Annotated in this window: 57 protein-coding genes, 5 tRNA genes, 1 rRNA gene and 1 other annotated feature (1 of these 64 running past the window's edge); of the genes, 48 read left to right on the forward strand and 15 right to left on the reverse strand. The window is 38.4% G+C overall.

What is annotated here, in order from left to right; all coding sequences use genetic code 11:
* The first annotated feature begins 10 nt into the window (after nt 1–10).
* From rrf to ACYVQZ_RS07240, 3 genes are all read left to right on the forward strand, one after another.
* Nucleotides 11–127: ribosomal RNA gene (gene rrf, locus ACYVQZ_RS07230) — 5S ribosomal RNA — on the forward strand.
* Nucleotides 128–135: 8 nt separating this feature from the next.
* Nucleotides 136–208 (forward strand) — tRNA-Asn (locus ACYVQZ_RS07235).
* 78 nt (nt 209–286) lie between these two features.
* Nucleotides 287–359: transfer RNA gene (locus ACYVQZ_RS07240), tRNA-Thr, on the forward strand.
* Between the two features lie 444 nt (nt 360–803).
* On the opposite strand, the gene ACYVQZ_RS07245 is transcribed toward ACYVQZ_RS07240, so the two are convergent.
* Entirely contained in the window at nt 804–1115 is a 312-nt protein-coding gene (locus tag ACYVQZ_RS07245) for a helix-turn-helix domain-containing protein (protein WP_461240739.1), read from the reverse strand.
* Between the two features lie 167 nt (nt 1116–1282).
* Here ACYVQZ_RS07245 and ACYVQZ_RS07250 point away from each other — a divergent pair, with 167 nt between their 5' ends.
* From ACYVQZ_RS07250 to ACYVQZ_RS07355, 22 genes are all read left to right on the forward strand, one after another.
* Nucleotides 1283–3955: an SEC10/PgrA surface exclusion domain-containing protein gene (locus tag ACYVQZ_RS07250; protein ID WP_461240740.1), complete on the forward strand. Its 2673-nt coding sequence runs from the start codon at nt 1283–1285 to the stop codon at nt 3953–3955.
* A gap of 95 nt (nt 3956–4050) precedes the next feature.
* Nucleotides 4051–4578, forward strand: a complete 528-nt coding sequence (locus ACYVQZ_RS07255; RefSeq protein ID WP_461240741.1) for a hypothetical protein — start codon at nt 4051–4053, stop codon at nt 4576–4578.
* A 165-nt stretch (nt 4579–4743) separates the two neighbouring features.
* Nucleotides 4744–4878 carry a hypothetical protein gene (locus ACYVQZ_RS07260; RefSeq protein WP_461240742.1) on the forward strand — a complete coding sequence of 45 codons (135 nt, stop codon included), beginning with the start codon at nt 4744–4746 and terminating at the stop codon, nt 4876–4878.
* Nucleotides 4856–6541 carry an AAA family ATPase gene (locus tag ACYVQZ_RS07265; protein WP_461240743.1) on the forward strand — a complete coding sequence of 562 codons (1686 nt, stop codon included), beginning with the start codon at nt 4856–4858 and terminating at the stop codon, nt 6539–6541. The genes ACYVQZ_RS07260 and ACYVQZ_RS07265 overlap by 23 nt, the downstream gene beginning before the upstream one ends.
* A gap of 636 nt (nt 6542–7177) precedes the next feature.
* Nucleotides 7178–8671: a peptide MFS transporter gene (locus ACYVQZ_RS07270; RefSeq protein ID WP_461240744.1), complete on the forward strand. Its 1494-nt coding sequence runs from the start codon at nt 7178–7180 to the stop codon at nt 8669–8671.
* 92 nt (nt 8672–8763) lie between these two features.
* Complete coding sequence (locus tag ACYVQZ_RS07275; RefSeq protein WP_461240745.1) at nt 8764–9588, forward strand: metallophosphoesterase; 825 nt, start codon at nt 8764–8766, stop codon at nt 9586–9588.
* Between the two features lie 67 nt (nt 9589–9655).
* Nucleotides 9656–9738, forward strand: a tRNA-Tyr gene (locus ACYVQZ_RS07280).
* 11 nt (nt 9739–9749) lie between these two features.
* Nucleotides 9750–9821 (forward strand) — tRNA-Gln (locus ACYVQZ_RS07285).
* A 419-nt stretch (nt 9822–10240) separates the two neighbouring features.
* Nucleotides 10241–11041, forward strand: a complete 801-nt coding sequence (gene proC, locus ACYVQZ_RS07290) for a pyrroline-5-carboxylate reductase (RefSeq protein ID WP_461240800.1) — start codon at nt 10241–10243, stop codon at nt 11039–11041.
* A gap of 69 nt (nt 11042–11110) precedes the next feature.
* Nucleotides 11111–12247, forward strand: a complete 1137-nt coding sequence (nagA, locus tag ACYVQZ_RS07295; protein ID WP_461240746.1) for an N-acetylglucosamine-6-phosphate deacetylase — start codon at nt 11111–11113, stop codon at nt 12245–12247.
* A gap of 22 nt (nt 12248–12269) precedes the next feature.
* On the forward strand, nt 12270–12971 hold the full coding sequence (locus tag ACYVQZ_RS07300; protein WP_461240747.1) for a GntR family transcriptional regulator: 702 nt from the start codon (nt 12270–12272) through the stop codon (nt 12969–12971).
* Between the two features lie 167 nt (nt 12972–13138).
* A complete protein-coding gene (locus tag ACYVQZ_RS07305; RefSeq protein WP_461240748.1) occupies nt 13139–14605 on the forward strand; it encodes a nicotinate phosphoribosyltransferase in 1467 nt (488 codons plus the stop codon).
* Between the two features lie 12 nt (nt 14606–14617).
* Nucleotides 14618–15445, forward strand: a complete 828-nt coding sequence (gene nadE / locus ACYVQZ_RS07310; protein WP_461240749.1) for an NAD(+) synthase — start codon at nt 14618–14620, stop codon at nt 15443–15445.
* A 174-nt stretch (nt 15446–15619) separates the two neighbouring features.
* Nucleotides 15620–18307 (forward strand): calcium-translocating P-type ATPase, PMCA-type, encoded by a 2688-nt coding sequence (locus tag ACYVQZ_RS07315; protein ID WP_461240801.1) that lies wholly within the window; start codon nt 15620–15622, stop codon nt 18305–18307.
* A gap of 101 nt (nt 18308–18408) precedes the next feature.
* Nucleotides 18409–20586: a Tex family protein gene (locus ACYVQZ_RS07320; protein WP_461240750.1), complete on the forward strand. Its 2178-nt coding sequence runs from the start codon at nt 18409–18411 to the stop codon at nt 20584–20586.
* Nucleotides 20587–20597: 11 nt separating this feature from the next.
* Entirely contained in the window at nt 20598–21053 is a 456-nt protein-coding gene (locus ACYVQZ_RS07325) for a SprT family protein (RefSeq protein ID WP_461240751.1), read from the forward strand.
* A gap of 70 nt (nt 21054–21123) precedes the next feature.
* A tRNA-Leu gene (locus ACYVQZ_RS07330) sits at nt 21124–21209 on the forward strand.
* Nucleotides 21210–21390: 181 nt separating this feature from the next.
* Nucleotides 21391–22338 (forward strand): AEC family transporter, encoded by a 948-nt coding sequence (locus ACYVQZ_RS07335; RefSeq protein ID WP_461240752.1) that lies wholly within the window; start codon nt 21391–21393, stop codon nt 22336–22338.
* Between the two features lie 32 nt (nt 22339–22370).
* Complete coding sequence (locus ACYVQZ_RS07340) at nt 22371–23336, forward strand: DMT family transporter (protein ID WP_461240753.1); 966 nt, start codon at nt 22371–22373, stop codon at nt 23334–23336.
* A 219-nt stretch (nt 23337–23555) separates the two neighbouring features.
* Nucleotides 23556–24377: a C40 family peptidase gene (locus ACYVQZ_RS07345; RefSeq protein ID WP_461240754.1), complete on the forward strand. Its 822-nt coding sequence runs from the start codon at nt 23556–23558 to the stop codon at nt 24375–24377.
* Between the two features lie 113 nt (nt 24378–24490).
* Complete coding sequence (locus ACYVQZ_RS07350) at nt 24491–25159, forward strand: 2,3-bisphosphoglycerate-dependent phosphoglycerate mutase (protein WP_461240755.1); 669 nt, start codon at nt 24491–24493, stop codon at nt 25157–25159.
* Between the two features lie 362 nt (nt 25160–25521).
* Nucleotides 25522–26511 (forward strand): ketopantoate reductase family protein, encoded by a 990-nt coding sequence (locus tag ACYVQZ_RS07355; RefSeq protein ID WP_461240756.1) that lies wholly within the window; start codon nt 25522–25524, stop codon nt 26509–26511.
* Nucleotides 26512–26548: 37 nt separating this feature from the next.
* Here ACYVQZ_RS07355 and ACYVQZ_RS07360 read toward each other — a convergent pair whose 3' ends face one another.
* From ACYVQZ_RS07360 to ACYVQZ_RS07370, 3 genes are all read right to left on the reverse strand, one after another.
* Nucleotides 26549–27880 carry a C1 family peptidase gene (locus ACYVQZ_RS07360; protein WP_461240757.1) on the reverse strand — a complete coding sequence of 444 codons (1332 nt, stop codon included), beginning with the start codon at nt 27878–27880 and terminating at the stop codon, nt 26549–26551.
* A gap of 153 nt (nt 27881–28033) precedes the next feature.
* Nucleotides 28034–28714 (reverse strand): ribose-5-phosphate isomerase RpiA, encoded by a 681-nt coding sequence (rpiA, locus tag ACYVQZ_RS07365; RefSeq protein ID WP_461240758.1) that lies wholly within the window; start codon nt 28712–28714, stop codon nt 28034–28036.
* 17 nt (nt 28715–28731) lie between these two features.
* Complete coding sequence (locus ACYVQZ_RS07370) at nt 28732–29031, reverse strand: GNAT family N-acetyltransferase (RefSeq protein WP_461240759.1); 300 nt, start codon at nt 29029–29031, stop codon at nt 28732–28734.
* A gap of 139 nt (nt 29032–29170) precedes the next feature.
* Between ACYVQZ_RS07370 and ACYVQZ_RS07375 the strand changes: the two genes are divergently transcribed.
* The 13 genes from ACYVQZ_RS07375 to ACYVQZ_RS07435 all read left to right on the forward strand — a co-directional run bounded on the left by ACYVQZ_RS07375 (nt 29171) and on the right by ACYVQZ_RS07435 (nt 42438).
* Entirely contained in the window at nt 29171–29707 is a 537-nt protein-coding gene (locus ACYVQZ_RS07375) for a dCTP deaminase/dUTPase family protein (RefSeq protein ID WP_461240760.1), read from the forward strand.
* A gap of 89 nt (nt 29708–29796) precedes the next feature.
* Entirely contained in the window at nt 29797–31167 is a 1371-nt protein-coding gene (gene radA / locus ACYVQZ_RS07380) for a DNA repair protein RadA (protein WP_461240761.1), read from the forward strand.
* 18 nt (nt 31168–31185) lie between these two features.
* Nucleotides 31186–32325 (forward strand): PIN/TRAM domain-containing protein, encoded by a 1140-nt coding sequence (locus ACYVQZ_RS07385; protein ID WP_461240762.1) that lies wholly within the window; start codon nt 31186–31188, stop codon nt 32323–32325.
* An 87-nt stretch (nt 32326–32412) separates the two neighbouring features.
* Nucleotides 32413–33900 (forward strand): glutamate--tRNA ligase, encoded by a 1488-nt coding sequence (gene gltX, locus ACYVQZ_RS07390; protein ID WP_461240763.1) that lies wholly within the window; start codon nt 32413–32415, stop codon nt 33898–33900.
* A gap of 153 nt (nt 33901–34053) precedes the next feature.
* Complete coding sequence (cysS, locus tag ACYVQZ_RS07395) at nt 34054–35460, forward strand: cysteine--tRNA ligase (RefSeq protein ID WP_461240764.1); 1407 nt, start codon at nt 34054–34056, stop codon at nt 35458–35460.
* On the forward strand, nt 35460–35870 hold the full coding sequence (locus ACYVQZ_RS07400) for a Mini-ribonuclease 3 (protein WP_461240765.1): 411 nt from the start codon (nt 35460–35462) through the stop codon (nt 35868–35870). The genes cysS and ACYVQZ_RS07400 overlap by 1 nt, the downstream gene beginning before the upstream one ends.
* Nucleotides 35860–36615, forward strand: a complete 756-nt coding sequence (gene rlmB / locus ACYVQZ_RS07405) for a 23S rRNA (guanosine(2251)-2'-O)-methyltransferase RlmB (protein ID WP_461240766.1) — start codon at nt 35860–35862, stop codon at nt 36613–36615. Before ACYVQZ_RS07400 ends, rlmB begins: the two co-directional genes overlap by 11 nt.
* A 21-nt stretch (nt 36616–36636) precedes the next feature.
* Entirely contained in the window at nt 36637–37662 is a 1026-nt protein-coding gene (gene rbsR / locus ACYVQZ_RS07410) for a ribose utilization transcriptional repressor RbsR (RefSeq protein WP_461240767.1), read from the forward strand.
* Nucleotides 37663–37777: 115 nt separating this feature from the next.
* Nucleotides 37778–38173: a D-ribose pyranase gene (gene rbsD / locus ACYVQZ_RS07415; protein ID WP_461240768.1), complete on the forward strand. Its 396-nt coding sequence runs from the start codon at nt 37778–37780 to the stop codon at nt 38171–38173.
* A gap of 20 nt (nt 38174–38193) precedes the next feature.
* The gene (locus ACYVQZ_RS07420) at nt 38194–39684 is read left to right on the forward strand and encodes a sugar ABC transporter ATP-binding protein (protein ID WP_461240769.1); all 1491 of its coding nucleotides are present in this window, start codon (nt 38194–38196) and stop codon (nt 39682–39684) included.
* The gene (locus tag ACYVQZ_RS07425; protein ID WP_461240770.1) at nt 39677–40645 is read left to right on the forward strand and encodes an ABC transporter permease; all 969 of its coding nucleotides are present in this window, start codon (nt 39677–39679) and stop codon (nt 40643–40645) included. The genes ACYVQZ_RS07420 and ACYVQZ_RS07425 overlap by 8 nt, the downstream gene beginning before the upstream one ends.
* Before the next feature lie 14 nt (nt 40646–40659).
* Entirely contained in the window at nt 40660–41607 is a 948-nt protein-coding gene (locus ACYVQZ_RS07430) for a substrate-binding domain-containing protein (RefSeq protein WP_461240771.1), read from the forward strand.
* Nucleotides 41608–41856: 249 nt separating this feature from the next.
* The gene (locus ACYVQZ_RS07435) at nt 41857–42438 is read left to right on the forward strand and encodes a sigma-70 family RNA polymerase sigma factor (RefSeq protein WP_461240772.1); all 582 of its coding nucleotides are present in this window, start codon (nt 41857–41859) and stop codon (nt 42436–42438) included.
* 26 nt (nt 42439–42464) lie between these two features.
* Here ACYVQZ_RS07435 and ACYVQZ_RS07440 read toward each other — a convergent pair whose 3' ends face one another.
* From ACYVQZ_RS07440 to ACYVQZ_RS07460, 5 genes are all read right to left on the reverse strand, one after another.
* Nucleotides 42465–43229: an ABC transporter ATP-binding protein gene (locus ACYVQZ_RS07440; RefSeq protein WP_461240773.1), complete on the reverse strand. Its 765-nt coding sequence runs from the start codon at nt 43227–43229 to the stop codon at nt 42465–42467.
* A complete protein-coding gene (locus tag ACYVQZ_RS07445) occupies nt 43219–44181 on the reverse strand; it encodes an iron ABC transporter permease (protein WP_461240774.1) in 963 nt (320 codons plus the stop codon). The genes ACYVQZ_RS07440 and ACYVQZ_RS07445 overlap by 11 nt, the downstream gene beginning before the upstream one ends.
* 20 nt (nt 44182–44201) lie before the next feature.
* Nucleotides 44202–45083, reverse strand: a complete 882-nt coding sequence (isdE, locus tag ACYVQZ_RS07450; protein WP_461240775.1) for a heme ABC transporter substrate-binding protein IsdE — start codon at nt 45081–45083, stop codon at nt 44202–44204.
* Nucleotides 45084–45101: 18 nt separating this feature from the next.
* The gene (locus ACYVQZ_RS07455; RefSeq protein ID WP_461240776.1) at nt 45102–45734 is read right to left on the reverse strand and encodes an NEAT domain-containing protein; all 633 of its coding nucleotides are present in this window, start codon (nt 45732–45734) and stop codon (nt 45102–45104) included.
* 71 nt (nt 45735–45805) lie between these two features.
* Complete coding sequence (locus ACYVQZ_RS07460) at nt 45806–48754, reverse strand: NEAT domain-containing protein (protein WP_461240777.1); 2949 nt, start codon at nt 48752–48754, stop codon at nt 45806–45808.
* A gap of 291 nt (nt 48755–49045) precedes the next feature.
* Here ACYVQZ_RS07460 and rpmG point away from each other — a divergent pair, with 291 nt between their 5' ends.
* The 7 genes from rpmG to rplL all read left to right on the forward strand — a co-directional run bounded on the left by rpmG (nt 49046) and on the right by rplL (nt 52492).
* A complete protein-coding gene (gene rpmG / locus ACYVQZ_RS07465) occupies nt 49046–49210 on the forward strand; it encodes a 50S ribosomal protein L33 (RefSeq protein ID WP_461240802.1) in 165 nt (54 codons plus the stop codon).
* A gap of 18 nt (nt 49211–49228) precedes the next feature.
* Nucleotides 49229–49408 carry a preprotein translocase subunit SecE gene (gene secE / locus ACYVQZ_RS07470; protein WP_461240778.1) on the forward strand — a complete coding sequence of 60 codons (180 nt, stop codon included), beginning with the start codon at nt 49229–49231 and terminating at the stop codon, nt 49406–49408.
* A 97-nt stretch (nt 49409–49505) separates the two neighbouring features.
* Complete coding sequence (gene nusG, locus ACYVQZ_RS07475) at nt 49506–50051, forward strand: transcription termination/antitermination protein NusG (protein WP_461240779.1); 546 nt, start codon at nt 49506–49508, stop codon at nt 50049–50051.
* A 132-nt stretch (nt 50052–50183) separates the two neighbouring features.
* Nucleotides 50184–50609: a 50S ribosomal protein L11 gene (gene rplK, locus ACYVQZ_RS07480; RefSeq protein WP_461240780.1), complete on the forward strand. Its 426-nt coding sequence runs from the start codon at nt 50184–50186 to the stop codon at nt 50607–50609.
* A gap of 86 nt (nt 50610–50695) precedes the next feature.
* The gene (gene rplA / locus ACYVQZ_RS07485; RefSeq protein ID WP_461240781.1) at nt 50696–51388 is read left to right on the forward strand and encodes a 50S ribosomal protein L1; all 693 of its coding nucleotides are present in this window, start codon (nt 50696–50698) and stop codon (nt 51386–51388) included.
* Nucleotides 51389–51423: 35 nt separating this feature from the next.
* Nucleotides 51424–51544, forward strand: a sequence feature (ribosomal protein L10 leader region).
* Between the two features lie 31 nt (nt 51545–51575).
* Complete coding sequence (gene rplJ, locus ACYVQZ_RS07490) at nt 51576–52076, forward strand: 50S ribosomal protein L10 (RefSeq protein ID WP_461240782.1); 501 nt, start codon at nt 51576–51578, stop codon at nt 52074–52076.
* Nucleotides 52077–52123: 47 nt separating this feature from the next.
* Nucleotides 52124–52492, forward strand: coding sequence for a 50S ribosomal protein L7/L12 (rplL, locus tag ACYVQZ_RS07495; protein ID WP_461240783.1), 369 nt, complete (start codon nt 52124–52126; stop codon nt 52490–52492).
* A gap of 199 nt (nt 52493–52691) precedes the next feature.
* On the opposite strand, the gene ACYVQZ_RS07500 is transcribed toward rplL, so the two are convergent.
* The 6 genes from ACYVQZ_RS07500 to ACYVQZ_RS07525 form a co-directional block, all read right to left on the reverse strand.
* Nucleotides 52692–53852, reverse strand: a complete 1161-nt coding sequence (locus ACYVQZ_RS07500; RefSeq protein ID WP_461240784.1) for a site-specific integrase — start codon at nt 53850–53852, stop codon at nt 52692–52694.
* A 194-nt stretch (nt 53853–54046) separates the two neighbouring features.
* Nucleotides 54047–54508: a hypothetical protein gene (locus ACYVQZ_RS07505; protein WP_461240785.1), complete on the reverse strand. Its 462-nt coding sequence runs from the start codon at nt 54506–54508 to the stop codon at nt 54047–54049.
* A gap of 63 nt (nt 54509–54571) precedes the next feature.
* Nucleotides 54572–54883, reverse strand: a complete 312-nt coding sequence (locus tag ACYVQZ_RS07510) for a putative zinc ribbon protein (protein ID WP_461240786.1) — start codon at nt 54881–54883, stop codon at nt 54572–54574.
* 27 nt (nt 54884–54910) lie between these two features.
* Entirely contained in the window at nt 54911–55318 is a 408-nt protein-coding gene (locus tag ACYVQZ_RS07515; RefSeq protein ID WP_461240787.1) for an ImmA/IrrE family metallo-endopeptidase, read from the reverse strand.
* Nucleotides 55319–55633, reverse strand: coding sequence for a helix-turn-helix domain-containing protein (locus ACYVQZ_RS07520; RefSeq protein ID WP_461240788.1), 315 nt, complete (start codon nt 55631–55633; stop codon nt 55319–55321).
* Between the two features lie 405 nt (nt 55634–56038).
* Nucleotides 56039–56317 carry a hypothetical protein gene (locus tag ACYVQZ_RS07525; RefSeq protein ID WP_461240789.1) on the reverse strand — a complete coding sequence of 93 codons (279 nt, stop codon included), beginning with the start codon at nt 56315–56317 and terminating at the stop codon, nt 56039–56041.
* 55 nt (nt 56318–56372) lie between these two features.
* Here ACYVQZ_RS07525 and ACYVQZ_RS07530 point away from each other — a divergent pair, with 55 nt between their 5' ends.
* The 3 genes from ACYVQZ_RS07530 to ACYVQZ_RS07540 all read left to right on the forward strand — a co-directional run.
* Nucleotides 56373–56576: an XRE family transcriptional regulator gene (locus tag ACYVQZ_RS07530; protein ID WP_461240790.1), complete on the forward strand. Its 204-nt coding sequence runs from the start codon at nt 56373–56375 to the stop codon at nt 56574–56576.
* Nucleotides 56577–56640: 64 nt separating this feature from the next.
* The gene (locus ACYVQZ_RS07535; protein WP_461240791.1) at nt 56641–56928 is read left to right on the forward strand and encodes a hypothetical protein; all 288 of its coding nucleotides are present in this window, start codon (nt 56641–56643) and stop codon (nt 56926–56928) included.
* A gap of 154 nt (nt 56929–57082) precedes the next feature.
* Nucleotides 57083–57671 carry the 5' portion of a hypothetical protein gene (locus tag ACYVQZ_RS07540; protein WP_461240792.1) on the forward strand. The gene runs 44 nt beyond the window's last position, so only the first 589 of its 633 coding nucleotides appear in the window; the start codon lies at nt 57083–57085; the stop codon falls past the right edge of the window.

The following is a 57671-nucleotide window of genomic DNA, read 5'->3' on the forward strand; positions in this document are numbered from 1 at the left end:
TGCATATGAGTGTGGCGGCGATGGCCAGAAGGATACACCTGTTCCCATGCCGAACACAGAAGTTAAGCTTCTGAGCGCCGAGAGTAGTTGGGGGATCGCTCCCTGCGAGGGTAGGACGTTGCCATGCGATATTATTCCGGCATAGCTCAGTTGGTAGAGCGTCTGACTGTTAATCAGAGTGTCGACGGTTCGAGCCCGCCTGCCGGAGTTATAAAGGGATTGATGTTAACTTAGTAGACTAGGTTGACATCTTTTGTTTTATACTAATTAACTACGTTTTAATGTTGCCGACTTAGCTCAGTTGGTAGAGCATCGGTGTCGTAATCCGGGGGTCACAGGTTCGAATCCTGCAGTCGGCATTTCAGCGAGTATAGAACGGATTAAAAGTCTATGAAATAGCGGTTTAGTCGCTAGATCATGGGCTTTTATTTTTTATGTATAGCTATCTTTTGACACACACAAAAAGTGTGTGTCAGAGCTCGAACGGAAGAATTGCCACAAAGACTAACGCTATAGCATTTATGAGCGATATTTTGTGTGTCAAAAAGGTCAAAAAATGTAATTATGAGGGGTCAGTATATCTTGAATGACAACAAAGATTTGATCATAAATTTACAAAAGTTACAAAATTTAAAATTTTATATGTATGTTGTTTCTGACTATAGAATTGATCTTTTGAAATTTGGTTTATATGACTATGTTACTGAAAATCATATCATTATCGATTTAGTTAAAGAAATAATTGCACATAAAAAAAACTAACAATTGAAGAAATTGCTAGGAGTATTGTTGAAAAAAATCATCTATAATTTTAAAACTTTCAGAAGTGCTCGTGCGGTTTCATCTCGTCGACTTTCTGGAAGTTTTTTTAGAAAGTTCATTAATTCAAGAACGGAAGGAATCTGTAGTTTTGAGTCAGTAAAAAAATCGGACAATGTTAAATTAAGTGCAGATGCAATATCTTCAAGCTTATTGATCTTTATATTATCTAGGCGACCTCGTTCAATCAAAGAAATTAAACTAACTGAAGATTGTGATTTTTCAGCTAATTGCTCAATAGTCATATTTAGAGTTTTACGTTGACTGCGAATTAATTTTCCAAATTTATGCAACATATATTTCGCCCCAATCGCTGTTATCCTATTATGGTACTGGTTTTGTGGATTCCGCAACAGATTACTGCATAACTGAAATATTATCGGAACATGTATACAATTATATTAATATTGTGTACAATATGTTTATTCTTACATGTTTAAATGGGACTATTGGAGGAGTATATATGAATTCAGGGAACAAAAAGACAATGATTAAAAATGGTGCTACTTTAGCTGCCACTGTTGCTGTAACTGGTGTCGTTGGCGCCATGGCGACTAACCAAGTTCATGCCGATACGACTGATGGCACACAAGCTACTTCTACAGCTCCAGATTCATCCGCTGCCGCCTCACAAGCGCTTGATCAAGCTAAACAAAATGTTGCTACTGATCAAAAGGTCGTTAATCAAGCCAGTGCGACTAATGATCAAGCTCAATCAGCGGCTACATCCGCTAATACGGATGTAACTAAAGCTCAATCAGATGCTACGGTTGCTGGTAATGCCGTTGATCAAGCGCAATCGAATGCAGACTCAGCTGCGGCTGTCAGTGCTAATGCCACACCAATTAAGATTAGTGATACCCAAGCGCAAGTCACCAGTGCCAAACAAGATGTAACGGCTGCTACCACGCAAAAAGCCGCGGATCAACCTGCCGTTACGAGTGCACAAGCTAATGTTGATCAAGCCAGAACCGCTGCTAGAGATGCAAATCAAGCAGTAACGGCGCAACAAGGTAATATTGCTACTGCGCAAACGGCTGTTGACCAAGCCCAAAAGGCTGTTAATGCCACTGATGTTGCTAAAGCGCAAACCGCCGTTAACAATGCTAGTGCTGCTGTTGATACGGCACAAACAAATGCCAAACAAGCTGTTACTGATCAAGGGGCTGCTAAAACGGCCTTAGATAATGCCCAAAAAACATTGACCAATGCTACGGCTGATCAAGGGGCTGCTAAGACAGCCAATGATCAAGCTCAAGGTGCTTTAACTGATGCAACGAATGCCAATACTGCCGCCACCAAGGCTGTTGATGGCACCCAAGCCCAATTGAATGCGTTAAACACACCAAGCGAAGGGGTTCATCAGACGATTACGGTACCAAGTGGGATCACGGGTCAATTTGTCAATGATATTTATGCCAAGGGCAATGGTGCGGCTACTGATGCGCAACAAGCATTATTGTTGACCGGTGTTGATGCCAATAAGTATGTTGATGATCCCGCAGCCGAAGCGATTAATATCAATGGAACTAAAGACATTACACCTGCCATGATGCAAGAACTGAATGAATACGCATTAGATTTAATTAATCAGATTCGGAATCAATTAGGCGTCACACCATTGGTGCTCACCAAAGATTCTGAAGCGTATGCAAATGAAGTTGTTAAGAATTATGAAAATGACGGTTGGGTCATTAGCGAAAATGTTGATGTAGCCACGGGATCACCACATGATGTCAATGCTGTTAGCAATGCTGCTAAAGCCATTGGCTTAAAATATGGTGGTCAGTATTATGAAAATGCTGAAACGGGATACACTGGTATTTTTCCAGATCCAACTAATTGGAGTGTCAATGCATTTGGCCCTCAGCAGTATACCTTAAATGATTTGAAAGCTGAAATTTATAATTGTGTTATCGGTATGGTGTTTGATGATGGAGCCGTTCCAGGTCATATGACGTCCTTAACGGGTGCCGCATATTCAGGCCAAACTGAATACTTTGGCTTTGGTGTTGATAATATTGGTCAATTACATTTGGAAATCATTCCTGAAAGTTTGATTTTACATGCTGAAAATGGTGATTTGGTTGATCCAGCCAATGAGTTTGACACTACGCCAATTGTAACCGCTAATGATAACAGCCAAAAAGATGCTTTGAATAAGACATTAGCCATTCAGAAAGCGACTGCTGCAAAGAAGGCGAGTGCTTTGACTGATGCTCAAAATAATGCCACTAAGACTAGCAATGCATTAACAGCTGCTAATAATGCTGTTACGGCTGCACAAACTAAGGTCAATGACGCCAAAACCGCTGTTACTAAAGCTGATCAAGCTGTGACTGACACAGCCAATGCCTTGATAAGTGCTAAACAAGCTTTAGCGGTCGCTCAGACGACATTAGCTAATAGCAACAAGGGTGATAGCGAAAAAACGCAAGCTTTGACCGACGCTCAAAGTGTTTTGAGTGACGCCAAGAGTAAATTGTCTGATTTGCAAGTAACAGCCTATGAAAAGGCTAGTGCCTTAAAAGCTGCTCAAAAAACGTTGACTGATGCCCAAGGTAAAGTAACGGCTGATGATGCTGCGATTACGGCTGCTCAAGCTAAAGTCGATGCATTAGCACAGATATTGGCCGACATGAATAATGCTGCGGCTAATGTAAAGACGGCTAATGATGCTCTGGCAAACGCACAGAAGACGTTAGCTGGTGCACAACAAGCAGTATTGGATGCGCAAGCGATTGCTGACGAAGCCAATTCCAATGCTAAGACAACGCAAGTTGTTTTAGATACCGCTAATGCCGCATTGAGTGCTGCTCAAGCTCAGTTGGCTAAGTTGCAACATCAAGCTGATGTCCAACAACAACTTGATGATAACATTAAGCAACAAACGATTGGCTCCGTAAATAAAGCAAAAAGATCAGTTATTACAAATTATGTAAATGACTGGGGAGAAAAGGAAAAAAACGTAGCAAAAACACAATTATTATCAAATAATTCAACTAGTAATAAAGAAAAATTGTTACCGAAAACCGGTAATGAAAATGAATCGATGCTAGCCGTGATGGGTACAACAATGGCTCTTTTAATGGGTATGTTAGGATTCGGAGTTTTAAGCCGTCGTCGCAGATTCTAAGATAAATTTAATAGCACAAATAGCGTATGAGGTAAGAATCATACGTTATTTATTTGTAAACAGTATTTAAAAATTAATTAAATGAGGTGGTAATTTTGACTTGTGGAAATTGTGGTTCAATCATACCAACGGGGAGTACTATTTGTCCGAATTGTGGCGTCCAGCTAGATTCATATTATAATCCGGGGGCTAGTTCTGGAGCTTCTGGAGGAGCCATTGCAATTGCAGCACTCGTAATGTTGTTTTTACCTGTTGCAGTCTATAATCCATTGACACTGAAGTATCTTCTTTATAAAAAAAGATTATTTAATATTAGAGAACAGGGAAGACGGCTAGCTTACCTGACGTCTTGGGTGTATACCGGATTATTTGTGGTGCTATTCATGTTGTCAAACGAAACTCCGTCACCATTTTTAACCAACCAAAATACTTGGGAGAACATTTCTTTAACAGTTGTTGGAGTGTTATTCTTAGTGCTCGCTTGGGAAATCATTAATCGAGGTATTCAAGAAAAAAAGATAGTAACAACTATTGGACATTTTCTGGGATGGGGACTCTTCTGTATTTTTGCGGTATTTTCAACATTGCTAATTATCGGTATGCCTGGATGGAATCAATATTAAGTTAAAAGAGAGTGTCCTTGATACTAAAGATGATGAAATACTATTTTATAGACAGATTTTGTTTGTAATATCAAAAAACGATTTTTAAATAGTAAAAAAGCTTTTTGAATATTGAAAATTATTTTACGTTTTTGTATTTATAAAAATAAAATGGGGGTAGAGTTAATGGCATTGGATGAATTCGGATCATTTGCCACCGGTTGGATGATTGCCGATGCACTCGGTTGGGGTCAAAAAAAGAATAAGAACGGACAGAGAGAAAATCGAACCTGGAAAATTGGACGTAATTTTTGGGAGTGAACCTAAAGAAGATGCTTTGTCTGAAATAAGTGATAAGTTGATTGACGGAGACACTGTGGAGCTTATTTCTGATATCAATAAAAAGGTAGTAATACATGCTGCAATCACGATCATTGGAAATGGTCACAAAATTTTTACTCGCGGAGGGGGATTAAATTTACATAATCATTGTGAAATTAATGATTGTCACTTTATGGTTGGAAACGATGCAAATGGAATTGTATTACGGAAACCAGATTTAGAACTATTTCTTAAAAACTGTACTTTTGAACACATTTCGGATGAAATAATTCTACCATCTATTTTCATGATAGACACGATTAATCGAATTATGTGCGACAATGTGAATATTGACACTGCAAATTTAAATACAAGATATCTTGAAGGAACGAGTTTGAGGCTTGGAAAACCGAATTACAAAAATACCAGAATTGGTGTTAAATCAGGCGATAAGTATGAAATGTCAAAAATCAATATTAACGAATTAGAATTAATTCGCTGCGATGTGTATGGGTACGGATTTGTTAAAAAATTAATAGGAATGAGGATTTGGATTACAACTTCGACTAAATATGATCTTAAAGTCAGCTTATATCAGATGAATGTACAGCCGTTTTTGAAGGTTAGTCAGTTGATGGATGTGGAAACTGGATTAATGATTGTAGGGAACGTTCAGATCGAGAACATTGATTCATTTGATAATTTGAATGAAGAATCTCAAGTCTTTTTGAAAGAACGAGTCAAACTTTTCTATATTAAAGCACCAAATTGTGAAGTAACAATCTCGGGCCGTTGGCAATATCCGGTCAAATGGGTTAGTCAAGTTTGGAGCGGGAATGTTCACTTCAAAAACTATTCCGACGTGAATAAAATATATTTTAAAAGTGAAGATGCAGTGGTAGATTATGTGGATTCTCATTTTACCTATGTCAAAGATTACAAGCCGAAACCCAAAATTAAAACTGCGCAGGAAAAACTTAATGAAATGGTTGGACTTTCAGATGTAAAAAAGAAAGTGAATGCATACATTGCCACAAATTTGGTCAATGAAAAACGAAAAGAGCTGGGACAACCAGTTTCGGCTAACAGTCTCCACTTAATTTTTAGTGGTGCTGCTGGCACAGGAAAAACTGAGGTTGCACGTCTTTTGGCTAAAATTTTATACGATAACAAAATTATTTCAAAGCCTGATATTAAAGAAGCGACCGCAAAGGATATGATTGCTGGTTATATGGGTCAAACGTCAATTAAAACTCATGAATTAATAATGGAAGCCAAGGGCGGTATTCTTTTTATTGATGAAGCATATGAACTTGATCCGAGTAATGATGGCGGTAGTGATAGTTATAAAAGAGAAGCAATTACTACACTTGTGAAAGACATGGATGATTTTCGTTCCGATTTGATTGTCATCATGGCTGGGTATTCTCAAGAAATGCAGCAATTACTTCAAGCTAATTCTGGATTACCGAGTCGCTTCGTGAACATAATTGAATTTCCCGATTATAGTGCCCAAGAACTTTGTGAAATTGCACAGTTGCAAGCTACACAGTTAAAACAAGTCATGACTGATGAAGCAAAGCAAAAATTGACTGAGTATATCCAAAGTTCTAAACAAAGTGGTGTTGTCGATGGCAACGGACGTTGGGTAAGAAATTTATGACAGTTTATTAATCAATCTCGGGATGTTCGAATTGTGACAGATGGAAGTTTGGAAAGTGATGCAAAATCCTTGAATACAATTACATTGGCGGATGTTGTGGAAGGAATTAATAATTTTTAGAGAACGAAAGAATATGTTGATAAAAAAGGCTGGGTTAAGGGGTATGCTAGGAAGCAGTTTCCAAAATGAGTTAAATTTTCTATCGAAGTTGTGACAACTTCTGTTGACGTTGACAGAGACAAGAATGATAGTGTATTTAAAAATGATTATCTTGACAAAGAAATAAGTTAAGTGTGCAAGTAGTACATGACAAGTTGTAAAAAAACATCTAATTTAGTGAGTTTTACTAAATTAGATGTTTTTTTGAGAATTTATAAAATTGGAACAAATATTATCATAGGTATTTTTGCATGCTAGATAAATGAGATTGAACATTGTTTCATTATTAAAAATTAATTAAAAATATTGGATAAAGATGAGAAAATAATGAAAATTATACAGGTTAGTTTGGCGATTCGTTGACGATGGTTATTATACGGGAGTATAATATAACTCATACTTTCTTAATCATTAGGATGTTTTAATATTTTAAGCAATTATTGGGTTTGTTTGAAATAAAGATTTGGAGGAAATGTTTTGAATAAGGATAAAGATACAGCCTTTTTAGGCCAACCTAGAGGGCTTTCAACGTTGTTCTTCACTGAAATGTGGGAACGGTTTAGTTACTATGGTATGCGTGCCATTCTACTTTTCTACATGTATTATGCTGTCAGCAAAGGTGGCTTAGGCTTCGATCAAGCTACTGCTGCATCAATTATGTCAATTTATGGTTCTTTAGTTTATTTGTCTGGTGTTGTAGGTGGCTGGCTTAGTGACCGTGTTTGGGGAAGTAGACGAACAGTTTTCATTGGTGGGGTTGCCATCATGTTTGGTCATATTGCCTTGTCACTTCCATTTGGTGCTCCCGCACTGTTTGTTTCAATTGCCTTGATTGTTATTGGTACTGGACTCTTAAAACCAAACGTTTCCGAAATGGTTGGGGGCTTGTATTCAGAAACAGATAAGCGTCGTGATGCTGGATTCAGTATGTTCGTTTTCGGAATTAACTTAGGTGCCGCTGTTTCACCAATCGTCGTTCCTTGGGCAGCTAATGGTTTTGGATTCCATGCCTTTGGTAGTGAAATGAATTTCCATGCTGGTTTCTCACTTGCTGCTATCGGAATGTTCTTCGGTTTAATTCAGTACTACTTTGATGGTAAAAAGTATCTTTCTAAAGATTCTCTATATCCACAAGATCCAATTGATCGTGAAAATGTACGACCAATTATTACGTGGACAATTGTGGGTGTTGTGGTTGTTGCTGTTATTTTGGCACTTCTTACATTCACTGGAAATATGAATATTGATAACGTTATTTGGATGATCACAATTATTGCCATTGCATTGCCAATTATTTATTTCATCATGATGCTCAGTAGTCGAAAGATTACTAAAGTGGAACGTTCGCGTGTATGGGCATATGTACCTTTGTTCATTGCCGCTGCAATTTTTTGGGCAATTGAAGAATCTGGATCGGTAGTGTTAGCATTATTTGCTGCCAATCGTACAATCTTGCACATTGGCGGATGGCACTTTGCTGCTGCTAATTTCCAAACATTAAATCCACTATTCATTATGATTTTAACTCCTGTGTTTGTTATGTTATGGAGTAAGTGGACAAACCAACCAAGTGCTCCAGGTAAGTTTGCTGCTGGACTTGTATTTGCTGGTTTATCATACGTCTTTATGGCATTACCAGGAATTATTAATGGCACAACCAGTGGTCGTGTCAGCCCATGGTGGTTAATCGGCTCATGGTTTATCGTTGAAATTGCCGAAATGTTGATTTCACCAATTGGCCTCTCAGTTACAACCAAGCTAGCACCAAAAGCTTTCCAATCACAAATGATGAGTATGTGGTTCCTAGCTGATGCTGCTGGTCAAGCTGTCAACGCTCAAATCGTTAAACTCTATTCAGCTAACACTGAAGTTGCTTACTTCTTGATTGTTGGATTAGTGAGTGTCGCATTTGGTATTTTATTAGTATTCTTAGTAAAACCAATTCACCGTTTAATGGATGGTGTCGATTAAAAAATAGTTTTACATCAACAGGTAGTCACAGTTGTGACCACCTGTTTTTTTATGGTATCTTTTAAACGAAGAAAGCACGCGGAGGCAGAGTAATGGTAAAAGTGGCAATGACAAGTGATAATCACTTTGACATTAACAAACTAAACAGTGATGACCTATTAAAAAGACAAGCTGTCATTTTGGCCGAAAAAGAGATTGATTATTACCTAATTGCTGGTGACCTATTTAATGATTTTCAGCAAACATTTAACTATGTCGAAAAATTAGCGGCCCAATTGTCGCCTAAAACCAAGGTTTATTATATTGCTGGTAATCATGATATGTTGAAAGGTATTTCATATGATGAATTAGAACATTTAAGTGATCAACACTATTTGAATAACCGTTATGTTGATGTGCCTGGTACACAATGGCGAATTATTGGCAATAACGGTTGGTATGATTATTCCTTCGCCGATATGAGCCAAACGACCATTGCACAAATAGAAACTTGGAAACACGCTTTTTGGGTGGATAGAATGATTAAACAGCCAATGGATGATCAACAGCGAATGGCCATTGTTTTGCATCAAGTAGAATCGCAATTTCAACAAGCACAGCAAGCACAAAAAAAGATGATGTTGATGACACATTTTGTGCCGACGCAGAACTATATTATCGACAAACCGGATGAAAGAATGTGGAATATGGCTAATGCCATGCTGGGTAGTCGGAAAATGCAGGAGCTCATTGATCGGTATCACGTACAAAAGGTCTTGTTTGGTCACCTACACATTCACCCAGAGCCGCAGTTAATTAATGAAAGTTGGTACTATGATCAAGCAGTGGGCTATCATCGTCAACACGTAAATGAGTGGCAAAAACAAACCTTTATTGAACAGTGGAAAAGTCGCTTGCAAATAATCACGTTAAATTGAGAGAAAATTCAAAAATCCTCTTGCACTTTCTCAACAGATTCGGTATCATATAATAGTTGATTATTTCGGAGGGGTAGCGAAGTCTGGCTAAACGCGGTGGACTGTAAATCCACTCCTTCGGGTTCGGTGGTTCGAATCCACTCCCCTCCATTTTTTATTTTTGGGCTATAGCCAAGCGGTAAGGCAACGGGTTTTGATCCCGTCATGCGCTGGTTCGATCCCAGCTAGCCCAATTTTGAGGTTTTATATGCTTTGCGGAATCGCTAATCTCTTTGTTATCAAAGAATTGTAGCGATTCTTTTTTTTTTTTACAGTTTATACTATTTGCGAATAACTAGGCTGTCCATGGAATCGTTTTTTTTAAATTAATATTTAATTTAACCACATAATTAAATAGATACCCGTGGTGAAGTTGCTGAACGTACTTTTCTAAATTTTGAAGAGTGCGTTTTTAGTTAATATAATTCGAATTTTTAAATTTTAAATTATCTGGTATTGTACTTTCTGCAATGTTTTTGTGACAAAAGGGCAAACATAATAGAAATGTTTTTGTGCTGAATTCATTTGTCATAGTTTTATATCATCAAAATACACACAAGCAGCGAATGCATGGTAAAATAAGAGATATTAAACTGCGAAGGAATGATCAATGATGAAAATTGGATTTATCGGTGTTGGTGCAATGGCCAAAGCCATTATCAAAGGACTATTAAATACCGACAGGGTAGCAGCCGAAAATATTTTAGTGCACAGTGCACACGCACAAAATTATGAAAATTTTGCCAAACAATATCAATTAACAGCAATGGCGTCCAATCAACAATTGGTTGATCAATCAGATTTCATTATTTTAGCCGTGACACCAGATAAAGTTAAAGAAGTACTTGGTGAAGTGGCTGATCATTTAGAACCACAAACCAAAACACTAATTTCAATTGTTGGTGGTTTGAATTTATCAAGACTAGAAGAATTGGCTGGATATAATTTACCAATTTTACGGGCCTTGCCAAATATCAATGTTGAAATTAATGCAGGCATGACTGCACTAGCAGCGAATGAACAGCTTACTGGAGACAAGCAAAAACAGGCCGCAGCCATTTTTGAAAAAATTGGTGCAGTTGATTGGTTAGATCAAAAAGATTTTGGCATTTTCAGTGCGTTGGCAGGTAGTTCACCAGCGTATGTCGATTTCTTCATTGACGCGTTGAGTCGCGCGGGTGTTAAATATGGATTAAGCAAAGATCAGGCCACGAGAATTGCTGCTCAAGCAACTCAGGGATCGGCTAAAATGGTACTAGCCTCTGACAAAACACCATTTGAATTAGTAGATCAAGTTTCATCACCAGGTGGTAGTACGATAGCTGGATTACTAGCGATGGAAGAACACGGTTTAATGACAGCAGTAGTAAAAGGCATTGATGCGACAGTCAAAAAAGATCGTGGTGAAAACTAGGCTTGTGTTTTGGTCTACACCATTTATAATTAGAGTAATAGATGATTAAACATGAGGAGTGTGCTAGTTGTGAGTGTCGTTTTAAAACATGCTGAAATATATACAGGTGATACGGTCATTAAAGATGGGTATATTCGATTTGACGAAAAAATCGAAGCCATGGGATCAGTGAGTGATTACGTTGCCTTGCCTGATGATCGGATTGAGTTTGTGAATGGTACCAAAATTGTTCCCGGATTTATCGATGTCCATACACATGGTGGTTACAGTTTTGATACGATGGACGGTGATCCACAACAAATTAATGAAATGGTCAATGATATGATCCATGAAGGAATTACCAGTGTTTTCCCTACAACTATGACACAGTCTAATGATAATATTGCGCATGCAATGCAAGGAATCAATGAAGCTGCTAAAGAAAATCCAGTCATTCAAGGCGTTCATTTAGAAGGGCCATTTATTGCGGCAATTTATAAAGGGGCCCAACCAGAAAAATACATCAAAGATCCGAATGTTGATTTGTTGGATCAATGGAATCAGCTATCAGGAAATCGCGTGAAGTTGATTACTTATGCACCCGAAGATGATGGCGCCCGTGCGTTTGAAGATTATTGCTTAGCAAACGGTATCGTCCCTTCAGTGGGACATAGTAATGCGACCAGAGAACAATTGCTGAGCAGTAAGGCAACTCACGTGACACATTTGTATAATGCGCAGCGCGAATTTAAGCATCGCGAGCCCGGTGTCACTGGTCACGCGATGTTAGAAGACGATATGTACTGCGAACTCATTTGTGATGGCTTTCATATTGTACCGGATATGATTAAGCTGGCACTTGACCAAAAGGGTGTTGATAAAATTGAACTTGTTACGGATTCAATGCGCGCCAAAGGAATGCCTGAGGGTCAAAGTGAGCTTGGCGGTCAAAAAGTGATTGTGAAAGATAAACAAGCGCGCCTAGAATCCGGAAATTTAGCTGGCTCTGTATTAACATTTATCGATGCATTTAAAAATATCATGGCCTTTACGGGATGTGATATTCAAGATGCCGTCAAAATGTCATCTGTTAATCAAGCTAAGGAATTCGGCTTGACACAAAAAGGCACACTTGAAGTGGCGAAAGATGCTGATTTGAATGTCTTTGATAATCAATTAAATTTGAAGCGAACCTATAGTTTAGGTCGGCGGTATGATAACGCATAGTATGATTAAAGGAGGGTAAAATATGGCTTCACCAGTCTATATCCAAATCCATAATGAAATTCGAAAAGAAATTGAAGAAGGCAAATGGAAAATTGGCGCCAAAATCCCGGCAGAACGAGAACTTGCAACGCAATTTGAAGTTAGTCGTATGACTTTGAGACAGGCCATTCAAACATTGGTTGACGAAGGAATTTTAGAGCGACATGTTGGTTCAGGAACTTTTGTTGCGAATAGAAAAGTTCAAGAAAAAATGTCAGGCGTGACCAGTTTTACAGATTTAATGATTGCGGCTGGTAAGGAACCTTCTAGCAAGACAATTTCATATCACATCACAACACCATCTCAAAGTGAAGCTGATCAATTGAAACTCACCGGTGAACAGAAGGTACTTCGAATGGAACGAATTCGATATGGTAGTGGGATACCGATTTGTTATGAGATTGCAACGATTCCAGCAGAATTAATTAAAAATTTCAGTAAACAGGAAGTTACAACTTCGTTTTACGGAACTTTGGAGAAAAAAGCGAATTTATATCCAGGACGAGCTTTACAAACTGTTTCTGCGATGTCTGCTTCTGAAAAAACGGCTGAGTATTTAGGGATTAAACGTGGTGATGCCCTATTAAGACTTCGACAATTGTCGTTTTTACAAGATGGTCGTCCATTCGAATACGTCCACACACAGTACGTCGGTGATCGATTTGAATTTGTGTTAGAAAAATAGATGACAAAAAGATCAGCAAGATTTGAAATTAACAAATCGCTTGGGTGGTCTTTTTTTAATGGTATGAAAGCGCTTGTATACCGTATCACAATGGTGAAATAAAGATGTATTAATGCTAAAATTGGTCTGAAATTGTCAATAAAATTCTTATAAAGGGAGTAGCCAAGATGAGTTACTTATATCCAGATGATAGCACCGCTTTACACACTGATGCCTACGAGTTAAGTATGATGCAGACCTATTGGAAAAAAGGAATGGCCAATCGACGTGCCGTTTTTGAGCTCTATTTTCGTAAAATGCCTTTTAAAAATGGTTATGCTATTTTTGCCGGATTAGAACGTGTGATTCGTTATATTCAACATCTAAAATTTACAGACACCGATATTGAATATTTAAAATCAACTAAACAATTTGATGATGATTTTTTGGAATATTTACGGAATTTTAGATTTTGCGGTGCAATTAATAGTGTGGTTGAAGGAGATTTGGTTTTCAATAATGAACCTATCTTGCAAGTTGATGCTCCCTTAATTGTTGGTCAATTATTAGAAACAGCATTACTCAATATTATTAATTATCAAACTTTAATTGCAACAAAGGCTGCTAGAATTAAGTCAGTTGTCGGTAGTGATCCTGTTCTAGAGTTTGGATCACGCAGAGCACAGGAAATGGACGCTGCCATCTGGGGTACACGTGCTGCCTATATTGGTGGTTTTGACGCAACCAGCAATGTGCGGGCTGGCAAACTGTTTGGGATTCCGATTTCTGGAACACATGCCCACGCACTCGTGCAAACTTACATGAACGATTATGATGCGTTTATGGCTTACGCCACCACTCACCGTGATTGTGTCTTTTTGGTAGACACGTTTGATACGCTACGTAGTGGAGTACCGAATGCCATTCGCGTTGCTAAAGAGATGGGTGATAAAATTAATTTCCAAGGCGTACGCATTGATAGTGGCGATATGGCCTATATTTCAAAACGTGTTCGGGAAATGCTTGATGAAGCAGGATTTCCGGATGCTAAAATTTACGCATCTAACGATCTCGACGAAAAAACAATTATGAACTTAAAGATGCAAGGCGCTAAAATTGACGTCTGGGGCATTGGCACCAAATTAATTACAGCCTTTGATCAGCCGGCATTGGGTGCAGTTTATAAACTTGTTTCATTTGAAGATGAAAATGGTAAAATGGTTGATACCATTAAGATTTCAAGCAATGCTTCCAAAGTGTCAACTCCTGGTAAAAAACAAGTTTGGCGCATTCGTGATCTAGCTGATGGCAAAACCGAAGGCGATTACGTATCATTATGGGATGAAGATCCACAAACTGAAGATACTTTATTTATGTTTAATCCTGACTACACGTATATCAACAAAACCGTTCAACATTTCGATGCCCGACCTATTTTACAACCAATATTTGCGGATGGTCAGTTAATTTATGATCAACCTGATTTAGATACAATTAAAACAACGTCGAGACAACATTTAAACATGCTGTGGGATGAATACAAGCGTGATTTAAATCCGCAAATTTATCCAGTGGATTTATCACAACAGTGCTATGATCAAAAAATGAAGATTATTAAAGAAGTTAAAGACTATGTTGATCAATTAAAATTTTAGGTGGCGTAAATCGTGAGACAGTTACAACAAACAATTATTCAAACGTTAAAGGTGCAACCACAAATTGACGCTCAAACAGAAGTGCAACGCAGCGTGACTTTCCTGCAAGACTATCTGCAAACAACTGGCTTAACATCACTTGTTTTAGGTATTTCTGGTGGTCAGGACTCAACATTAGCCGGCAAACTGGCGCAATTGGCAGTTTTAGATCTCCGCCAAAAAACAGGTAACGATGGTTACCAATTTTATGCAGTCCGCCTACCTTATGGTAATCAGGCCGATGAATCAGACGCCATGGATGCAATTGAATTTATGCAAGCTGACCATGTCATGCGTGTTGATATTAAACCAGCTGCGGATGCCATGGAACAAGCGGTCGAACAAAATGACCTTACTATTAGTGATTTTAACAAGGGTAATATTAAAGCACGCCAGCGAATGATTGCTCAGTATGCCGTAGCTGGTCAAACTAAAGGTGCAGTTGTTGGGACAGATCATGCAGCAGAAGCAATTACCGGTTTTTATACCAAGTTTGGTGATGGTGGCGCCGACGTGACACCGCTTTGGCGTCTTGATAAACGGCAAGGAAAACAGTTGTTAGCCTATTTAGACGCACCAAAACATTTGTATGACAAGATACCGACTGCTGATTTAGAAGATGAACGTCCTGCATTGCCAGATGAAGTGGCACTCGGAGTTAAGTATGACGATATTGATAATTACCTTGAAGGTCAGACAATTGATGATCATGCTGCTGAAATTATTGAAAAATGGTACTTAAGAACACAGCACAAACGTCACTTACCAATTACTGTGTTTGACCAGTGGTGGAAAGGCTAATCGTTTCTTTTTCCAGTTATATCAGGTATAATTAACTTAATTCATAAGGGAGTAACTTGCAGATTAGTTTCTGCGGCAGTTTCGTCAGCAAGAAAATCTTTCCGGGACTGTCATAATTAGTGAGACTTATGTATGCACACAAACTTTTTTGCGCGGCATGCATGGGTCTCTTTTTTGGTCTCTGCGTGGTTTGCGAATCGGAGGAAAACCATGAAAAAGGAAGTTTATAATGAATCAATTGAACAATTGATGCAAGATGTTGGCTCTTCTAGCAATGGCTTAACCAAACCACAGGTTGAAGAAAAACAATATCAATTTGGTCTCAATGAACTAGAAAAAAAGCGCCAAACAACCTTAGTTGAAAAATTCATTGACCAGTTTAAAGATTTGATGATTATTGTGCTGCTGGTTGCCGCACTGGTTGCCGCCTTTTCAGGGGAAGTGGTCGATGCGATCATTATTCTATTGGTCGTCATCTTAAATGCAGTTTTTGGTGTCTTTCAAGAAACCAAAGCGCAAAGTGCGATTAATGCATTGCAAGCAATGTCGGCACCTGATGCCCATGTGAAACGCAATGGTCAAATCGAAACTGTTAAGAGCTCACAATTAGTGGTTGGTGATATAGTATTACTGGAGGCCGGCGATATTGTGCCAGCTGATTTACGGTTGATTGAGGGCGCTTCGCTAAAAATTGAAGAGGCTGCTTTAACTGGTGAATCAGTGGCAGTTGATAAACAATTTAATACACTGACTGACGATCATCTCAGTTTGGGTGATCGGACCAATATGGCGTATATGAATACGAATGTGACTTACGGGCGTGCGAGTGGAATAGTGACTGCCACTGGTATGCAGACCGAAATGGGCCACATCGCGGGGATGCTTAATAAAACTAAAGAAACGCAGACACCACTACAAGCTAATCTGCAACAACTAGGTAAAGTACTAACAATTTTGATTTTAGTGATCGCAATGGTCGTCTTTGTCATCGGGATGATTCGGGGTGAGGAATCTCTGATTGATATGCTACTAACTGCAATTTCACTAGCAGTGGCCGCAATTCCAGAAGGGTTGCCGGCAATTGTGACAATTACCTTAGCGTTAGGAACGCAAAAGATGGCGAAACGCCATGCTTTAATCAGAAAACTGCCGGCCGTTGAAACGCTCGGTAGTACGGATATTATTGCTTCCGATAAAACGGGTACGCTGACGCAAAATAAAATGACAGTGGAAAAGCTGTATCAAAATGATCAACTTGCCGATGCCCAAGACGAGATCAAACCAGACCAAGAATTACTCACCAGAATAATGATTCTGGCAAATGACACAAAATATACCGAAGACGGACTGCAAGGTGATCCAACCGAAACAGCGTTAATCGATTTTGCGCGCCGTCAGCATATTGACGAGCAACAAGTTTTGTCGAACTACCCGCGTCAAGCAGAAATTCCATTTGATTCAGATCGTAAATTGATGACGTCGATTAATCAATCTCAAGATCAATTTTTTGCAGCTACTAAAGGGGCGCCAGATATCGTGATTGCCCATTCGAATCGAATTGCAATCAATGGTCAAATTCAACCATTTACAGATGAGTTAAAACAACAAGTTTTGGCGCAGAATCACGATCTTGCAACACAGGCACTCAGGGTGTTAGCTTTTGCTTATCAACCGCTGGTTAGTGTGCCAGATGAAGAAACCTTAAATACGGTTGAACAAAATTTGATTTTTGTTGGACTAGTGGGGATGATTGATCCACAACGGCCAGAGGCAGCTGCTTCAGTAAGAAAGGCAAAACAGGCTGGGATCCGCACAATTATGATTACGGGTGATCATAAAGACACGGCTGCTGCAATCGCACAGCGACTAGGTATTATTCAACCAGGTCAGGAAAAGGACGCCGTGATTACGGGAGCGCAATTGGATGCGCAAGATGATGTGACCTTTTTACGAAATGTGAAAAAGTACCGGGTTTACGCACGAGTGGCACCTGAACATAAGGTTCGTATTGTGAAGGCTTGGCAAAAACAAGGTAAGGTTGTGGCAATGACAGGTGATGGGGTCAATGATGCACCAGCTCTTAAGACAGCAGATATCGGTGTGGGCATGGGGATCACTGGAACTGAAGTATCTAAGGATGCCAGTGATATGGTCTTAGCTGATGACAACTTTGCCACGATTGTGGTGGCTGTTGAAGAAGGTCGAAAAGTCTTTGCTAATATTCAAAAAGCCATTCAGTACTTGCTGTCAGCTAACCTAGGTGAAGTCTTAACATTATTTATGATGACTTTGATGGGTTGGCAAATTTTGGCACCGGTTCAAATTTTATGGATCAATTTAGTGACTGATACCTTTCCAGCGATTGCCCTTGGGGTAGAACCGACAGAAAAAAATATTATGGAGCGTAAGCCGCGTGGCCGCAGTTCTAATTTCCTATCTGGTGGTGTCATGTCCAGTATTATTTATCAAGGTTTGCTGGAAGGTACGTTGACATTAGGAGTCTACGGGTTCGCCCTGTTAATGCCGTTGCATACTACTAGTCAACAAGTTCATGCCGATGCGTTAACGATGGCATTTGCAACGCTTGGATTGATTCAATTATTCCATGCGTTTAACTCTAAATCGATTCATGAATCCATTTTTACAATTGGGTTTTGGAAAAATAAATATTTCAATTGGGCCATCTTGGCGGCGTTTTTATTGCTGGCCATCACAATCTGGTTACCAGGCTTTAACCAAATTTTCCATGTAACGCATTTAGAGCTTAGTCAATGGGCAATCGTCGTGGCTGCCGGCATTTTAATGGTCTTGATTGTGGAAATCGTTAAATTCGTGCAACGCAAACTTTGGTACCACAAATAACGAAGATTAATGGTAAACTTAAATATAGTTGAAAAAGGGTTGGACAATTCTTTTGTCGCAACCTTTTTGTTTGGCAAATTAAAAGGAGCGGTTATCGTCATATGGATTCAGAAATCGTTAGTTTAGTAGATCAAAAATTTAAAGACATCAGTTCACACCATGTGCAAGTTGTCTTGAATTTGTTACAAGAAGGCAATACCATTCCGTTTATTTCACGGTATCGAAAAGAAATGACGGGGAGCTTGGATGAAGTACAAATTCTGGCGATTCATGATGAATACCAAAAAGCTTCTGCATTACAAGAACGTAAAGAAGCGGTAGTTAAAGCAATTAGTGAACAAGAAAAGCTCACACCACAGTTAGAAAAACAAATTAGACAAGCACAAAAACTGCAAGATGTGGAAGATTTGTATTTGCCTTATAAGCAAAAGAAACAAACCAAGGCAATGATTGCCAAACAAAATGGCTTAGGACCATTAGCAAATTGGATTATGAATTTTCCAACTCAGGCATTAGCAAGCAAAGCGCAACAGTTTGTTAACCCGGATAAAACGATTGACACAAGCGAACAAGCATTAGAAGGCGCGCATGAAATTATTGCTGAAACAATTGGTGAAGCGGCCAACTTGCGCAGTTGGATTCGTAATTTTACGATTCAACACGCGACATTGGTGAGTGCGGTCAAAAGTAAAGGTGAGCAACTTGATGAAATGGGTGTTTATAAACAATATTATGAGTTTGAACAACCGGTCAACAAGCTTAGTTCTTATCAAATTTTAGCGATTAATCGTGGAGAAAAAGAAAAAGTTTTAGGTGTTAAAGTGGCGCTTGACACCACGTCAATTGAGAATTATTTGCATTTTAGATTAATTGGGCAACATGCAGATAGTGAAGCGACCGCATTTATTGAGGCGGCCTATGAAGATGCCTACAAACGTTTTATTGCACCTGCCATTGAGCGTGAATTGCGGCACGATTTAACGGATAAAGCACAGGAACAAGCCATTAAAGTATTTGGTGAGAATTTGTATCATCTGCTGATGCAGGCGCCACTTAAAGGAAAAGTCGTTTTAGGCTTTGATCCAGCGTATCGAACAGGCTGCAAGCTAGCCATCCTAGATGAGAATGGTAAATTTTTAGAAAAAGCAGTTATTTATCCGCATAAACCGGCACCGGAAGCCAAGCGACAACAGGCACAACAACAGTTAATTGATTTGATTGAAAAATATCAAGTAGAAATGATTGCGATTGGAAATGGTACAGCTAGTCGTGAATCAGAACAATTCGTGGCAGAAACATTGAAAAAGATTCAACGACCGGTTTATTATGTCATCGTAAATGAAGCGGGTGCTTCTGTTTATTCGGCTAGCCAAGAGGCTCGTGACGAATTTCCCGATTTACATGTTGAACAACGTAGTGCGATTAGTATTGGGCGCCGTCTGCAAGATCCACTGGCGGAGCTTGTTAAAATTGATCCAGAAGCAGTGGGAGTTGGTCAATATCAACATGATTTACCGAAGAAAGATTTGAATACACAACTTGATGCTGTGATTGAACGTGCGGTTAACCGGGTCGGAGTGAACTTAAATACTGCCAGTTATCAACTTTTGGAGCATATTTCTGGTTTAAGTAAAACAACGGCTAAAAATATTGTGAAGTACCGTGATGAAAATGGTCGCTATGATAATCGAAAACAACTAAAAAAAGTGCCCCGTTTGGGACCTAAAGCTTTTGAACAAGCGGTCGGTTTTCTGCGCATTATCGACGGTAGTAATCCTTTAGATAATACGGATATTCATCCAGAAAGCTATGGTGTAGCCGAAAAGGTATTGCAACTTGCAGGTGTAGATGAAACCCAGATTGGCCAACCTGCAACAGTACAAGAATTAAATCATGTTGATCATCAAGCTGTTTTGACTGCTAATGATCGGATTGGTGAAGAAACACTTGACGATATCATTGATGGCCTGAAAGTTCCTGGACGTGACTTGCGTGATGCCATGCCGGCACCATTACTGCGTAAAGACGTCCTGACGATGGAAGATTTGAAGCCGGGGATGGAATTACAAGGAACGGTACGCAATGTGGTTGAATTTGGCGCTTTTGTAGATGTCGGTGTTAAACAAGACGGCTTGGTGCATGTTTCAAAAATGAGTGCCAAATTTATTGATAATCCACGAAAAGTTGTTTCAGTTGGTGATATTGTGACCGTCTGGGTTGATTCAGTCGATGTTGACCGTCATCGTATTCAGTTAACAATGATTGATCCACAAAACTAAGAAGGTGCCAAATGACTGATATGCAATTGCAACACTTAGTTGAAGAGTGGTCGCTAGAATCATTTGGTCGCCCATTTAGTCATCGCGTATTTTTTAATAAACGGTTGCGAACTACGGGTGGACGCTATCATTTGCAAGATCATCATATCGATATTAATCCTAAAATGTTGACAGAATTTGATGAACAAAATTTAAAACGAGTTGTGCTACATGAACTTTGCCATTATCATTTGCACATGATGGGAAAAGATTATCAGCATCGTAGTTCAGCATTTAAAACATTGCTCAAACAAGTGGGTGGGGCACGTTATGCACCAACAATGCAAACAAAAGTGAAAAAAGTGGCATGTATTGTATATCAGTGTCAGCATTGTGGGGCAGTTGTTACACGACGGCGGCATTTTAATGTCCGTCGTTATCGCTGCGCTAAGTGTGGTGGTCGATTTAAATTATTGATAGAAGATTGAAAAAATCACGAATAAATCTGAAATCACCTTGTCTAACACGTGATTTTTTGCTATGATATTATTCGTTGATGCGGCGGTGGCGGAACTGGCAGACGCGCAAGATTAAGGATCTTGTGGTCAATTATGACCGTGGAGGTTCAAGTCCTCTTCGCCGCATAACTAAAGGCGCTCATACAATGATTAACATTGTGTGAACGCCTTTTTAATTGAAAAAATTTTTGAATTGTTTCCGTCTGTTGGTGTCAGCATTGTAACCGGTACCACATCTTTATTAGGTTCATAATGGCAAAATAATTGTGCTATAATCACGTTATTACATATATTGGGGGCTCTTACTATGGCAGTATTTCTATCTAGTATATCTGGAGTCCTAGTCATTTTAGTGATGGTTGCAGTGGGATACATATTGACTGAACGAGGTTGGTTTGATGATAAATCAGCCAAGTTAGTGTCACGGTTAGTTACACAGATTGCGTTGCCAGCCTACATGGTCACGACAATCATGAAAGACTTTACCGCCGACCAGCTAAAGACGCTTCTTCCAGATTTACGTTATCCAGTGGTTTCAATGCTGATTTTGTTTGCATTTTCGTTTGCTGTGATGCGGGTCATGCGCATTAAACAAGAACATGCTGGACTGTTTTCATCTATGTTTTTTAATTCCAATACAGTCTTTGTTGGTCTACCAATCAATTTAGCATTGTTTGGAGATAAATCATTGCCATATGTGTTAGTTTACTATATGGCAAACACGACTTTTTTCTGGACATTAGGTGTATGGCTGATTCAAAGAGATGGGATGGGCAAGGCCAAAATCAATGTATTAGAAACATTGAAAAAGATTTTCTCGCCACCATTATTAGGGTTTATGCTGGGAATCGTGTTAGTTGTTTTACACGTTAAGTTGCCACCATTTTTAGTTAGCGATTTGACTTACATTGGTGGCTTAACGATTCCATTATCAATGTTTTTCATTGGTATCGCAGTTTCAAATGCTGGAATCTCAAGGATGAGACTGACCAACGATTCCATCGGTATTTTACTGGGACGGTTTATTTTTGCACCTGCGTTAATGGCGTTATTAGTGATTCCAAGTTCAATGCCAATGTTAATGAAACAAGTTTTTATTTTACAAGCAGCAATGCCGGTAATGACGAATGCACCAGTAGTTTCTAAGTTATATGATGCAGATGCCGATTATGCGGCAATTATGGTTACTGAAACGACACTAATGAGTATTATTGTCGTGCCAATTTTAATGGTGATCATTAAAGCTATGGTTTAACAGGTTCTTTGTGACTTAGAAAGGGGTCAATCGTGAAAAAAACAGGATTATATATTGCATTTTCGACGTTGATGTTTAGCTTGATGGAAATTGTGTTGAAGTCGACAGGAGGTGCATTTAATCCAGTTCAGATTAACTGGTTAAGATTTTCAATTGGTGGGTTAGTCCTATTGCCTTTTGCAATATATGCTTTACGATTACAAGGCATTGTCATGCGGTGGTCAGATTTAAAGATCTTTGCATTGACCGGATTTATGTGTTTACTCATCAGTATGACACTGTACCAGTTAGCAATTATGTACGATCAAGCCTCAACAATCGCGGTGGTGTTTAGTTCCAATCCCGTGTTTGCATTAATCTTTTCATACGTGATTTTGCACGAAAGATTAGGACGAGCCAACTTGATTGCAGTCACAATTTCCTTGATTGGTCTTTTAATTATTGTTAATCCAACTCATCTGACAAACCCACTGGGATTAACATTAGGAATTTTGTCAGCTTTGACATTTGGGTTGTACAGTATTATTTCACGATATGGATCAATTAAACGAGGATTCAACGGAATTGTGATGACCTGTTTTACGTTTCTAGTGGGGTCAGTGGAACTATTTGTAGTTATTTTAATCACCCACATTCCTCCTGTTCGTCAGTCGTTCGCCCATATTGGCTGGCTCAAACAATTTAGTGCAATTCCAATTTTAACGAATGTGAACATGCATTATTTTTGGATCTTGTTTTTCATTGGCGTTTGCGTAACTGGTGGGGGCTTTGCCTTTTACTTTTTGGCAATGGAACGTTCCAATGTTTCAACCGCCTCGTTAGTGTTTTTTATTAAACCTGGGTTAGCACCTATTTTGGCAGCATTACTCATTGGCGAGAAAATCGCGCCAACAACAATTGTCGGGATTCTCGTAATTATTGCGGGATCAATTGTGACATTTGTTGGTAATCAACAACGTGAAAAAAGCGATAATATGCACCAAGCACACTCTAGATAACCAAAAAAAGAAAAAGTTCAAAATATTTTTAAATATTTTGAACTTTTTAACTTTCTTAAGAATACCTTAAGAACAACGTTCTATCCGCTTGGCGAAACATCTTTGTAACATTGGTCATCAATTGTAATATGAATGGTATGGTTTTGACATCTTGAACAGTTAGAATAGCACTCGTAGTTGCAAAACAATTAATACTAACATTAAAAAAACAAATCAGGAGTGATTATTATCAAAGCAGCAACAAAGAAAACATTAATCGGAACATTAGGTGCAGCAGGACTTTTCGTCGCTGGCGGACAAGTTACAGCACATGCTGATACTGTTAAGGTCAATGCAGGTGATACTGTTTGGGCTTACTCACAAAAATATCATGTATCAATTGATTCAATCGTTAAAGCTAACAAGTTAGCTGATGCTAACTTGATCATCTCTGGCCAAGAAATTAATATTCCTGGCGCCAAAGCTACTGATGATAACTCATCAGCTGCTTCAAGTACCGCTTCAGCTACTAGTCAAGCCGCACAAACAAGTGCTGCAACAACTAGTGCAGCTGCCAATACAGCCACTGCAACAGATACTCAATCTGCTACAGCCGCTCAAACTGGTGCAGCAACAGGTGCCGCTAATGGTTCAGCAACATACGGCAACGGCTCATCAGCATACAATGGTAATGGTGCAAGTGCACAACAACAATATGCTCCAGCTTCAAACACATCATCTGCAAGTGGTGACTGGAACTCATATTTAGGCCAACCATACAGCTGGGGTAACCTTGACTGCTCTGGTTTAGTTCAACGTGTTTATGGTAGCCGTGTTAACGGTCGTACAACATACTCACAACAATCAACTGGCGCACATAACTACAACGTATACGGTGCCCCTAAAGGTGCTTTAGTATTCTTTGGTAGTGACAGTTCTCCTTACCACGTAGGTATTTCAAATGGTGATGGCACATTTACTCATGCGCCACAACCAGGACAAAATGTTAAAGTTACTGCTATGAAGTATTACACACCTTCATACTACGTAATGCCTCGTTAATTAAAAATTTACCAATTTGACCACTTTCTTCGGAGAGTGGTTTTTTGTTGTAAAATACTGGTGAATAATCTTTAAGTGCGCTATTCTGAAATGCATAAGAGGGGGAAGACAGAATGTCTTTTTTGGTAATGATGCGGCATGGTGAAAGCCAAGCAAATCAGGATAATATTTTTACAGGTTGGAATGATGTGAAGCTAACAAAATTAGGCCACTTGCAGGCCCAGCAAGCAGCACAAAAAATTGCTTTGCAACAGTTGCTGTTTACAGATGTGCATTGCTCAATGCTCAAACGTTCCATTGTCACTGCTAACATTGTCTGTGAAGAATTGAATCAATTATATATTCCCATTCATAAAACATGGCGTTTAAATGAACGTCATTATGGTGCATTACGTGGATTAAATAAAGATGTTGTGAAGCAACAATATGGAGCAAAACAAGTGGCATTGTGGCGCAGAAGCTACGCTGCGGTACCACCACAGTTAAACCAACCAGATCATGATCGTAGGTACGAGCGTTTGGGTTTGAACGAACCGCTGGGCGAAAGTTTGCAAATGACAGAGGCCCGCATTTTACCTTATTGGAACGATCACATTGCTGGAGCGTTGTTGGATGGTCACAATCAACTACTCGTAGCGCATGGCTCAACCTTGCGTGCATTGATCAAATTTTTAGATCAGATTCCAGATGATCAAATTGATCATGTAGAAGTTAATAATGGTGAGCCAATTATGTATGAATTCGATGAGCATTTAAATATATTGTCGAAACAATTTTTATAAAATTAAAATTTAATTAGAAAATTCTTTGAAATATCACATTTTTTGTGCTAGGATAATAACAACTTGATAGAAAAGCAATGCGTTAATGAGGACCACGACTTAATAATAATAGCGATCTCGGATGGTGCAAGCGAGAAATAGGTTAAGTCAATCACCTCACAGCACTTTTTATAAACGTGATGATTAACTAGTAATAAAAAGCGGAGGAATCTCCGATATCAATTATCTGTCATAGATAAAGTTTTGCTTGGTAACAAGTAAAAGATGATAAAGGTGGTACCGCCACATTGGCCCTTTTAAACGATTTGTTTAAAAGGGTTTTTCTGTCAAAAAAATACATAGTTTCAAAGGAGAGAATACATATGAAATTTACAGTTGTTGGTGCAGGCGCAATGGGATTACGTTATGGTGTTTTATTAAAGGACGCAGGCAATGAGGTTGATTTTGTTGATGGTTGGGAAGAACATGTCGAAAAAATGCGTGAACAAGGTGGCGTGTATGTTTCTCGTGATCATGAAGACAAGCATTTAGTAGATGTCGATGTTTATTATCCAGAAGAATATGATGGCAATCCTGATTGTTACATTTTCTTTTTAAAGCAAATGCAATTAGCTGATATGTTGAAACGTTGTGAACACTTCTTTAAACCAAACCAATATGCCTTTACTTGTATGAACGGCATGGGACATGTTGAAAAACTATTACAATACTTTAAACCAGAAAAATTAATCGCAGGGACTGCATTAGTTGCGACAGTGCTAAACGGACCTGGTGATGTTGACTTCATCGGTAAGCGTGGTGCAGGTAGTATGAATATGGCTAATTACACTGAAGAACCTGATGATTTTACGCATGCATTATTTGATGAATTAAAGAAAGCTCAATTCAATCCAAACTTAACGACTAATTTCAGAGGAACACTGTTAGCCAAAGTGGTCTTCAACTCAGTGGTCAATACATTGTGCACCATGTTTGAAATGACAATGGGTGAGTATGCCGCTTATGAAGGTGCAGATGAAATGAGTCGTCAACTGATTGACGAAGCATACGATGTATGTGAACGCGATGGTGTTAAGATGATTAATACCCGCGAAGAAGAATTAGAAAGTGTGGATTATGTTAGCAAGGTTGCTAATCCACTTCACTACCCATCAATGTATCAAGACATGCACAATTATCGCCCAACTGAAGTTGACTACATCAATGGTTACTTGGTTAAAATGGGTGAAAAACATGGTTACAATGCCAAAACACATCGCTTTTTGACTCATGAAGTTCATTTAGCTGAACTTGGAAAGAAACGAGAATTGGCAGCCAAACAAAAAGCCAATAAACAAACAGCAACAGCATAATAAAAAATCCTAATCCAAATCGGATTAGGATTTTTTATTATGCTAAGGCACCCATAGGATCCCAAGGTTTTAACAGCACAGGTTCTTGTGCTTGAACTTGTTTTTGTTCATTGCTCAAATATTTCTTATTAATCACGACTTGGTAACAATATTCATCAAGCCAAGCATCGCTCATCACAAAGTAGCCTTTGGTTCCAACTTTTGGGCCCCATGAATTTTCAACTTTCCATTTAGTTGGTTTGCCGTCAACGAGATCAACGCCGGTCAAAACCATGGCATGTGTCATCATACTTTCGCCAAAGTCTAAACGTTGTGCTTTGGTCATGTCTAAACTGGTATCGAATAAATCATTTTTGGCGTAAACATTAAGGTCCATAATACCTTGTTGTCGTTCAGAACTTTGACCCACATCACAACCAAACCAAACACTTTCACCATCTTGAAGCTGTTTGATAGCTAATTGTTTGAAATCATCAATTGCTAAGTTAAGGTGTTTAACTTCACGACCACCAACAACATTACCTAACATATCAACCGTGTAGGTTTGGTTGTAGGGTTTATCATCAGTCGGGGCGTTAATAATTGAAACATAGTCATCAAGATTCCAGCCGACATATTTTTTGAAGAAGGTTTGTGGTGTGAGATTTTGTTCGAGATGGTATTGGTGATTATCGTCTTGATATTCAAAATCAAATGTCGTTGGTGGTTCACCAAAACTATAAGTCAAAATCCGATAAACTGCAGATAACATTTCTGAACGAGTTTGATTCAATTGTTCATCAGAAGCGTTTTGAGCAACTAAATCACGTAATGTAATGGCATCTTTACGTAATTTACGATTTAAAACAGTATTAATTTCATTTGATTTTGATGAATTATAGGTTTCAGGCATGACGCTTTGTGGCACAACGCCGTACTTTTCGATCAAGGCACACAGCATATCCCATTGGCCACCATCTTGTTGAGGGGTTGCCATTAGCCATGCGACTTCACGACTGTCGACCCCTTTATCAGCTGTTTTTAAAACATTTTCATAAAAGTAGTTCGCCTTTTCAAATTTATCCCAGAAAAAAGTATAGGATTGAGATAATTCAAATTTTTTAAGACTAAATTTAGTAGCCATGTCGTGGCGCATTGTATTTAATGCGGCAAACATCCAACAACGACCAGATTGCTTTTGGTTGGAAACATCGCCGGTATCTAAATCAATTGAAAATACAGGTGTAGTGTCGGCAGCAGCATGCCAGTCATAGCTACTAGCTAAAATACCGTTTTTTGTAACGGTTCGTTCATTAACTTTTGCTTCTGGGTGCTTTGCTAAATCTTGTTGATACTGTTCTAATTGGGTTTGTGTAATTTTAAAAGTCAATTTCTCCACTCCTTTTAGGATTAATAACTCCTTTATTGTACTTCATGTCAGTGATATCAGTAAAATATTTCACCTAAATTGTAAATGATGATGCATTTTTGTATTTATTTAGTGGTAATAAAAAAGAAACCTGACAAACAGGTTTCTAGTTGATTATCGCGCTTGTAAAACTTCTGGGCCTGATTGGCGACCCACGATGACTGTATTAACTCGGTTTAAGAAGAAACCATGTTCAACAACGCCCACCATCTTAATTAATTCATCGGCCATCGCAAATGGATCATCGATTTTGTGGAGATGTAAATCGATCACATAATTTTTTTCATCAGTCAGGAATTTTTGATCGCCATTCATTCTAAATGATGGTTCGTAACCTTTTTCCTTGAGTCGATTGAAAACTTGGCCACTGCCAAATGGAACAACTTCCACTGGTAATGGGAATTTACCAAGTTGGTGAACCATTTTACTTTCATCAACAATCCACATGATCTTGTCTGAATTTGTAGCAACGATTTTTTCCCATAAGTGGGCACCGCCACCACCTTTAATACCTTGAAATTGATCATCAATTTCATCAGCACCGTCGATGGTTAAATCGATATGATCAACTTCATCAATATCTTTAATTGTGATTCCTAGACTTTCAGCTTGCTTCGTTGTTCGCAGTGACGTGGTGACACCTACAATATTAAGGTGTTCTTTGGCAACCCGTTCACCTAAAGCATCCACCATGTAACGAACAGTTGAACCAGTTCCGAGACCGACAATCATGCCGTCCTTAACGTATTCAACAGCTTTAGTTCCAACTTGTTTCTTCAATTCATTTTGATCCACAATCAATTCTCCCTTTCTTAATTAAAACGATCTTCCGGTTTCAACAACTTTTGGTAATCAGGCTGTTGCTCAAATTGTCTTTTGGCATATGGGCACAGCAACTGAACTTTTAAGTGATGTTGTTCAGCATATTTCACGAATTCATCAACTAAAACTGCAGCGATATTTTGACCGCGAAAAGCCGGATTCACAAATGTGCGTTCCACCACAACCGAGGATGGGTTGGCATCATCGATTGCTGGGAAAACAATTTCACCAATTAATTGATGATCGCGATTTTCAGCAAAGATTCTGTTGGATTCATATTGAAATTCCACTAATCCACCTCCAAAAGTTATTAACTCCTTAACTTTAAACGTTTTTGCAATTCATTGTCAATATCTACGATAAACTAGTATGATTGAACCGCTATCTCCTTTATAATAAGGTAGTTACTATTAATTTGAGGTGAATAACATGACACGGGGATTTGAAGTCGTTTCAACAAAACAAGATCAAGCCATTAATTTACCAAAGCGACAAACCAAAAATGCCGCTGGTTACGATTTTGAAAGTGCACAGGATTTTGTATTACCTTCCATTTGGAAACTCAATTTTATCAAGATTTTTAGATTATTGCTGAATAAAGATCAATTAACTGATGCTGATTATGAAGCAGCTAACCAAACCTTAAAACCATTATTGGTGCCAACAGGTATTAAAGCTTATATGGGCGACAGTGAATTTTTATTACTTGCCAATCGTTCAAGTGGTCCAATCAAACGGCGATTGATTTTACCAAATGGAATCGGCGTAGTTGATGCGGATTACTACAATAATGAAAGTAATGAAGGTGAAATCTTTTTCCAATTATTAAATTTTGGCGTTAGAGATGTCACCATTAAAAAAGGTGACCGCATTGGCCAAGGAATTTTCATGCCATTTCTGATTGCGGATGGTGAAAGCCAACCAATGAACGAACGTAAAGGTGGATTTGGATCAACAAAACACTAATGTTAAATTCCGATTAACCTTTCACGTACAATCTACCGTTTATAGCGGTTATGATACAATAAAAACAATCAATTTTAGGAGGAATATTAATGGCGAAAATAAAAACACAATATGTTTGTCAAAATTGTGGCTACAGTTCGCCACGCTTTTTAGGTCGTTGCCCAAATTGTGGTGAGTGGAATTCATTGGTGGAGGAGCAAATTGCCCCCAGTACATCAGCCACGCCACGTAGTCAAAGCTTTAGTGGTACAAGGGCCACACCAACTAAAATTGATGAAATTAAAATGGGTACCACGCCACGAGTGAAAACAAGCCTAGATGAGTTAAATCGCGTTTTAGGCGGTGGAATTGTCCCAGGTTCGCTCATTTTAATTGGTGGTGATCCAGGCATTGGAAAATCGACGTTACTCTTACAAGTCTCAGGTCAATTAAACGATACTGGTGGAACTGTATTGTACGTTTCAGGTGAAGAAAGTGCCGCACAGATTAAACTGCGGGCACAACGGTTGGATGTGACGGGTGATCGTTTTTACGTTTACCCAGAAACAGATATGACCAGCATCGAAGCGGCGATTGAAGAAATGCATCCGGATTATGTGATTATTGATTCCGTTCAAACGATGGCAGCCCAAGGTGTTGATTCAGCAGTTGGGAGTGTGTCACAGATTCGAGCGGTGACCGCCCAATTGATGAGAATTGGTAAGAATAATAATATTACCATCTTCATCGTGGGCCACGTCACTAAGGGAGGTGCGATTGCGGGTCCTAAAATTTTGGAACATATGGTGGATACCGTCTTGTATTTTGAGGGCGATTTGCATCATACTTACCGCATTTTAAGATCAGTTAAAAATCGCTTTGGCTCTACTAACGAATTAGGTATTTTCGAAATGCAAGAGGGCGGCCTAAAAGAGGTGGCTAATCCATCAGAGATCTTTTTAGAAGAAAGATTGAAGAATGCCACAGGCTCCGCCATCGTTGTTTCAATGGAAGGTACCCGACCGATCTTAGTGGAAATTCAAGCCTTGATTACGCCAACGGTGTTTGGTAATGCGCAAAGAACAGCCACCGGGTTGAGTCGTAATCGCGTTTCACTACTGATGGCCGTGTTAGAAAAAAGAGCTAATCTGATGTTACAAAACCAAGATGCCTATTTGAAGGCAGCCGGTGGCGTCAAATTAGATGAACCTGCGATCGATTTAGCGATTGCAATGAGCATTGCGTCTAGTTATCGTGACAAAGGAACGCAACCAACGGATGCATTTGTCGGTGAAGTGGGCTTGACAGGTGAAATTCGACGGGTTAGTCGCATTGAGTCACGGGTGGCCGAAGCAAAGAAGTTAGGTTTTGAACGCATTTTTGTGCCGAAAAATAACTTGGCTAACTGGACACCACCAAAGGGTATTCAAGTGGTAGGATTAACCACTTTAAGTGAGGCGTTGAACCTCGCCTTAAAATAATGAGAAAGGAGGGTTAGTATGAGAAAACATATTATTCGAATTTTATTTACCGTTATTGGGGCTGCACTCGGGTTTTACTACTTGCCTGTTTTGTGGTTGGCAATTGGATTCAAATTTAATGGTGCATTGCTATTATTTATTGATGTTTTAATTGGCGCAATTATTTTTTGGTTATTATCTTATGCATTACAAAATTCTGTGATTCGATTATCAAATAAAATTGAAGTTTATCTAGAAAAACAAAGTCCGATTTACCTATTATCTGGAAGTATGTTAACCATTGTCGGCCTTGTTTTAGCAGTGCTATTATCGATTCCACTGTGGAATTCACACGTACCAGTGCTTGATAATGTGATTCCAGTAGTTTTGATGATTATTTTTGGTTATTTTGGATTCCGTTTGGGTACGACCAGATTAGATGACTGGCGCACGTTGTTTCAATTTAAACGGACGCCTAAAGATGCTGATGAACGACAAAGTCTCATCACCAAAAAAGATGATAACTATCACCACTATAAAATTTTGGATACGAACATTTTAATCGATGGGCGTATCTATGATTTGGTCAAAACAGGCTTTATTGAAGGAACATTATTAGTGCCTAATTTTGTGTTGTATGAATTACAATACATTGCTGATTCAAGCGATAGTATCAAACGCGTGCGTGGTCGTCGTGGTTTAGATATTTTAAATAAGCTTCAAAATGAAAAAATTGTGCCAATTGAGATGTATGAACAAGATTTTGAGGATATCCCTGAAGTTGATAGTAAATTAATTCAATTAGCCAAAGAAATTGATGGTGTGATTGTCACAAACGATTACAATTTAAACAAGGTGATTCAGTTCCAAAATGTGCAAGTCATGAACATTAATGCGTTGGCAAAATCACTGAAGCCACGTGTCATTCCTGGTGAGGAACTAAATGTGATGGTTGTTAAAAACGGAACTGAACGACAACAAGGAGTGGCTTATTTGGATGATGGCACAATGGTCGTGGTCGAAGACGGTCGCTACTACATGAATGAACACATTCAAGTGGAAGTCACAAGTGCTTTACAAACGGATGCTGGTCGGATGATTTTTGCCAGACCTATCCATTCAACTAAGGGCATTAATGATCATCATGAAACAAAAGATGAGTCAACTCACAAGGACTAACGGCTTTCCCCTTTTATTTTTAGGGCAGAACTTGTAAACTGGATAATGAGTCACAAAAATGATGAATAAATGAAAGAGGCGTAACAATTGGCTAAAAGTAACATTCGTGTGCGGTATGCACCTAGTCCTACTGGACATTTACACATTGGTAATGCGCGAACAGCATTATTTAACTATCTTTTTGCTCGTCATAACAAAGGGACGTTCGTTATTCGAATTGAAGACACGGATACCAAACGTAACATTCAAGATGGTGAAAGAAGTCAATTAGATAATCTTAAATGGTTAGGACTTGATTGGGATGAGGGCCCAGACATCGGTGGCGATTTTGGTCCTTATCGTCAATCAGAACGTAAAGAGATTTATGTTAAATTAATCAATCAACTTCTCGAAGAAGGCAAAGCTTACAAGTCGTATCGTACAGAAGAAGAACTTGAAAGTGATCGTGAAGCACAAAAAGCACGTAAAGAAATGCCACACTACGAATATGAATATGCGGGCATGTCTGAAGATGAAATTCAACAGGCCCAAAAAGAAGCTGAAGAAAAAGGCTTAACACCCGTTGTTCGTTTTAGAGTACCCAAGGATCACACGTATGCCTGGGATGATATTGTTAAGGGCAATGTTTCGTTTGAGTCAGATACCATTGGTGGCGACTTTGTCATTCAAAAACGTGACGGAATGCCAACTTATAACTTCGCGGTTGTAGTGGATGATCATTTGATGGAAATTACGCATGTATTCCGTGGAGATGACCATGTTGCAAATACACCTAAGCAATTAATGATTTATGACGCATTCGGCTGGAATGCACCAAAATTTGGTCACATGAGCTTAATTATTAACAGTGAAACTGGTAAGAAATTAAGTAAACGTGATGAATCAGTCTTACAGTTTATTGAACAATACCGTGATCTGGGTTACTTACCAGATGCAATGTTGAACTTCATTGTGTTGCTTGGTTGGTCACCAGTTGGCGAAGATGAGATTTTTACTCGTCAAGAATTCATCAAAATGTATGATGAAACGCGCTTGAGTAAATCACCTGCCGCATTTGATGGTAAAAAATTGGAATGGATTAATAATCAGTATATGAAGCAAGCTGATGAAGATCGCGTTTTTGATTTGGCTTTACCACAATTGATTAATGCTGGATTACTCGAAAAACATCCAAGTCCTGAAAAATTAGAATGGGCACGTAAACTCATTAGTTTATTTAAACGTGAAGTGAGTTATGCGCGCGAAATGGTCGAATATACCAAACCATTCTTCCACGGCCCAGCCCAAATCAATGACGAAGCCAGAGAAGAAATTTCAGCAGATACAGCATTGACCGTGATTAAAGAATTTGCAGATCGTGTTGAGAAATTGGACTATATGGATACCGTTCAAATTTTGAAGACGATAAAATCAATTCAAAAAGACACTAAAATTAAAGGACGCAAATTATGGATGCCAATCCGAATTGCGGTCACACATGAAATGCATGGACCAGAATTACCAGAAGCAATTGAATTAATTGGCCAAGAAAAAACAATTGCAAACTTAAAAGAAATGATTTCTGAATTAAGTTAATCATGATACTTAAGGAGACGAGGATTACCCTCGTCTTTTTGTTTGGCCTAGGACAAGAAGCCTGCTAGACTATTGGTCAAAGATAGTCCATAATTAAACGGTAATGGCTATGTTAAAATAGCAGTATCTAGACCAAAATAAGGGGCGAATACAATGCTCAAAATATTCAATACATTGAGTCGTAGCAAGGAAATTTTTAAACCACTAACTGAGGGTCAGGTTAATATGTATGTGTGTGGACCAACGGTCTATAACTACATTCATATTGGTAATGCGCGCAGTGCGATTGCCTTTGATACAGTTAGACGATATTTAGAATTTTCCGGCTATCAAGTTAATTACGTCTCCAACTTTACAGATGTGGACGATAAAATGATCAAAGCGGCTAAGGAGCAACAAATTACTGTGCCACAATTAGCTGATAAATTTATTGCGGCCTTCATGGAAGATACCACTGCTTTAAATATTGAGCCCGCCACGATGCACCCAAGGGCAACTGAAAACATTCCTGAAATTATTAATTTTGTCAGTGACTTGATTGATAAGGGTTATGCTTATGAGGTGGACGGCGACGTCTATTATCGCGCCAAAAAATTTGCCCAGTATGGTGAGCTTTCACATCAACCAATTGATGAACTAGAAGTTGGTGCCAGTCAACATGTCGATGAAGCTGAATTTGCCAAAAAAGAGGATCCCATCGACTTTGCGTTGTGGAAAGCGGCTAAGCCTGCTGAAATTTCGTGGGACTCACCATGGGGACCAGGACGCCCTGGTTGGCACATTGAATGTTCAGTGATGTCCACCAAGTATTTGGGTGATCATTTTGACATTCATGGTGGCGGCCAAGATCTGACATTTCCACATCATGAAAATGAAATTGCTCAAAGTGAAGCAAAAACGGGACAAACTTTTGCTAACTATTGGATGCATAATGGGTTTGTCACAGTCGGGGATGAAAACGAAAAAATGAGTAAATCGCTCGGTAATTTCGTGACTGTCCACGATATTATTAAGGAAATTGATCCACAAGTGATTCGCTTCTTTATGGCTACCACGCAGTATCGCCGGCCAATTCAATATAATCATGCCAACATTGTCGATGCTCAAAACAACCTAGCCCATATTCAAACAACATTTGAAAATTTGAAGTATCGTGAGCAGGATGCAAATGCTGGTAGCTCGGCTGCTATCACCCAAGATGTGCAAGATCTACGACAAAAATTTATTGAAGCAATGGATGATGACTTTAATGTGCAAAACGCAATTACAGTTGTCTACGAATTAGTTAAACAAGCCAATGTCTACTCGCAACAAACAACTGTATTAGCAGAAAATTTACGATTATTTGAAGAGACGTTGACTCAGTTAGTTAGTATTTTTGGCGTACAACTCAAATCAAATGAATTAGATGATACTGAAATTGAAGATTTGATTGAGCAAAGAAATCAAGCACGACGAGATAAAAATTTTGCGCGCAGTGATGAAATTCGTGATCAACTAAAAGCACAAGGGATTATTTTAGAAGACACACCACAAGGAACAAGGTATAGGAAGGTATAATGACACAAATTGATTATCAACAAGTGAGCGGGATTGCATTAGCGTATTTAGGGGATGCAGCCTATGAAGTATTTGTCAGACAACATTTGATTGAAATGGGGCTGACAAAACCGACTAAATTGCATCATCAGGCAACCCACTATGTTTCAGCCAAAGCACAAGCAGCACTAATCGATCTGATGAAAACAGACGATGTGTTAACTGAAACTGAATGGGAATACTTTAAACGTGGGCGTAATGCTAATAGTCATACCCACGCTAAAAATTCGTCGGTATTAACATATCGGATTTCAACCGGATTTGAAGCCGTAATGGGTTTCTTAAAGTTAAGTGATGAAACGCGCTTAGCACAATTGGCTCAATGGTGCATTGAACAAGTAGACGCAAGGAGAACTGCTCATGAAAAATGAATCGGAAAATAAAGATTTTATTATTGGCAGACATCCAGCTGTCATGGCGTTAAAATCTGATCAAGAAATTAATAAAGTGTTTATCCAAGAAGGCCTTAAGTCAGACGCCATTCAAGAAATTGTGCAACTCGCTAAACAAAGACGATTAGTGATTTCTAACGTTCCCAAGACAAAACTGGAGCAAATGACAAACCACCAAAATCATCAAGGAGTGGTGTTAGCAATCTCAGCATATGAGTACGCTAGCATTGACGATTTATTTGCAAATGCCCAAAAAAAGCAAGAAGCACCATTTTTCTTGATGCTTGATAATCTGGAAGATCCACATAACCTCGGCTCAATTTTAAGAACCGCTGACGCTGCCGGCGTACACGGAATCATTATTCCTAAAAGAAGAGCAGTTGGCTTAACGAGCGTAGTAGCCAAAACATCTACAGGCGCCATTGAGTATGTGCCAGTAGCACGTGTGACAAACCTAGTGCAAACAGCTAAAGAATTACAACAACGCGGCGTATGGCTATTTGGAACTGACATGAAAGGCACCGATTACCGCCATTGGGACGCGACTGGCGCAGTTTGTTTAGTGATCGGTAATGAAGGAAAGGGCATTTCACCATTGTTGAAAAAAACAGTGGACGATATGGTTTCAATTCCGATGGTTGGTCACGTTCAAAGCTTAAATGCCAGTGTGGCAGCCAGCTTATTGATTTATCAAGGTTATAATTCGAGACACCCACTAAATTAACGCTGTAACGAGGACAATTAAATGGCAAAAAAAGTATCCATTAAAGATGTAGCTAGTGCCGCTGGTATCTCTATTACCACCGTTTCACAAATTTTAAATGGTAAGGGGAATCGTTTTAGTAACGATACCAAGGCCAAAGTGCGTCGAATTACTGAGGAATTGGGCTATGTTCCCGATTACAGTGCAAGGCGCATGACAGGAAACACGAATCCGATTATTGGTGTCATTGTCCCCAAATTGAGCAATCCATTTTTTACGTCCTTTATTGCTGGTGTTCAAGCGCAATCCTATGAAAAAAATGCGATTCCAATCGTTTTTGGTAGCAATCGGAGTACCTCATTAGAGAGTTATTATCTGAAAGTGCTAGTTGAACAAGGTACTGATGGCGTTATTATTACGAATCCAATGATTACCCACGAAGATGTTAATGACGTGTTGCGTAAAAATGATATTCCGTACTTACTGTTGGATCAAAAAACTCCTCGTGAAAATGAAGATCATATTGGTGTGGATGATTATTTGGGCGGTCAGATGGTTGCCCAACATTTAATTAATAAAGGCCATCAAAAAGTCACAGTTTTAATACCGAATTTAATGACCACCAATATATCTCGGCGAATTAAAGGGTTTAAAGCGGTATTTGAACAAAATGGCATTGAGTTGACTGATAGGCAATTTATTGAAACCCAGCTAAGTAAAAGTGGCGGTTATCAGGCAACCGATGTTTTTTTAGCGACTGGCGCCACGGCTGCTTTTGCAATTAATGATGAAGTGGCCATTGGTCTAATTAGAGGTCTTCATGAAAGGCATTATGAAGTACCCGCAGACTATTCAGTGATTGGCTATGATGGCATTGATCTGGGTAAATATGTGACTCCTAAATTAACGACTGTCTCACAGCCGGTTTTTAGAATGGGTCAAATTGCTGCTGAAATTGTCCTTAAACGAATTACGAATCGATATTTAAAGCCACAGATGGTTGAGCTGCCACTCGAGCTTGTACCGGGTGAAAGTGTTGCTGACATTGGAAAAAAATTAAAAAAATAGTAATTCGCATCCGAACATTTGTAAGCCCTTTCATTTTGTGCTAGTCTTTTAGATAGGCAAAGTAAAACGTTTTAATACTGAACCGATAAACCGTAAAACGAGAGGAAAAAGTCTCATGAAAAAGACACAAGTAATCAATTCGCACTTGTCTAGAGTGATTAGTAACATGGGCCATATGGATCAGTTAGCAATTGGTGACGCTGGTATGCCCGTACCCAGTCAAACTGAAAAAATTGATTTGGCATTGAGTAAAAATTTGCCAAGCTTCATCGATGTTTTAAAAAATGTTTTAAATGAACTTGAGGTCCAAGAAATTATTTTAGCCGAGGAAATTAAAACGGTTAATCCTGACCAGTTAAGTGCTGTTCAAGCACTGTTTCCTGATACGAAGACAACGTTTATTCCTCACGAAGAAATGAAAAAGGAACTTACCAATACAAAAGCATTTGTACGAACGGGTGAAATGACATCCTATTCAAATATTATTTTGGTGAGTGGAGTCACTTTCTAAAACGAAATGGAGGTTGAAAAATGCAAGTTGAAATGAAGAATATTTCAAAAGCATTTGGATCTAACAAGGTTTTACGTGACGTTAATTTTTCAATACATGCCGGTGAAGTTCATGCTTTGATGGGTGAAAATGGTGCTGGAAAGTCGACGTTAATGAACATTTTAACCGGATTATTAGACCATGATGGTGGTGAAATTCTAGTTGATGGCAACCAGACTGAATTCAAGAATGCCTTGGATGCTGAACAGCATGGGATTGCTTTTATCCACCAAGAAATGAATAATTTTGGTGAAATGTCAGTTGTTGAAAACATGTTTTTGAACCGTGAAATAAAAAAAGGTTTTGGCATGCTTGATATGAAAGAAATGAAAAAGCAGGCTAAGGAAGCATTAAGCAAATTAGGCGCTGATATTTCTGTTGATGTTCCTGTTGGCAGTCTCAGTGTTGGACGCCAACAAATGATTGAAATTGCAAAATCATTGATGAACAAAACGCAGGTGTTGATTATGGATGAACCAACCGCTGCATTAACTGAAAATGAAATCGACAAACTATTTGGAATTATTGATTCCCTTCGTAAACAAGGTGTTGCTATTATTTATATTTCTCATCGAATGGAAGAAATTTTCAAAATTAGTGATCGCGTAACAGTGATGCGTGATGGATTATCAGTTAATACGTATCAGACAAGCGAAACAGACGTTAAAACAATTGTGCATGACATGGTTGGTCGTGACATGGGTGATTTTTATCCGGATCGTCACGCCAAGTTTGGCGATGTTCTTTTAAAAGCTGAAGACTTAACGCGAAATGGTGTCTTTAAAAATGTTAACTTCGAAGTTCATTCTGGTGAAATACTAGCCTTTTCAGGACTAATGGGCGCTGGTCGAACTGAAATTATGCGTGCCATCTTTGGTATTGATAAATTGGACAGCGGCAAGCTCTTTATTAAGGGGCAAGAAGTTAAAATTACTAGTCCGGAAGCAGCCATTAAAAATAATATCGGGTTTGTGACAGAAGACCGTAAAGACGAAGGGCTCATCTTAGATGCCACATTGTCGGATAATATTGATTTGCCAAGTATTAACGGTTTTGTCAAACACGGCTTTATTGATAAAAAAGCAGATCAAGACTTTGTGGAGATGTTAATCAAGCGTCTGGGTGTTAGAGCACAAAGTCCGCAAGATTTAGCGCAAAGCCTATCTGGTGGGAATCAACAAAAAGTTGTTTTGGCCAAGTGGGTTGGTTCCGGCTCACAAGTCTTAATTCTCGACGAACCGACACGAGGTGTCGACGTTGGAGCTAAACGTGAAATATATGATCTGATGAATGAATTAACCGACCGTGGTACTGCCATTATCATGGTTTCAAGTGATTTGGATGAAGTCTTAGGATTTAGTGATAATATTGCAGTCGTCTATGAAGGTAAAATTCAAGGGGAAATCGCCACAAAAGATGCAACTCAAGATAAAGTGATGACTCTTGCAACAGGAGGAAACCTCGATGAATAATACGGAAGCAAAGAAAAAATTTAACATTGGTGAATTTTATACTAAATTAGGACCACTAACTGCGCTACTTGTGCTTGTTATTTTAGTTAGTATTCTGAATCAATCATTTTTAAATGTTAATAACTTAATGAACTTATTTCAGCAAACCTCAATTAATGCCATTATTGCCTTTGGGATGCAGTTTGTTATTTTAACATCAGGAATTGATTTGTCTGTTGGTTCAATTCTCGCATTAAGCGGTGCGTTTGCGGCTCAAATGATTTTGATGGGCATGCCACCGATCTTAGCGTTCATTATTGGCATCATTTGTGGGGCCGTTTTTGGTGCCTTTAATGGATTACTGATTGCATATGGGAAAGCTGCACCATTCATCGTGACGTTAGCTACGATGTCAGTGTTTAGAGGTGCTACCTATGTGTTAACAAATGGTAATCCAATCACCGGTCCCAAAATGAATAACAGTTTTTCATTTCAGTTTTTAGGTCAGGGATATTTATTTGGGATCCCGTTCCAGGTTTATATCATGATTGTGTTATTCGCGATTTGTTACTTCCTGTTGCATAAGACGACGTTTGGTCGTAAGACTTACGCCATTGGTGGTAACGAACGAGCTGCGTTTGTGGCTGGTGTCAACACAAAGAAAATGTTGATTTGGATTTACACAATTGCTGGCTTTTTAGCTGCCGTTGCTGGAATGGTGTTGACTTCACAACTTGCTTCTGCACAACCAGATGCTGGTACTGGTTATGAAATGGATGCCATTGCTGCTGTTGTTTTAGGTGGAACGTCCCTTGCCGGAGGGAAAGGTAAAATGTTTGGAACTCTGGTAGGTGCCTTGATTATCGGGGTACTAAACAACGGTATGAACTTACTTGGGATTTCTAGTTTCTATCAACAAATTGTCAAGGGTATTGTTATCTTAATTGCGGTTCTATTAGATCGCAAAGAATCGCAAAATTAATGGAGGGCTTTAAGATGAAAAAAGGAACTAAACGGTTATTAAGTTTATTTACAATTTTCGCAGCATTTTTACTAATTGTTTCAGGTTGTGGAGGAGCATCTGTCGGCAATAAGAGTGGTAACTCAAAAGTAACAAAGAAAGCTGCCAAGAACGTTAAGATTGGTGTTTCACTTTCAACACTCAGTAACCCATTTTTCGTTGACGTAAAAAAGGGTATTGATAATGAAGCTAAGGCGAACGGCTCAAAGGTTCAAACTTTTGATGCTCAAAATGATAGTTCAAAACAAAATAACCAAATCTCTGATTTGATTACGAAAAAAGTGGACGTTATCATTGTTAACCCAGTTGACTCAGACGCAATTGTTCCAGCTGTCAAAAAAGCAAATAATGCTGGTATTCCAGTAATTGCTTGTGACCGTGGTTCAAATGGTGGGACATTATTGACCACCGTTGCTTCTGATAACGTAAAAGCAGGTAAAATGGCTGCCGAATTCTTACAAAAACAAGTTGGTAACAAAGCTAAAGTTGCTGAACTTGAAGGAACACCAGGTGCCGATGCTGCTGTTCAACGTGGAAAAGGATTTAACACTGCTATCAAAGGTAACTTAGACTTAGTAACAAAACAAAGTGCTAACTTTGATCGTGCCAAAGGTTTGAACACGACTCAAAATATTTTACAAGCTCATTCAGATATTAAAGGTATTTTTGCTCAAAACGACGAAATGGCACTTGGTGCTGTTAAAGCTGTTAAGGGTCAAGATATTAAGATCGTATCGATTGACGGTACTCCAGACGGTTTAGCCGCTGTTAAGAAAGGTGAACTAACTGGAATTATTGCACAACAACCTAAGACAGAAGGTAAATTAGCTGTTAAGGCTGCTTACAAGCACTATCAAGGCAAGAAAGTTTCAAAGACGATTGCCTCACCAATTCATTTGGTTAAATCTCCTAACGCAAAATAAGGTTAGGGTTGATAGAAAATTAAACTAGAAATAATTCAAAAGTCTTTTGAATTAAAACGAGCAATTCTGCGATGAATTGCTCGTTTTTTTTATTTATTTGGAGATTATAAAATGATTTTAAGTCAAAATAGCATTGATTTATCATTATTTGCTGAAATTATCTTAAACACGTGTTTGCTTGATAGCCATTTTACTTCCGGTATATTGAATGTTGTTATTATTCATAAATTTACAAACTAAGGAGCGACCATGAAGAATTTTATCGAGTATGAAGTTTCAGATGCAGAATTAATAGATCAATTTATTACGGGCAATCCAAATAGTTTTGCAGAACTATTTGAGCGCTATACGCCCTTGGTGGCAAAATATCATCGTCAGTATCATTTTCAACACATTGACAAAGATGACTGGTATCAAGAAGCGCGAATTGTGTTATTAAAAACGTGTCGCCGTTATAAAAAAGAAAACGGTGTGCATTTTGCCTATTATTTTAAAATGAACTTACGGAATCGTGTGTTTGATTTGATTAGACAAGAAAATGCCAAAAAACGAGTCAAGGACAGTCAACAGGTTTCGTTGGAACAAGATGAAGAGAAACAAGCTGAAATTTTGGTAGATACCTGTCATTGCATGCCTGATGAACGACTGTTTTGTGATGATCAAATGCAGGAATTTTTAACACACTGTTCTCGATTTGAAAAAGCAGTTTTTTCATTGTTATCTAGCGGGTACTTACCTGAAAAAATTGCTAATGTTTTAAAGTGTGAGCCGACTAAAGTGAAACGTGCTATTGACCGATGCCGCTGGAAATTAAATGATGTTTTAAATTAAAAAATAACAGCCATCATGGCCGTTATTTAAGGTATCTGAACAATTTGTTGCCCCGCTGTCGTTGCAACCAACTGGGTATTGATATCAAAATACTGTTTTAAATTTTGTGGTGTGATGACTTTACTTGGTTCGCCACTAGCAGCTAGCGCGCCCTTAGATAACAATAAGGTGCGATCACTGAAGTGTAGTGCTTGGTTCAGGTCATGCAAAATCATCAAAATGGTGAGATGGTACTGATCTCTTAGTTGTTCAATTAATTGTAAAAATTTAAATTGAAAGTGCAAATCTAAATATGTGGTTGGCTCGTCTAACAATAAATACTTTGGATTTTGTGCCAGCGCCATTGCTAACCAGACACGCTGCTGCTGACCACCAGAAAGCTGTTGAACAGAGATATTTTTCAGTGCGGTGAGCTCTAAAAAATCCATAATTTCATTAACAACACTATCATCGCTTTCTTCACTAAAGAGTGAGTGATAAGAAGCACGGCCAAACCGAATCAAGTCAATCACCGACAGATCGTCATAAAGCGGATTTTTCTGTTGCACAGCAGCTAATTGTTGGGCATACTCACGATCGGTAAAATCAGTGATTGAACGTTGATCAATTGTAATTGAGCCCGTTTGTAGTTTCAGTTGACGGGTAATTAAATTAAATAAGGTTGATTTTCCAGAACCATTTGGGCCAATTAAGCTCGTGATAGTTCCAGTGGGCAAAGCAAAAGAGACTTGGTCTAATTGCTTTTGTGTGCCCTGTGGCCGATATGAATATGATAGGTTTTTAATCTCCATTGTAAATTCCTTTTTTTGTAAGAATCAGAATTAAAGCAGGCCCGCCAATGACGGCTAAGATAGCTGCAGCTGAAATTTCGGACGGGATAATGATTGTTCGCCCCAGCGTGTCAATGAACAAGAGTAAAAAGGCACCCAGCGGAATTGCGAAACCAACAATTTCACGGTAATCACTACCCACAAAATAGCGGCTGATATGAGTTGTGATAATGCCAAGAAAAGGTAAAACACCCGCCACCACTGAGACACTACTTGTTAAGTAAACCGCGAGCAGTAACAATGTCAGCCGAATCGTATTAGCGTGTAAGCCAATTGTTTTCAATTGGTGGTCGCCAATTTTCAGATAATTGGCCCAACCAGATAGTAGCAATGCTCCCATCAGACCGAGAGAACCTAAAATCAAAACGGGGATGGTTGAAGACCAGGTGATGGTTGCAAAGCTTTGACCGCTACTTTGTAAGGCGTTTTGTGAAAATAACTGTTTAATGCCTAAAAACATCGTGTTTAAGGCAACACCAATTAAAATAATTTTATAGGGATGCGCTTGATTATGCGTTTGAACCAGTAAGCCAAGAGCAATGAGGCCACCTAAGAGACCAAATACAAATTTAACACCTAACATCGCCGGGAAAAGCAAGGTTGCGAAAAGAACAAATAAATCAGCGCCAGCAGCAATTCCTAAAATACTCGGATCAGCAACAGAATTTCTTAAAGTAGCCTGAAAAAAAGTGCCGGCAATCGACAACATTGCACCGCAAATCATGGTTGCCACAATTCGCGGTAGGCGAATATTGATCAATGTATTGAAATAATTGGTGTGATGGCCAAACAGTAATGTGTGCCACGTCTGTGTTAGTGATTGTTGACTAGCACCAGCAGTGATTGACCAGATTATTGTTATGAGTAAGAGAATGGCGACGCTCAGGTATGCGACACCTTTATAACGTTTCATGAATAAAGAGACCCCGTTTTTTATTTTGTCGGGTAAAGCCAGTGGCTAACCTTATCGAGTGCTTTAGTGACATGCATATTTGCTGTAGCATTAAAATCTGGTTGTTGGAGATCATAGACACGGTGAGTTTTAACAGCAGTCATTTTAGCCCACATTGGATTATCACTAAATTCCTGCTCAAATTGTGGTTTTACAATTTGTGGCATAGCATGTTCCAATCTTAAAATAACGTCTGGATTTTTGGTGGCGATGGATTCATTATTGGGGGCAAGATAGGGCTGACTTTTATCTGTGTAGACGTTTTGTCCACCAGCTTTTTGTACAAGGTCACCTACGTAAGAATGATTAGTGGCAATCATGTAACCTGCTCCTGGCATCCCCATCAAGATTAAAACTTTGGGCTTTTTTTGTTGACTACGTGATTGAGCTTTCTTTTCTGCTTGATTAATGAGCTTAATCTGTTGTTTAGCTTGTTTGGTGCGACCGTATTGTGTCCCCATTTTAGTAAGGGTCGTTTTTAAATCACCAATGGTATCTAAAGTTAAATACTGAGTATGAAATTTTTGACTCTTAAATGAAGCACTATATTGATCTTTTAAAACACTAACTGCATAAACGGTTGTCGGCTTCAACGATGCAATTTTTTCAACATTGGGTGCCATTGCACCCCCAATTTTGGCAACATTGTCATATCTGCTAGGAAGCTTGTTGTCCGTTTTAGGAACACCAACGAGAGGCAAATCAAGCTTGTCAGCAATATCAACCACTGCATCCGTTGTGGCAACAATTCGGGCATTTTTAATCTTGTTGTGTTGTTGATATCTGGTAAACCCAACGACAGCTAGAATAATAATTAAAAATCCGGCTATACAGCCGAATAGGATTTTTTGAGTTTTGTTCATTTTATGGTCACCTTAAGATTATTTTCGTTTAACAAAGAAGAAAGCTGAAAAGCTCAGAATTACCACAGCTGCAATTCCACCAATAATAATAGCTAATTGTGTTTGATGATTTTTTTCGTTTAATTGTTTAATTTGAGCAGCTTGCTTTTTTTGTTCGGTGGTGGTTGTTTCATGAGCCTTTGTTGTTTTATTTGCAGTTGAGTTTGAAGATTTGTTTGGCGTTGAAGAACTATTGGCATTTGTTTTTTGTGCAGCTTTATCAGTCGTCGCCAATTTAGGCAGGTTACTTGTATCAAATTTAAAGCTAATCTGGTGTTTAGCGACATAAACGTTGGGAACGTTAATTGAAATAGAGCTACTGATTATTCGGTCTAAGTTATTCGTTTGGAAGGCATAGGTATAATCATAACCGCTGGCACTTTGTGACTTACTGACATTAGATGGACCGTGACCATCAATGCTCAATACGGTAACCGGCCATTTGCCCAGTTTGGTACCAGTATGAATGGTCATTTGGACTAAATATTGATCACCGTTCACTGTAACAGTGGCTGGTTTAACGTAGTAGCCAGACGCCATTGATGTTTCATTGGTACCATATTTAAGTGCTGAATAATTGATAGCATCGGCATGAGCCACTTGAGGTAACATGATTGCACACATTGTTAAGAATAGAACCAAACAAATTTTGTAAAACTGTTTTAACATGAGCCTAAACCTTTCTAATTACGATATTTTTTATAAAATGCAAAGCCAATAATACCGGAACTTAAGATCAAGAAACCAGCAATTTCTGCGAGGAATGGATATGAGTTAATATTCGGTAATTTACTTTTAGCAGACGAAGAAGTTGGTGCGTCCTGTGTTGATTGAGCTGCTTTAGCAGTCGTTGGTAATCCCGCAGCGCTTAGCGCACTTGCTAGTGGGCTTCCAGTTAGGGCGATACTTGAAGCGGGGAGACCACCAGCTGCGGAACCATTATTCATATAATCCATTCCACCGTTTTGGGCTTGACCAAAGGCAAGCCAGATTGAGAACGTTTGATTAATTCCTGCAATAGTGACATGCATTTGAATTTTAGCAGGAAGTGGATTGTTTAAGCCACTTTTGGAATTAACATGGAAAGCGTATGTCCAAACATCATTACCATTAGTTTGCTGATGTGATTGATCAAACACATTACTATAATTCACCGATAATGGTGTGAAGTTAACGTAACCAGCAGTTTCTTGAACGGTTAGATAAACATTATATCCATTGCCAACTTTTACGACTTTGGCACTGTGCGTGTAATAGTTATTAGCGGTTGATAGTGCAGAACGACTGTCATTCCAAACGGTGTAAGGAATGTACTGAACATTCTTAGTTGGATCGATTAAATCAGTTGAACTTGCTTTAATTACAGGTGCAGTTTTGGTGGGGGTGCCATTGTAAATCTCTGTCTTATCATTAAAGGAAACATATGCTTTTTGATCCATTGCTCCAACAGGTGTTACCAGAGAGAAATCAGTTAAAACTGCATGATTAAGCATCCCTTTGGGCAATTTGAAAACAATATCGGCAGATTGACCAGCTTGGTTTTGTAAAGAACCCTTAACACCACCGATTGTCATTGATTTAATAAATTCTGCACCGTTACTAGTGTGGAAAGTCACTTGTACGTTTCCATCAGAGAGGTCTTTGATTTTAATTGCCTTATCTAGGAAGTTTTGAGCTGCAGATGGGGTCTTTGAAAGGTTACCATTTGCGTCTTGTTGGAAAATAGTGGCGAAGTTTTCAGCTTTATTCGGTTGTTTTGTTGGTGTTGAAGAGCTTGATGATGGCTTGACTGAACTGCTACTTGATTGTTTTACAGAACTTGAACTAGCAGAGGTTGCATCACTTGGCTTAGTTGTTTGTGCAGGTTCAGCATATAGCGGTGTATTAAACGACACGTCGGCAGTTTGATTCATGCCAGCACCCAGAGCAATTGTCATTTCAGCTGGAACACGATTCGTTTTGAATTGATCAGTCACGTTAAAAGTTAAATCAGCTGTTTTTGCAGTTACATTTGAAAACTGCGCAGGCTGGCCAGCTAAATCAAATTGTTTAATCATATTACCGTAACTGGTTAAGTGTAATGTCACAGTTTCTTTTGTACCATTATTCGAAACCTTGACGGTGGCTTTCGGGTTGAAGAATGCATTTGATAATGATGGTGTGTTTAGGCCATGCTTTAAGACGCTAAATGGCACTTCATATGTGCCATCCACTAAATGGTTAGGGTCAAATAATAGATTGCCAGTAGCTGGTTTTGTGCTTGTTGAAGAATCAGTTGATGGCTTTTGACTGGTAGCATTCGTTTCTGATGAACTAGAAGAGCTGACTTTAGTAGAATTACTTTTTGAGCTTGCTATTGAACTAACTTTTGTATCGGAAGTTGATGGCTTATTACTAGAACTTGAGGCAGAAGATGTTTTGCTAGAGTCGTTTTTTGCACTTGACGAATTAGAAACTGAAGATGTGCTTGTTGTTTTTGTAGTAGAAGTATCATCTGATGATGATTTCGTTGATGTTGCACTACTACTCGATTGTTTAACACTACTTGAAGAATCCGATTTAGTGTCATCTGTTGTTTTAGCAGGTTCAGCATATAAAGGTGTACCAAATGAAACATCGGCAGCTTGATTCATGCCAGCGCCAAGAGCAATCGTCATTTCAGCAGGAACACGGTTGTTCTTAAACTGATCAGTGACATTGAAAGTGAGATCAGCGGTTTTAGCAGTCACATTTGAAAATTGAGCAGGTTGACCAGCAAGATCAAATTTTTTGATCATGTTGCCATAACTCACTAAATGTAATGTTACGGTTTCTTTGGTACCATTTGCCGAAACATTGACCGTAGCTTTGGGGTTGAAAAATGCGTTCGATAATGACGTTGTATCTAGACCCTGTTTCAAAATAGTAATCGGTACTTCATATGAACCGTCAATTAAATGACTGGGATCAAATAGTAGATTACCAGTAGTTGGTGTCGTGATTGTTTCTGGGTTATTGTTAGCAGGAGTTTCTTTAACTGATGAGCTACTAGATGATGTAGTTGTTTTGCTAGTGCTAGTTGCTTTACTAGCCTGAGTTTCAGAACTGGTATCTTGTTTAGCAGAACTACTGCTTGCAGAACTAGTAGAGCTAGAACTCTCATCTAAGGCAATTGTTTTTAAAGTTGATGAGTCCGTTTGAATATCAGCAGTTTGGTGCATCACGCCTAAATGGGGAATGTTAATATCCATTGCAATATTCACAGGTTGATCTAATGCAGTAATTGGTAACTCAATATCTTCTGTATTGTCGCCAGTACTGATGACATTTAATGCTTTTTGATCAGAAGACGTTTTCAAATTGGTGAGCAAGGATTTATCCTTTATCATATGAAGGGTTAATGTCATTTTACCTTGCTTAACGACTAAATCAGCAGTTTCGTCAAAGTAGCTATGAGCAACTGAGGACGTTGACGTACCCGCTTTTAAGATCTTAGCAGTCAGTTGGTAGTGACCGTCTGCCAATTTTTTGTCATTTGTTGTCGTTGTTTGTGTAGCATATGCGTTGGAAACCAGTCCTTGTGTAGCTGGGCTGATTGTGCCAAATCCCAAAATGCTGATCGCAGTTAACGTTACGAATTTTTTCCAGTGCATACGGTAATTCCCCCAAAGAATTTAATTTAACGGTTAATTATTAATTGCTATATTTATAAAAGTGTAATTCGCTTACATTGTAGCAAAAATCAGGGTTTCATACAATCACAGAATGGCAAAAATAGTGAGTAATGACGGGCTTTTCCTAATGTTTATACGGTTTATAATTGCAAAATAATTGAATTATACATTGATAAGTAAACTAACTTTCATGATTTGAGGTTCAAGTTGTTTTGCACGCAATTTGAAAAATTGACAGTGGTTTTACTTGATGATATGATTAATAGGCTTATGGAGGTGTTAATTTTGGCACAACGAAAGATGGCACTTGCATGTTCTGTGTGTGGTTCTCGTAACTATATAATTACTGCAAATCCGAACCGCACGGAAAGATTAGAAGTTAAAAAGTTTTGTAAATATTGTCAAAAGCATACACTGCACCGCGAAACAAAGTAGTGTATAGGGGGAGAAAAAATGCATTTATTGCGATTCTTAAAAAGTGTTGTTGCAGAAATGAAATTGGTTGTTTGGCCAACAGCTGCAGAGAATAGAAGAGATACAACGGTCGTTATTTCATTAACAGTATTTTTTGTCCTCTTCTTTGCACTATTTGATTGGTTAATCCAAAGCGGGTTATTGGCTTTTACAAAGTAATGGTCAAAGTACGTATTTTCTGATATAATGATCTCGATGCAAAAACTTCGTTAGCGCGAGGTTTTTTTATTTTGACTAAAAATAGGAGATTGGTAACGTGGAATCTGTAGAAAAACAATGGTACGTGTTACATACGTACTCAGGATACGAAAATCGGGTTAAAAGTAACTTAGAGTCACGGGCGCAATCGATGGGGATGGAAGATTTCATCTATCGGGTTGTTGTTCCAGAACAAGAAGTTCGTGAAGTTAAAGATGGTAAAGCAAAAGAATCTATTGAAAAGACTTTTCCAGGATACGTACTTGTTGAAATGGTGATGACTGATCAAGCTTGGTATATCGTCCGAAATACACCAGGTGTGACTGGATTCGTTGGCTCACATGGTGGTGGCTCAAAGCCTACACCTTTGTTACCCGATGAAGTTGAATTTATTTTACGTCGTTTAGGAATGAGTGCCCGTTATAAAGACTTAGATGTTGAAGTTGGCGAAACAGTCAAAATTGTTGAAGGTGCGTTTGCAGACCTAACAGGTAAGATTACTGAAATTGATAAAGAAAAGATGAAATTGAAAGTTAACATCGAAATGTTTGGTCGTGAAACCGCGACTGAACTGGATTTTGACCAAGTTGATAAGTTAGCATAATGTCTGAAATGGTCTTTGACCATGACGGGTAACTATGCTATAATTTTCTGGTATGTCGTTGACGTACACGTGGGAGGAGCAAATCTAAGGCTCCATCATGACCACAACACGGACTTAAGGAGGTTATGTCTCGTGGCTAAAAAAGTAGCGAACGTTGTTAAGTTACAAATTCCTGCTGGTAAAGCAACACCTGCTCCACCAGTTGGTCCAGCACTTGGACAAGCAGGAATCAATATTATGGGATTCACAAAGGAATTTAATGCACGTACTGCTGATCAAGCAGGTTTGCTTATTCCGGTTGTAATTAGTGTTTATGAAGATCGTTCATTCGATTTCATCACTAAGACTCCACCTGCATCAGTATTGTTGAAAAAAGCCGCTGGTGTTGAACATGGTTCTGGTGAACCTAACACAAAGAAAGTTGCTAAGGTTACCAAGGATCAAGTTAAGCAAATTGCTGAAACAAAAATGCAAGATCTAAACGCAGCTAATGTTGAATCAGCTATGCGCATGATTGAAGGTACTGCACGTAGCATGGGCTTTGAAGTCGAAGGCTAACATGCAGTCGGGCACTTCATTAAAATGAATGTGCCAAGTGGGAGGTAAAACCGCTAGACCACATTTGCAAGGAGGAAAAAACACAGATGGCTCAAAAAAGAGGTAAGAAATACCAAGACGCCTTAAAAAAGGTTGATAGTGAAAAACTATATGATGTAACAGAAGCAATCAACTTAGCTAAGGAAATGGATTTTGCTAAGTTTGATGCAACACTTGAAGTTGCATTTAATTTAAACGTTGATACAAAACAAGCAGACCAACAATTACGTGGTGCCGTTGTATTACCTAATGGTACTGGTAAGGAACAAACAGTTGTTGTATTTGCTAAAGGTGACAAGGCTAAAGAAGCACAAGATGCTGGTGCTGATGTTGTCGGTGACGATGACTTAGTTGGTCGTATTCAAGATGGATGGTTAGACTTTGATGTTGCCATTGCGACACCTGATATGATGGCACAAGTAGGACGTTTAGGTCGTGTATTAGGACCTAAAGGTTTAATGCCAAACCCTAAGACTGGTACAGTAACAATGGATGTTGCTAAGGCCGTTTCTGAATCAAAAGCTGGTAAGGTAACTTATCGGACAGACCGTGACGGAAATGTTCATGTACCATTTGGTAAGGTATCATTTGATGTTGCTAAATTAGTTGAAAACTTAACAACCATTGAAGAAGTTGTTGTTAAAGCACGTCCTGCATCTGTTCGTGGAACATATGTTAAGCACGTATCTCTAGCATCAACATTTGGTCCAAGCGTGAACGTAGATTTAGCTACATTTTAGGCTTGACCAATTCTCGGCCAGTTGATATACTGACTTAGTTAATTAAATATTCACCTAAGACTCAGGTGGCTTTTGCCTTAATATGACCTGCCGAGGAAACAATGTTGTTTTTATTTCTCTATGTCTAGGTGGACATAGGGATTTTTTATTAAATCCTATTTAAATCATTAATTAGGAGGTGAAAAATATGAGTAAAGAAACAGTTGCAGTAAAAGCTAAAGAAGTTAGCGAAGTTGCAGATCGTTTTAAAAACGCTGAATCTGTAGTCGTTGTTGACTATCGTGGTTTGACTGTTGAAGAAGTTACTAATTTACGTAAAGATTTACGTGAAGCAGGTGTTTCAATGTCTGTTATCAAAAACAAGATTTTGACACGTGCCGCTGACGAAGCAGGATATTCTGATTTAAAGGATACTTTTGTTGGTCCTAGTGCAGTAGCTTTCTCAAACGAAGACGCAATCGCACCAGCTAAGATTATGAAGAAGTACGCCGATGATATCGACGCTTTGGAAATCAAGGGTGGTATCTTGGAACAAAAAGTAGCTTCAGTTGATAAAATCAACGAATTTGCTTCATTACCAAGTCGCGAAGACCTTCTTTCAATGTTACTTTCAGAACTACAAGCACCAATTCGCAATGTTGCTTATGCGCTTAACGCCGTTATTGAAAAGGGCGATGACGCTGCATAATCAATCTCAACTAAACATAATATAACTTAAAATTTGGAGGATTTATCATGGCTTTTGATAAAGATACAATCATTGCTTCATTAAAAGAAGCATCAATTTCAGATCTTAACGATCTTGTTAAAGCAATCGAAGAAGAATTTGGCGTTTCAGCTGCTGCTCCTGTAGCCGCAGCTGGTGCAGCTGGCGGCGACGCTGGTGGCGCTAAGGACTCATACACAGTTGAATTAACTGAATCAGGTGACCAAAAGGTTAAAGCTATCAAGGCTATCCGTGACATCACTGGTTTAGGTTTGAAGGATGCTAAGGGTCTTGTTGACAACGTACCATCAGTTGTTAAGGAAGATGTTAAAGAAGACGAAGCTAACGATATCAAGGCTAAACTTGAAGAAGTTGGTGGCGTGGTTACTCTTAAGTAGGAATTTAACCTATTTAAGGTATTCATAGGATAGTAAAATGTTTCTACATCAACATTTGTTAGAAATGTAAATTCCTAAAATATCCTATATTATCCTACTAAAGGGCGGATTTAGGTCGGAACTCGACTTGAGTCCGCCCTTTTTATTTTGGATAAAACTTTTGTAACCACACAACCAACTTCTTCAGTTGTGTTTCTATTTAATTGTATTTAGATTCCACTAAATTAACTACCTTTTTAGCGCCTGAATCTGTACCGGTATCATAGTATTCAGTCATGGAAACATCTGAATGCCCCATGATATTTGCTACATCTTGAGATGATCCTGATAGTGGCATGGCAAAAGTAGCAAAAGCATGTCTCATCATGTGTGGAAAGATGTGGAATTCAATCTGATTACCAATCCGCTTGAAGTAGTGATTCAGTACATTAAAGTTCACAGGTTTGGCATCTTTGTTAACAATCAAAAACATAGAATCATAATAGAGCAAATCATTCTCAAGGCAACGCTGTTTCAATTCATGGATTGCCATGTTGAGAATGTTATACATAGCTTGAGTAATAGGAACATCACGGATGGATGATTTTGTTTTGGGTGTTGTTCCTTGTGGGCAAGCTGAAGTTCTAGCCACTCTAACTTCAATGTGATCTTGAAAGATTCGTTTGGGCTGGAGACCTAACACTTCACCATGTCTTAATCCAATAGTGGTGAGCATAAAGCCAGCGTATTGAATTGGATCCAAAATCTTGTGAGCTGTTTGAAGTGCTTGCTTATATTTTTCAGGACTGATTTTCAGGTTGCGCTCACCAATGCCATCTTTGATGTGGATGTTTTTGATCCTGTTTGCATCCAACTGATCTGAATAGACAGCATCATTCAATAGGGCAGCTAATGATCTTCTGATTGTCCGAAGCGTGTTAGTGGCTAAACCAATCTTGCCATTGCCCCGATCTAATTTTTGCAACTCATCAATCCAGTTTTGGAACTCATCTCTGGTGATCTCATTCAATTGATAATTACCAAACTTTGGCAGCAACCACTTATCATAAAGGCGTTCATAGTCTACTTTGGTATCTTCTGACCAGTAGCCATTTTTGATATTTTTCTCATGCCAAAAATCAAAGTATTGTTTCAAATTGAGATCTGTGCTTTTACCTTTACGAACTAGGGCAGATTTCAATTGATCATCAGCCCATCTGATTGCATCATGAGATTTAGTGAATCCTTGTTTTTCAAATCTTAGTTTCTGATGATTGATTGTTTTCTTGAATGTAACTCTGTAACGTTTATCACCACTAGTTGTTTCATATCGTCTAACTCTAGGATCCTTTTTGAGTTTAGTTTCATTTACATATTTCATTGTTCAAATTCCTTTCGTTTAATCGAACCAAGGCAGATTGATTAAATAGAAAGTTTAGGCATCACCCCTTTCAGTGGTATAATTGTGTATACAAAAAGTGTACATCTGTAGTGCATCTTTATGTGATTAGCATATCCTTAACTTTGGTCGGTGGGGGATATGCTTTTTTTATTTATTTAAAATTGTTTCAAATTTTAATTTACATCGTTCAGATCACCACGGAATATGGTGATACGTGTAATATCTCCATTGTTATTTCGTGTAAATTCTACGAGATACTTTTTGTTAATTTTTGAAGATGAATAAATTGCCTTACCATCTTCTTGTGTGCCGATTTTAGTAGCATCTTTTTCCATAAAGTCAGATATGTGTTCATTGATAACTTCTGAATCTAACTTGTCGTTTAGTGGTAAATTTTTGAAGTTTTCTTTCACAACATTAATAGTTTTATGATCGCCTAGACCATAATAAACATAAGTCATGGATTTATCTCTTCGAAGTCCACCAGTTGTTTTCTTCGTTTTATGCGTTAGTTTTCCATACACGTTGTTTTTTGAACCTGCATACTTGTGTTTGGCATTTACATTAATTGTGCTTGATAAAAGTAGAATTGCGCACAAAATAAACATTGATAAAAATTTTCCGTACTTTTTCATTAAATAAAAACTCCCCAAGATATTTAGCAAAGTTTAAAGTCATTGGCATTGTTGGACATATTTTTAAAGTATTAATAAAATCAGCAAAATAAGTATGACACCAATGATTGGCAACAAACATCCCATCGTTAATGTGTTGCCTGTTTTGGTTAAATTGTCCCCGATATGTGAAAGAGTGTTTCCATTAGCCTTATATTCGGCATCTTTTAAGGCCCATTTTAATGGCACTCCGTTTTGATCTTCACCATCATATATGATTTTTGAACCACAATTTGGACAGTATCGTTGCCCAGAAAGCTGAAACTTACATTTACCACAGAATAACTTTTTTCCACTCTTTGATTGCAATTGACCTATTTGTGACCATTCTTGCATGATAAGTTCTCCTCATTTATTACAAAATTAAATACTGTACCTTGCGTTTAATCGATCAACGACCAAATATTCAAGGTTGCCGGGAATACCAAACTGTTCCATGAATTGATAAACGTTAGCATTTTCAATTTCTGTTTGAGTGCAGTAATCAATCAAAATGTTTATGGCTGTGGCATTAGCGTTAGATTCTATTTTTGATTCAGATGAACTGCTTGAATAATACAAAACACCTTCATCATTATTAAGAATATGCCCGATCTCATGAGCTATCTGAAAGGGTAGCTCTTTTTGATTGTGCCATTTAGCATTGATGACAATGGTTTTTGTATTGTTGTTAGCTGCAGATGGAGTATCAGATGACAGTCTATCCTCCCATACGTAGCCAATACGATTATCGTATGCAAAATTTAGTAGGTAAGTAATGATACTATCCATTTATTCTTTACCCCTTAGTAGTCGTTTAATTAATTCTAAATCTTCTTCAGGTATTGGTTTACCCTGATAGGTCATGATGACTTGATCGTCATCTAGATCAGCTGTTTTTTCTGGTCTTGGATCGTCAGTTCGTTCCAACAAATAATCAGTAGACACAGCGAAATAGTCTGCTAGTTCTTCTAGTTTTTTAGCACTCGGATTTGTTTTCCTCAATCTGTAAAGGGTGTTTTGAGAATAATTTAAGTCGTTTTCAACATCATTTATAGACTTATGTTTACTTTCTGCTAAAAATTTAACACGGTCAAATAGCGCCATATCAATGTTCCTCTCATTTCTAGAGAAACAAATTAAAATAAATGCATAAAATATATTGCTATTTTTACGCAAATGTTTTAATATAGTTCTCGTAAGCTAGTTTGATAACTAAAAGGCAATACAAAAGAGCTGTTAAAAATCGTTCCCCAACGAGTAAATGGCTTTAAATTGCTTGTTTAGTTATGTCTTGATATTAAAACATTTGTATAAATAAGTCAATAAAAATTAAAAGAAAAGCTATCAAACTAGCTTACTACATAAAAAAGAAAGGAGGTACCACATGAATTCTAAATTACGTGAAAAGAGGTACAGGGATAGTTTGCGAAGACTGAAAAAAGAGCAGGCTTTTTTTGAAAAAAGTCCACTCTACATCTCGTTAATTGCACTAATGATCGGTTTGTATGTTTATTTCTTTAAATAGGCCAATATGCTGACGATCAGGGCACAGATCGAAATTAACCAAGTTAAATTGTTCCGTTCAAATTTTATTAACCATTCTTTGCCAGCCGTTGTGATTATATAGCTCCCAGTGCCAACGACAATAGGCTCAGGAGAATTGGCTTTATATATTTGTTTTAGTAATTTACCACGAACTAGAACATCATAAACTGCGGAATTTTTACTGATAGTAATTTTCTTTTTAAATAGCGCTTTGTACAGGTAGAACGCGGTTAAGAACCACATAAAAACACCTCGTTTTTTACTAAGTATATCAAATCAAACAGAAAGGAGCGATTATATGCCAACTACATTAGGCGGACGAGATCTAGTTAAGGACTATCTCAAAGAAAACAAAATTAGTATTGCAAGTTTAGCCACAACTTACAGTGTCGGAAAGATGTACATGGGACAAGTTCTTGATGGAACTAAAACGTCTGCTGCAGCTAACAAATTGGTACTAAAGATTATTGATGATTTCAAAATTAGAGCAAAGGAGGATTAATCACTCAAATAGTTGCAGGTAAGGGCCAGACATATTTTATTAACAAGTTTAAGTAGGTGGTTAAATGTTTCAACTAACAATGGATTCAGAGCAGAGTAAATCACTGATGAATGATCTAGCCAGAAAAATGTTTGATGAACTGAAACCATTGATTGTGGATGAACTCAAACATGATGAATTGGTTAGTAAGGATTATCTCAGAAAGAACGTGTTCCACTGTGGACGAGATGCAATTGATGTGATTGTAGAAACTCATGGATTCCCTAGAACGGAAGTTGGGGATAACGAGAATTACAAGTATTCCATTAAGGCAGTTGATGAATGGATTAAGCGAAATCAGCTGTTTGATTAAACAAAAAAATGAACCAAGGCAGATAGAAAATGGAGTGATTTGAAATGAAACAAAACACGGAGCAGTGGTTGCAAGCGGTTGTATTAGTTGGTGGATTTTTCATGTTATTAGGTTTCGTTAACTGGTTGGACGTTGTTATCAAGTAGGTGATCTCATGAGGACAGTTCGCAGCCACAATGTATGGGACGAAAATAAAATTTCTCAATTGACTAACTTAATCATCATGGATTCGTATACAAACGAGTGTCTCAATGTTAACGAACTAGCAGAACATTTTGGAATTAGCGTTGTCACCATGAAAAGAAGAATTTATGAGTTAAGGAAAATAGGGGCATTGCCAAAATTTGATTTAAGCAATCAAGAGCATAAATTTGGACGCCCATACTCGAAATGGGAAATAAATACAGTTATTCATCTTTCAAAATCTGGATACGGTAACAAAGAAATTGGGAGAAGAATTAGTCGCACTGCTAAAAGTGTCGAAGCAGTTAAAACTCGATTAATTAGACAAGGCAAAACAATATCTTATAGCCAGCGATGGAGTAAATGTGAAGACGACTTTCTGCTTAAAAATATTGAACTGGATATAAATAACATTTGTACCAATACTCAATATTTAGCAAGAACAATTAGTAGACCGAAATCAGGTGTTGAAAAAAGAATTTTTAGATTGAGGCAAAAAGGAAAGCTACCTTTGCCAACAAGGCGTGGTGCTTCAGATCCTGGAGTAGAAAGATGGTTAA

The sequence above is a fragment of the Paucilactobacillus salsurae genome (assembly GCF_054784995.1).

Excerpts from the sequence above, each read along its gene's own strand:
- ACYVQZ_RS07245 (WP_461240739.1), bottom strand. The coding sequence starts at position 1,115 with ATGTTGCATAAATTTGGAAAATTAATTCGCAGTCAACGTAAAACTCTA.
- ACYVQZ_RS07250 (WP_461240740.1), top strand. The coding sequence starts at position 1,283 with ATGAATTCAGGGAACAAAAAGACAATGATTAAAAATGGTGCTACTTTA.
- ACYVQZ_RS07260 (WP_461240742.1), top strand. The coding sequence starts at position 4,744 with ATGGCATTGGATGAATTCGGATCATTTGCCACCGGTTGGATGATTGCC.
- ACYVQZ_RS07275 (WP_461240745.1), top strand. The coding sequence starts at position 8,764 with ATGGTAAAAGTGGCAATGACAAGTGATAATCACTTTGACATTAACAAA.
- proC (WP_461240800.1), top strand. The coding sequence starts at position 10,241 with ATGAAAATTGGATTTATCGGTGTTGGTGCAATGGCCAAAGCCATTATC.
- ACYVQZ_RS07300 (WP_461240747.1), top strand. The coding sequence starts at position 12,270 with ATGGCTTCACCAGTCTATATCCAAATCCATAATGAAATTCGAAAAGAA.
- ACYVQZ_RS07305 (WP_461240748.1), top strand. The coding sequence starts at position 13,139 with ATGAGTTACTTATATCCAGATGATAGCACCGCTTTACACACTGATGCC.
- ACYVQZ_RS07320 (WP_461240750.1), top strand. The coding sequence starts at position 18,409 with ATGGATTCAGAAATCGTTAGTTTAGTAGATCAAAAATTTAAAGACATC.
- ACYVQZ_RS07325 (WP_461240751.1), top strand. The coding sequence starts at position 20,598 with ATGACTGATATGCAATTGCAACACTTAGTTGAAGAGTGGTCGCTAGAA.
- ACYVQZ_RS07335 (WP_461240752.1), top strand. The coding sequence starts at position 21,391 with ATGGCAGTATTTCTATCTAGTATATCTGGAGTCCTAGTCATTTTAGTG.
- ACYVQZ_RS07350 (WP_461240755.1), top strand. The coding sequence starts at position 24,491 with ATGTCTTTTTTGGTAATGATGCGGCATGGTGAAAGCCAAGCAAATCAG.
- ACYVQZ_RS07355 (WP_461240756.1), top strand. The coding sequence starts at position 25,522 with ATGAAATTTACAGTTGTTGGTGCAGGCGCAATGGGATTACGTTATGGT.
- ACYVQZ_RS07375 (WP_461240760.1), top strand. The coding sequence starts at position 29,171 with ATGACACGGGGATTTGAAGTCGTTTCAACAAAACAAGATCAAGCCATT.
- radA (WP_461240761.1), top strand. The coding sequence starts at position 29,797 with ATGGCGAAAATAAAAACACAATATGTTTGTCAAAATTGTGGCTACAGT.
- ACYVQZ_RS07385 (WP_461240762.1), top strand. The coding sequence starts at position 31,186 with ATGAGAAAACATATTATTCGAATTTTATTTACCGTTATTGGGGCTGCA.
- cysS (WP_461240764.1), top strand. The coding sequence starts at position 34,054 with ATGCTCAAAATATTCAATACATTGAGTCGTAGCAAGGAAATTTTTAAA.
- ACYVQZ_RS07400 (WP_461240765.1), top strand. The coding sequence starts at position 35,460 with ATGACACAAATTGATTATCAACAAGTGAGCGGGATTGCATTAGCGTAT.
- rlmB (WP_461240766.1), top strand. The coding sequence starts at position 35,860 with ATGAAAAATGAATCGGAAAATAAAGATTTTATTATTGGCAGACATCCA.
- rbsR (WP_461240767.1), top strand. The coding sequence starts at position 36,637 with ATGGCAAAAAAAGTATCCATTAAAGATGTAGCTAGTGCCGCTGGTATC.
- rbsD (WP_461240768.1), top strand. The coding sequence starts at position 37,778 with ATGAAAAAGACACAAGTAATCAATTCGCACTTGTCTAGAGTGATTAGT.
- ACYVQZ_RS07420 (WP_461240769.1), top strand. The coding sequence starts at position 38,194 with ATGCAAGTTGAAATGAAGAATATTTCAAAAGCATTTGGATCTAACAAG.
- ACYVQZ_RS07425 (WP_461240770.1), top strand. The coding sequence starts at position 39,677 with ATGAATAATACGGAAGCAAAGAAAAAATTTAACATTGGTGAATTTTAT.
- ACYVQZ_RS07430 (WP_461240771.1), top strand. The coding sequence starts at position 40,660 with ATGAAAAAAGGAACTAAACGGTTATTAAGTTTATTTACAATTTTCGCA.
- ACYVQZ_RS07435 (WP_461240772.1), top strand. The coding sequence starts at position 41,857 with ATGAAGAATTTTATCGAGTATGAAGTTTCAGATGCAGAATTAATAGAT.
- ACYVQZ_RS07440 (WP_461240773.1), bottom strand. The coding sequence starts at position 43,229 with ATGGAGATTAAAAACCTATCATATTCATATCGGCCACAGGGCACACAA.
- ACYVQZ_RS07445 (WP_461240774.1), bottom strand. The coding sequence starts at position 44,181 with ATGAAACGTTATAAAGGTGTCGCATACCTGAGCGTCGCCATTCTCTTA.
- isdE (WP_461240775.1), bottom strand. The coding sequence starts at position 45,083 with ATGAACAAAACTCAAAAAATCCTATTCGGCTGTATAGCCGGATTTTTA.
- ACYVQZ_RS07455 (WP_461240776.1), bottom strand. The coding sequence starts at position 45,734 with ATGTTACCTCAAGTGGCTCATGCCGATGCTATCAATTATTCAGCACTT.
- ACYVQZ_RS07460 (WP_461240777.1), bottom strand. The coding sequence starts at position 48,754 with ATGCACTGGAAAAAATTCGTAACGTTAACTGCGATCAGCATTTTGGGA.
- rpmG (WP_461240802.1), top strand. The coding sequence starts at position 49,046 with ATGGAGGTGTTAATTTTGGCACAACGAAAGATGGCACTTGCATGTTCT.
- secE (WP_461240778.1), top strand. The coding sequence starts at position 49,229 with ATGCATTTATTGCGATTCTTAAAAAGTGTTGTTGCAGAAATGAAATTG.
- rplA (WP_461240781.1), top strand. The coding sequence starts at position 50,696 with ATGGCTCAAAAAAGAGGTAAGAAATACCAAGACGCCTTAAAAAAGGTT.
- rplJ (WP_461240782.1), top strand. The coding sequence starts at position 51,576 with ATGAGTAAAGAAACAGTTGCAGTAAAAGCTAAAGAAGTTAGCGAAGTT.
- rplL (WP_461240783.1), top strand. The coding sequence starts at position 52,124 with ATGGCTTTTGATAAAGATACAATCATTGCTTCATTAAAAGAAGCATCA.
- ACYVQZ_RS07500 (WP_461240784.1), bottom strand. The coding sequence starts at position 53,852 with ATGAAATATGTAAATGAAACTAAACTCAAAAAGGATCCTAGAGTTAGA.
- ACYVQZ_RS07505 (WP_461240785.1), bottom strand. The coding sequence starts at position 54,508 with ATGAAAAAGTACGGAAAATTTTTATCAATGTTTATTTTGTGCGCAATT.
- ACYVQZ_RS07510 (WP_461240786.1), bottom strand. The coding sequence starts at position 54,883 with ATGCAAGAATGGTCACAAATAGGTCAATTGCAATCAAAGAGTGGAAAA.
- ACYVQZ_RS07515 (WP_461240787.1), bottom strand. The coding sequence starts at position 55,318 with ATGGATAGTATCATTACTTACCTACTAAATTTTGCATACGATAATCGT.
- ACYVQZ_RS07520 (WP_461240788.1), bottom strand. The coding sequence starts at position 55,633 with ATGGCGCTATTTGACCGTGTTAAATTTTTAGCAGAAAGTAAACATAAG.
- ACYVQZ_RS07525 (WP_461240789.1), bottom strand. The coding sequence starts at position 56,317 with ATGTGGTTCTTAACCGCGTTCTACCTGTACAAAGCGCTATTTAAAAAG.
- ACYVQZ_RS07530 (WP_461240790.1), top strand. The coding sequence starts at position 56,373 with ATGCCAACTACATTAGGCGGACGAGATCTAGTTAAGGACTATCTCAAA.
- ACYVQZ_RS07535 (WP_461240791.1), top strand. The coding sequence starts at position 56,641 with ATGTTTCAACTAACAATGGATTCAGAGCAGAGTAAATCACTGATGAAT.